Source organism: Paracoccus zeaxanthinifaciens ATCC 21588, assembly GCF_000420145.1.
GTDB lineage: Bacteria > Pseudomonadota > Alphaproteobacteria > Rhodobacterales > Rhodobacteraceae > Paracoccus > Paracoccus zeaxanthinifaciens.
In genome coordinates this window covers 1-55,923 of sequence record NZ_ATUJ01000017.1, presented here as the reverse complement: position 1 = coordinate 55,923, position 55,923 = coordinate 1, and the positions used below count along the sequence as shown (strand labels likewise).

Here is a 55,923-nt window from a genome sequence, read left to right as displayed (position 1 = left end):
TTCGGGCGGGGCGCCGAAGGCGGCGACCGGTCAGCTGACCCTCATGCAGGGCGGGGCCGAGGCCGATGTCTCCGAGGCGCAAGGCTTGCTGGCGCAGGTCGCCAGCAACCAGACACGCATGGGCGATGCCGGCGCCGGACAGGCGACCAAGCTGATCAACCAGGTGCTGTGCGGGCTGAACTTCCTTGCCGTGGCCGAGGCGACGGCCCTGGCGGAAGCGGCGGGCATCTCTGCCGAGAGGATCCCCGAGGCGCTTGCCGGGGGGCGCGCCGACAGCGCCATTCTCCAGGAATACATGCCGCGCTTTGCCGGGCGCGACTATCGCCCGACGGGCCGTATCGACAACATGGTCAAGGACCTGAACGGCGCGCAGGATCTTGCGCGCCTGTCCCACACCCCGATGCCGCTGACGGCCCTCTGCGCCGAGATCCACCGCCAGCTGACCGCCCGCGGTCTGGGCGATCAGGACCAGGCCGCCCTGATGGAATTCTTCCCCAACCCGCTTGCCAAGGAGGCCAGCCGATGATCACCCGCTTCGCCCTGTTCGAGGGCCGCGTCCGCGAGGGCCAGCACGAGGCGTTTCGCGACGCCATCCTGTCCGAGGTGCTGCCGGAGTGGAACGCCTTCCCCGGCGCCCTCGCGGTGCGCGTCAACTTTGCCGAGTTCCGCGACGACGGCGCCCCCGAGATCCCGATGATCCTGGCGATCAGCTATCCCGACCTCGAGGCGGTCGAGACGGCGCTGGCCAGCCCGGTCCGGGCCCGTGCCAAGGCCGCGACCGAGGCCGTCCTGGCACGGTATTTCGACGGCCGCATCCATCACCACGTCACCACCGCGCACGACCACCAATTGTCGGCTTGAAACGGAACGCGATCCTGCTCAAATGGGTGGGATCGATACCACCTGACCGGAAACGACGCCCGTGACCCGCCGCCCACCCACAATGGTCGACATCGCCCGCGCTGCGGGCGTCTCTCCCATGACGGTCAGCCGGGCCTTCAAGGGCGGCGGTCTTGTCAGCGAGACCGCCCGCGCCGCCGTGATGAAGGCCGCCGACGAACTGGGCTATGTCTTCGACAGCACCGCTTCGGCCCTTCGCTCGCAACGCTCGGATTTCGTCGCCGTGACGATCCCCTCGATCAACAATGCCAACTTCGCGAACACGGTGCGCGGCCTTTCGGACGGGCTGCGCGAACGCGGGCTGCAGATCCTGCTTGGCTATACCGATTACGACGTTCAGGCCGAAGAGGCGCTGATCGCGCAGCTGCTGCGCCGCCGCCCCGAGGCGATGGTCGTCACCGGCGGCACGCATACCGACCGGGCGCGGATGCTTCTGGAAAAGGCCGCGATTCCGGTGGTCGAGATCTGGGATCTTCCCGATCGGCCCATCGGCCATGTCGTCGGCTTCTCGAACGCGGCGGCGATCGGGGCCCTGGTCGATCACCTGGTCGCGCTTGGTCGGCGCCGCATCGCCTTTATCGGTGGCGAGGCCGAGCGGGATACCCGCGGCTCGGACCGCCGACGGGGGTTCATCGCCGCGATGCAGCGGCATGGCCTGGACGCCACGAGGCTGGTCGATGCCGGCCCGCCGCCGATCTCGATGGCCGAGGGCGCGCAGGCGATGGCCGACCTGCTGCGACGCCTGCCCGATACGGATGCCGTCATCTGCGTGTCCGACCTGTCGGCCTTCGGCGCGCTCAGCGAATGTCAGAGGCAGGGAATCGACGTCCCGGGACAGGTCGCGGTGGCAGGTTTCGGCGATTACGAGATCGCCGCGGTCTGCGTGCCGCCGCTGACGACCGTCAACCCGTTCCCGCTGCAGATCGGCCGCGAGACGGCGTCCCTCATCCTGCAGGCGCTGGACGGCAAGCTGTCCGATCCGGCCATCCTGCATATCGATCCGGAACTGCTGTCGCGGGCAAGCAGCCTGGGCGAATGATCCCCTGAAAAGAACCGCAAGGCTGGAATGCAAAACCGGGGACAGATGACTGCCCCCGGGAAGGTTCGATGCACCGGGCTTATTGCGCGGTGATCGCGTTCACCAGGGCATCGCCGTTCTGCTCGACGAAGCTGTCCCAGACCGGACGCACCGCTTCCTGGAACGCCTCGGCGTTCACGTCGCGGTTGACCTGCACCCCCTTGCTTTCCAAGTCGGCGATCATCTCGTCCTCGCGCTCTTGCGCCAGTTCGCGCTGCATGGCGACTGCTTCGGCGGCGACCTCCAGGACCATCGCCTGCTGTTCCTCGTCCAGACCTTCGAACTTGTCCAGGTTCATGGCCAGCGCCAGGGCCGAATAGGCGTGCTGGGTCATCGACAGATAGTCCTGCACCTCGTCGAACTTGAAGGACTGCACGATGCCGATCGGGTGGTCCTGGGCATCGACGACGCCCGTCTCCAGCGCGGTGTAAAGCTCGGCCACCGGGATCTGCTGCGGCGTCGCGCCCAGCAGCTGGAACATGTCGCTCAGCGCACGAGAGTTGTTCACCCGCATCTGCAGGCCGGAGACATCCGCAGGCTCGACGATGGGGCCGCGATTGTTGGTCATGTTGCGATAGCCGTTTTCGGGATATCCCAGCATCTTCAGGCCCTGCGGCTCGAACTGGGCGCTGATGCCCTGCCCGATCTCGCCGTCCAGCACCGCATAGGCGTCGGCACGGGTCGGGAAGATGAACGGCAGCTCGAACGCGCCGGCATCCGGCACGAGGCCGGTCAGGTTGTTCAGGCCGGTCATGACGATGTCGATGATGCCCGACCGGGTGCCGTCGACCATCGCGGCGTCGTTGCCCAGCTGGCCCTGCGGGAAGATCGTGACGGTGATCCCGCCCTCGCTGCGCTCCTCGATCTGCTCCTTGAAATAGGTGGCGAGCGTCTGCTGCAGGTCGCTCTCGGGCGCGGCATGGGCCAGGCGCAGGCTGGTCTGCGCCTGCGCGGACAGCGCCGCGACAGACATTATGGCGGCCATGCAGGTGGTACGGATAAGCGTCTTCATGATTTCCTCCCTCAAGGATTTGGTATCAGCCGGCCATGAAGCTGGCAGGCACGGTGATCAGTTGCGGAAACAGGATGAACAGCCCCAGCAGCACGACATAGCCGAGGATGAAGGGCCCGACGCCCTTGACCGCCTGGCTCATCGGCACGCGACCGACGCCGCAGACCACGTTCAGGACCGTTCCGACCGGAGGCGTGATCAGCCCGATGGAGCAGTTCAGGATGAACATGAGGCCGAAATACACCTCGTCGATGCCGGCCATGCGGACCACGGGCATCAGCAGCGGCACGAGGATCAGGACCGTCGGCGACAGGTCCATCACCATGCCGACGGACAGGACCAGAAGCATGATGACCAGCATCAGGACGCGCGGGCTGTCGATCAGCGGTTGCAGCAATGCGGCCAGCTGCTGGGGAAGCTGCGCCACGGTGATCAGCCACGCGGCGACCATCGCGGCACCGACAAGGAACATCACCATCGCCGTGGCCCTGCCCGCCTGGATCAGGATCTCGACGAAGCTTGCAAAGCTCATCTCGCGGTAGATCACGGTCGAGATGAAGATGGCATAGACCGCGGCGACGACGGCGGCCTCGGTGGGCGTGAAGGCGCCCGAACGGATGCCCCCGATGATGATGACCGGCAGCAGCAGCGCCCAGATCCCCTCGCGCAGGGCCTTCCAGCGGGCCGCGGCACTGGCCTTGGGCAGGGTCTCGATCTCCTCGCCGCGCATGATGACGGTCCAGATCGACACCAGCACCAGCGCCATCATCAGCCCCGGCACGATGCCCGCAAGGAACAGCTTCGCGATCGAGATGTTTCCGGCGACGCCCACCAGGATCAGCGGAAGCGAGGGCGGGATGATCGGTGCGATGATCCCACCCGAAGCAAGCAGCCCGAGGCTGCGCCCCTGCGGGTATCCGGCCTTGCGCATCATCGGATAGAGGATGGACACCAGCGCGGCAGCATCCGCCACGGCCGATCCCGACAGCCCCGCCAGGACGATCGATGTCAGGATCGCGACATATCCCAGCCCGCCCCGTTGGTGCCCCACAAGCGACATGGCAAGCGTGACGATCCGCGTCGACAGGCCGCCGCGCGACATGACCTCGCCCGCGACCAGGAAGAAGGGAACCGCCAGCAGCGGAAAGCTGTCCACCCCGTTGATCAGCGATTGCGCAAGGATGTCGGCGCTGAAAAGGTTCATCTGAACCATCAGCGCCATCGACGACAGCAGCAGCGCGAAGGCCACGGGCAGGCCCGCAAGGATACCGACGAACAGGACGCCAAGGAAGATGATCAGGGTCATGTCAATGTGCCTCGGGGTGGGTGCCGGCGGGACCGCGATCGGGTCCGAAGATCCGCACGACGGCGACCGCCGCCATCAGCCCGGCAGAATTGACGCCGGACAGGTAGAAGAGCCCCGACGGCAGGCCCGTCAGCTGCGAGATGTTGTGCCAGTTGGCCTGCGTCTGCCGCCACGCCCCGACGAACAGCATCAGCACCGCCACCAGCACGATCGCCCAGCAGATCCGGCGCAGGATGGGAACGAAACGGGGCATCAGCGCCTCGGAGAACTCGGACAGCTGCAGATGCTCGCCCCGGCGCAGCACCACCGCCGCCCCGAGCATCACCACCCAGACGAACCACAGGCGCGACAGCTCGATCGTGACGCGCAGCCCGCTCGAGAAGCCATAGCGCATGACGACGTTCAGAAAGACCAGCGCGATCATGCCCGTCAGCAGTACCGCCATGACGACGTCGATCAGACGCCAAAGAGCCTCGATGGCTTGTCGCATCGGCCTTCTCCTCCCCAGGACAGCACGTACGTTCGGGTTGGATGATATCGTTACCATTCCGCCTGTCGAGCGCTGTCCGGCAGGTGGAACATGCGGGCCTCCGGGAGGCAGCATCGACGCGCGGCTGGCCTTGACGCGACGAAGGTCTTTGGGAGCCGTTACCGGTCAATCGGGTGCCGTGCTCGTGCAAGATCAGCGCCAGGGAATCGTGGCGAAGCTTCAGCAAGAGCAGTTGGCATTGGAATGGCCCGTCTGGCGGATAAGTGGCAGCGGCCCGCGTATTCCCGCCGTTCGTGCAGGTTCCGCACGCGGCGACCCTAGCCCCGGCCGCGCACCGAACCTACATATCGCCTCCAAGGATACTGAAAACCAAGGAGATCCGAGCATGGCCACCACCGGCAAGCAACTGTTCACCACGCTGGACGCCGACGGCACGCTGACCGTCGCGATCGAAGAGGTGTCCTTCCCCGATCCGACCGGCAACCAGGTCCTGGTGCGGATGGAGGCGGCGCCGATCAACCCGTCGGATCTTGCCATCCTCGTCGGCGGCGCGGATATCGAGAACGCACAGTTCAGCCCCGACAAGTTCGTGGCCCAGATGCCCGCGCAGGCGAACGCGGCGTCGAAATCCCGCCACGGGCTGAAGCTTCCGGCAGGGAACGAGGGTGCGGGCACCGTCGTCGCGGCGGGCGACGATAAGGCCGCGCAGGCGCTGATCGGTCAGCGCGTCTCTTGCGTGCCGGGCAATGCCTACAGCCAGTATTGCATCGCCGATGCCGCCATGTGCCTGCCCCTGGGCGACCACTCGGCCGAGGAAGGCGCCAGCGCCTTCGTGAACCCGATGACCGCGCTCGGTTTCGTCGAGAATGCCAAGGCCGATGGCCAGAATGCCATCCTGCACACCGTCGGGGCATCGAACCTTGGCCAGATGCTGACCCGCATCTGCCAGGAGGACGGGCTCGACCTCGTGAACATCGTCCGCAAGGAGGATCAGGTCGAGCTGCTGAAGGGCTTGGGTGCCACGCATGTGGTGAACTCGTCGGCCGACGACTTCATGGATCAGCTGACCGCCGCCATTGCCGACACGAGCGCGTTCTATGGCTTCGATCCGGTCGGCGGCGGCAAGCTGGTCGATACCGCCTTCCGCGCGATGGAACGCGTCGCCGTCCAGCAGATGTCCGAATATTCGCGCTATGGCTCGAACCAGCAGAAGCGCATGTTCATCTATGGTCGCCTTGATACCGGTCCGACCGTCCTGACCCCTGCCTACGGCTTCGGCTGGACCCTGTCGGGCTGGCTGCTGTTCCCGTTCCTGCAATCGGTCGGGCAGGAGACGATGGGGCGGATGCGTCAGCGCGTTCGGGACAACCTGACGACGACCTTCTCCAGCAGCTACAAGGCCCGCGTCTCGTTGGAGGAGATGCTGACCAAGGAAGCCGTGACGGATTACCGCGCCATGCGCACGGGCGAGAAGTATCTCGTGACGCCCTGGGCCTGAGGCGATCCGCGAAGGGCGCCGCCGACCCGGCAGCGCTTGCGGGCTTGGGTGATGGCATTGCGGGCCGGACCGATCCGTCACGTTTTTCCGGCTCGATCGCGATGGGGATCTTTCAGGCCCGTGGGGCGGTTGCGGCGCCCTGCGAAAACCTCTATTCATCGGGCATTACATGCTCACCCAAGCAACATTGCCTTGGTTGTTGGGCCGCGGGTTTTATACTTGTATCGCCCCGCTGTATAAAATTCAGACAATTCGCCATAAAGTTGATGCGCATTGGTTAAGAATTCGTTAAGGGTGTATTTGGCTCGGTGAGCTTCAAACCGCCTGTAAGCAATTCAGAAAGAATTCTATGCCAGTGAATGTTGTTGTAAGATCAATCCCCTGCGCCGTTCGCGGGGTTCCTTCGCGCGCCTTCGAGGTCTCGCTGCTCTAGATCCCGGACCCGTCGCAGCAACACCACGCCCTCCAGGGCATTTCGGCCCGGATGGCATCGCAGGCCCTCCATGGTTGATTGCGGGCGACGGAATGATCACGCGCACTCTCTGTAATAAGGGATCGACCGCCCTCTTCCATCTCCATTGACTTGGTCTGAGCGTCCCGCGCCGGGCGGTGCCGTGGCCGATAGGAATGCGTCCTGACAGGTCGCGACCGGGACGATGCGAAGCAGAGCGATGCGCCCTGATGCCCGACTGGCCCGGAGAAGTTTCGGGACGGCTTTGACACCCAAAGATCAAGGGATCGACAATGCCCACGACGTTCAACGTGTTCAGCCTTGGAACCTTCGCCGATCTGGATACCAACGACAGCACTGTGCGGGTGGACAACGCGGCCGCGCTGGTCAACCAGAGCTTCGGCAGTTCCACGAACCCGCTCTACAACCAGATCCAGACCTTTTCTCCGGGGGGAACGGGATTCTCAAATGGTGGCAGTTCCACAGGCTATGACAACGCAGGCAGCACCGACCAGTTCTCGATAAACGGTGGTGCGCCGCAGACCTTCGACGGGGTCGTGTTCATGAACGCGGTGCTGACCTACGCGGATGGCACCACGTCGGCCTCGATCGTCGTCGGTATCGCTCAGGATACGGCGGGCAACACCTATATGGTGGGTGGCCTGTCGCAGACCGCCAGCCAAGACGCGCTCGAGCTGAAGCCTATCCAGTCGGTACAGCTGAGCACGGTATTCCTCGACGACAATGGCCTCGCTTCCGACAGGGTTGCGGGTGCCTATAAGCCCGTGATCGAAGGCACCACGGGCAACGACACCATGGGTGTCGGCTATGCCGACCGGGTGAACAGCAATTCGACCGCTCCGGTGATCGACAACAATGCGAACTATATCGACGGTCGCGAGGGCAACGACTCGATCAACGGGGGGGGTGGCAACGACACCATCTTCGGCGGGGCGGGTGCGGATACCGTCCGGGGTGATGACGGCAACGACGTGATCTATGGCGGGATCGGCAACGACTCGCTTGATGGCGGTGCAGGCAACGACACGATCTATGGCGGCGATGGCAACGATACACTGTTCGGCGGCACGGGGACGAATACCGTGTTCGGCGGCGAGGGTGACGACTTCTGGGTTGGCGGCCCCAGCACTGCGGGTACCTCAGGCGTCGACAACGTGCAGCTGGAAGGCGGCAACGACACCGCCGAGCTTGGATACTTCCCGTCGGGCGGTCCCACGGATACCATCGACGGCGGTGCGGGCATCGATACCATCGCGTTCGATTCGGCTGCGCTGAACACCGCGAACATCGGAATTACGCTGAACGACTCTGGCGCTGCTACCCCCATTGGCGGATGGCAAACCAACTTCCTCAACTTCGAGAACGTCCGCGGCAACGCCGGGACCAACGCCATCACCGGCAACTCTCAGGCGAACCTTCTGCAGGGCCTGGGCGGCAACGACACGCTGTCTGGCGGTGCGGGGAACGACACGATTGAAGGCGGCACCGGCGACGACATCGTCGAGGGTGGCACCGGTGCCGACGTGCTGGATGGCGGCGCGGGCACCGATACGCTGACCTATGCGGGATCGGCCGCGGGCGTGACCGTGAACATCGGGACCAACACCGCGTCGGGCGGAGATGCCCAGGGCGACACGATCAGCAATTTCGAGAACCTGACCGGCTCGGGCCTGAACGACAACCTGACGGGCAGTGCGGGCGCGAACGTCATCTCGGGCGGGGCAGGCAACGACACGATCAATGGCGGCGCAGGTGCCGACACGCTGGACGGCGGCGCTGGCACCGACACGCTGTCCTATGCGGGATCGGCTGCGGGTGTCGCCGTCAACCTGGCGACCAACACCGCGACGGGCGGCGATGCCCAGGGCGACACGATCAGCAACTTCGAGAACCTGACCGGGTCTTCGCAGAACGACACGCTGACCGGCAACGCCGCCGCGAACGCGCTGGATGGCGGCGCGGGCAACGACACGCTGTCGGGCGGTGACGGCAACGACACCCTGACGGGTGGCGACGGCAACGATTCGCTGGATGGCGGTGCAGGCAACGACACGCTTCTTGGCGGGGCCGGGAACGACACGCTGTTCGGCGGCACCGGGACGAACACCGTCTTCGGCGGCGAGGGTGACGACTTCTGGGTCGGCGGACCCAGCACTGCGGGCACCGCAGGCGTCGACAACGTCCAGCTGGAAGGCGGCAACGACACCGCCGAGCTTGGGTACTTCCCGGCGGGCGGGCCCATCGACACCATCGACGGCGGTGCGGGCATCGACACCATCGCGCTGGATTCGGCGGCGCTGAACAACGAGAATATCGGGGTCACGCTGAACGATACCGGTCCGGCGACCGCGATCGGCGGGTGGCAGACCGACTTCCTCAACTTCGAGAACGTCCGCGGCAATGCCGGCACCAACGCCATCACCGGCAACTCTCAGGCGAACCTCCTGCAGGGTCTGGGCGGCAATGACACGCTGTCGGGCGGCGCGGGGAACGACACCATCGAGGGTGGTACCGGCGACGACATCGTCGAGGGCGGCACCGGTGCCGACGTGCTGGACGGTGGCGCGGGCACCGACACGCTGAGCTATGCGGGATCCGCCGCAGGCGTCACCGTGGACATCGCGAACAACACCGCTTCGGGTGGCGATGCACAAGGCGACACGATCAGCAACTTCGAGAACCTGACGGGTTCGGCCCAGAATGACAGCCTGACGGGCAATTCGGGCGCGAACGTCATATCGGGCGGGGCGGGCAACGATACCGTCAATGGCGGCGCGGGCGCGGACACGCTGGATGGCGGCGCGGGCACCGACACGCTGTCCTATGCGGGATCGGCGGCAGGCGTCACGGTCAACCTGGCGACCAACACCGCCACGGGCGGCGATGCGCAGGGCGACACGTTCAGCAACTTCGAGAACGTGACCGGCTCTTCGCAGGACGACACGCTGACCGGCAACGCCGCCGCGAACGTGCTGGATGGCGGCGCGGGGAACGATCTGCTGGACGGCGGTGCAGGGAACGACACCCTTCTTGGCGGTGCCGGCAACGACACGCTGCAGGGGGGCGCGGGCAACGACACGCTGACCGGTGGCGATGGCGCGGATACGTTCATCCTGGATGGCAGCTCGGCCGATGTCATCACCGACTTCAACGCCGACAACGCGGACGATGGCGATCCGACGAACAACGATTTCATCAACCTTGCGGCGTTCTACAACGATGCCACCTTGGCCACGTGGAACGCGACGCCGGGCAATCCGCAATACAGCTCGGCGCTGCAATGGCTGCGCGCGGATATCGCGGACGGCGTGCTGGACAATGTCGGCGGCACCGTCCTGACCGGGGTCACGGGGGATCAGCTGGGGCTGGAGAACACCGGCGTCATCTGCTTCGCGGCGGGCACGCTGATCCGCACCGCCCGTGGCGAGGTCGAGGTCCAGGACCTGCGCGTCGGCGACCTGATCCAGACCAAGGACCGTGGTCTGCGTCCGCTGCAGTGGATCGGTGGCCGCAAGCTTGAGGCAACCGATCTGGCGGCCTTCGCGAACCTGCGTCCGATCCGCATCAAGGCCGGCGCGTTGGGCCAGAACGTCCCCGCGACGGACCTGGTCGTCTCGCCCCAGCACCGGATCCTCGTGCGGTCGAACATCGCCAAGCGGATGTTCGATGCGGATGAGGTGCTGGTTGCCGCCAAGCAGCTGCTGATGCTGGACGGCATCGACATCGCGACCGACCTAGCGGATGTGGAATATGTCCACTTCATGTTCGACCGCCACGAGATCGTGCTGGCGAATGGCGCGGAATCCGAAAGCCTCTATACCGGTGCGCAGGCGCTGAAGGCCGTATCGCCCCAGGCCCGGCTGGAGATGCTGACCCTGTTCCCCGAACTGTTCGAGGAAGGCCGGGAAATGCCCCCTGCCCGCCAGCTTCTGTCCGGTCGCATGGGTCGCAAGCTGGCGATGCGCCACCTGAAGAACCAGAAGCCGCTGGTCCGCGCCTGAGGCCAATGAAAAGCCTGCACCGGCATTGGCCGGTGCAGGCATAACGATGGAAACAGCAGCGCGTCAAAGAACCGGCTCAGACGCCCCGCGCGGCCAGAACGGTCTCGGCCGAGGGGGTCGGCAGATCGAAATAATCCAGCGTCCCGGCATAGCCGTTGCCACCCATCCGGCCCAGGGCATCCAGCTTCGCATGATCGGAATAATGCGTCGCGGGGTCGATGATGTCCTCGCGGATATGGGCGCGCAGGATGCGGCCCAGGATGATCTCTCGCGATGCGCTGACGGCGATGCCCAGATACCGTTCGCATTCGAAGGCCACCGGTGCCTCGGCGATGCGGGGGCAGGCCACGCTTTCGCCCGGAACGGCGGTCAGGCCCGCCATTTCCAGTTCATCCACGCCCGGCGCGAAGCCCGCGGCGGTGACGGCCATCGCCTCGGCATTGGCGCGGTCCACGATGTTGACGGTGAAGCAATCCGTCATGCGGATGTTCTCGGCCGTGTCCTTCAGGCTCTTGTCGGGCTTGTTCTCGACGCCCAGTGCCAGGATCGGGGGATCGGCGGACAGGCAGTTGAAGAAGCTGTAGGGCGCCGCATTCACCACACCGTCGGTCGAGATCGTCGTCACCCACGCGATCGGGCGCGGCACGATGGTCCCGATCATCACCTTGTAGGCCTCTCGCGCAGTCAGTTCCGCGAAATCGAAGGCGTGATAGCCGGTCTTCTGCGTCATGGGGCGAGTTCCTTGCCGTAATGTGAGAGGATGGATTGGATACTATCCTGCGGGTTCACCAGTGCCGCACGATCCGCGACCGCGCCCAGGTGATGTTCCATGATCGCGATGGCGGCGGCGGCATCGCCGCTGCGGATCGCCTCGATGATCTGGGAATGTTCGTCCACCGCGCAATCCGATGAATGGCTGCGCGCATAGAGCGACAGGATCAGCGAGCAGCGCAGCACGACCTCGGCGACATAGCGTGCCAGCACGGGGTTGCCGGTCAGTTCGGCCAGCAGGATATGGAACTCGCCCGCAAGGCGGATCGCGACGGGACCGTCCTTGCCGCGCACGGCCTGTTCGTGCCGCACATGCGATTCCAGCCGGTCATAGCCGCTTTCGGGCATCCGTTTGCACAACAGGCGGATCACGTCGCTTTCCAGGCAGCGGCGCACCTCGAAGACGTTCTGCGCCTCGTCCCGCGTGGGTTCCGCGACGAAGGCACCGCGATTGCGCCGGGTCGCGATCAGCCCCTCGTGTTCCAGCCGCACGAAGGCGTGGCGCACGATGGTGCGGGACACGCCGAACTGTTCGCCCACCGTATCCTCGGGCAGGCGCATCCCGGGTTTCAGCGCCTGCTCGATGATCGCCTTCTTCAGCAGGTCGTGGACCGCGTCGGTCAGGGTCGTCTTGTTCTCGCTCATGTTCCGTTTGCCTGTCTGCTTTGCACAATCGCTAGCGCATACGATTGCATCCGTCAATCGGATACAATTTGCTTGCCACATCGCATCCGCTGTGCCACCCAAGATGCATCGTATCCAATTTTGCCGATTCCGTGATGCAATCCAGTTGGAAAGGGACCAGGACATGAAACTACGCCATCTCATGCTCGCCTCGGCGGCAGTTGTCGCGCTGACGGGCACCGCACAGGCCGAGAACGTGCTGAAATGGGGGGCGAACCGCGATATCGGATCGCTGGACCCCTATTCCTTCGGCGACAGCTTCACGATCAACGTGCTGAACCACGTCTATGAAGGGCTTGTCCGCTATGACCGCGACCTGAAGATCGAGCCCGCCCTTGCCGAAAGCTGGGAGATCCTGGACGACCAGATCACCTGGCGCTTCAAGCTGCGCCAGGGCGTGACCTTCCACAACGGCAACCCCTTCACCGCCGAGGATGTCGTCGCATCGCTGACCCGCGTCAGCCACGAGACCTCGCCGCTGAAGGGCAACCTGCCCGCCTATGTCAGCGCGGCGGTGGTGGACGACCACACCGTCGACATCACGCTGAACGGCACCTATCCGCTGCTGCTGAACGACCTGACCAACATCCACATCTTCGACGCCGAATGGCTGACCGAGAACGACGCCCTGCTGCCGACCGACGTGGGCGCGGGGACGGAAGGGTACGCCACCTACAACGCGAACGGCACCGGCCCCTTCATCGTCGAAAGCCGCCAGCCCGATGCCAGGACGGTCTTCGTGGCCAATCCCGACTGGTGGGACGAGGCGCAGCACAATCTCGACCGGATCGAGCTGACGCCCGTCAATTCGGCCGCCACCCGCGTCGCCGCCCTGCTGTCGGGCGAGATCGACTTCACCAACGATGCGCCCGTCCAGGATCTGCCGCGCCTCGAGGCCGCGCCCGAGGTCGAGGTGCTGGAAGGCGTCGATCTGCGCACCGTCATGATCGGCTTCCCCTTCCGCGAGACGCTGACCACCGGAGAGCCGAACCCCTTCCGCGACAAGGCCGTCCGCGAGGCGCTGTACCAGGCCATCGACCTGGACCTGATCCAGCAGAAGGTGATGCGCGGCAAGTCACGCACCGCCGGGGCGACCGTCGCGCCGCAGATCCCCGGCTATGTCGAGGAACTGGACGTCCTGCCCGTCCACGATCCCGATGCCGCCAAGGCGATCCTGGCCGAGGCCGGCGTCCCCAAAGGGCTGGAATTCGAGTTCAACTGCCTCAGCGACGGGCTGGTGAACGAGGAGCAGTTCTGCCAGGCCATCGCCTCGATGTGGAGCCGCATCGGACTTGCGCCCAAGCTGGATGTCGCCCCCCGCGCCGTGCAGTCGCCCAAGCGGACCAATGCCAAGACCGATATCTACACGCTCGGCTGGGCGACGCTGCCGCTGCTGGACAGCTACTCGCCGCTTCTGCAGATCTTCCATTCCAAGGACGGCAATGCCGGGGTCTTCAACTGGGGCGGCTGGTCCTATCCCGAACTGGACGCGCTGGTCGACGAGGCTGGGCAGGAGCTGGACGTCGAGGCGCGACTGGCGCTGCAGACGCAGGCGCTGCAGATCGTCAAGGACGAGGTCATCATGATCCCGCTGCACCAGCAGCCGATGGCCTGGGCCGTGACGCAGGACGTGGCCGAGATGCCGCTGTTCCCCGATGCCAAGCCGCGCCTGTGGTTCGCCCGCATGGGCGGGGAATCCTGACGCCCCTCGCCGGATCGCCCCCTGCGGGCGGTCCGGCACGCTGTCCACCCGATCGGAGCCTGCGATGCTAGCTTTCCTTCTCAAGCGTACCGCCAACGCGGTCTTTGTCATGCTGGCGGTGGCGCTGCTGGCCTTCGTCATCTTCCGCTTCTTCGGCGACCCGGTCGAGATGATGGTCAACGAGCAGGCCACCCTGCAGGACCGCATCGACCTGAGAGAGAGGCTGGGCCTGAACGACGGGTTCCTGACCCAGTACACCCGCTTCGTCACGAACGCGGTGCAGGGCGATTTCGGGATCTCGTACCGCAACCAGCAGGACGTTATGGTGCTGATCCAGGAACGCTTCCCGGCCACGCTGGAACTGGTGCTGGTGGCCACGCTGATCTCGTTGGTGGTGGGCATTCCGGCGGGCGTCGTCACGGCGATATATCGCGACAGCAAGCTTGCGAACATGCTGCAGCTGGGGTCAATCGTCGGGGTCTCGCTGCCCAGCTTCGTCGTGGGGATCATGCTGATCCTGGCCTTTTCGGTGACGCTTGGCTGGCTGCCCGCCTTCGGACGCGGCGAGACGGTCGATATCGGCTGGTGGTCCACGGGGCTGCTGACGCCATCGGGGCGGGCAGCGCTGCTTCTGCCGGCGATCTCGCTCTCGACCTTCCAGGTGACGCTGGTGATGCGGCTGGTCCGCGCCGAGATGCTGGAGACGCTGCGCGCCGACTATATCAAGTTCGCGCGCGCGCGCGGCGTGCCCGCCCGCCGGGTGCATTGGCGCCACGCGCTGCGCAACTGCCTGATGCCCGTCATCACCCTGACCGGCATGCAGATCGGCAACCTGATCGCCTTCGCGCTGGTGACCGAAACGGTCTTCCAGTGGCCAGGCATGGGGATGCTGTTCATCCAGGCAGTGACCTTCGTCGATCTGCCGGTGATGGCGGCGTACCTGCTGATCGTCTCGTTCATCTTCGTCGCCCTGAACACCCTTGTCGACATCACCTATGCCTGGGTCGATCCGCGCCTGCGCGACGACAGCGCACGCGGAAAAGGCTGAGCCCGGAGGCCCCGATGGAAAAGACCGTTACCCTTCCCGCCGATACCACCCCCGCCCCGGCCGCGCCCCTGCCCGGACGCCTGCAGCGCATGCGCGACAGCGACCTGTGGCATTCCTTCCGCGCGCATCCCTCGGCGGTCTTTGCGGCGATCCTGCTGGCGATCGTCGCCGCGACCGCCTTCCTAGCGCCGCTCATCACGCCGCAGAACCCCTACGACCTTGCCGCGCTGGAGCTGTGGAACTCGGAGATCCCGCCGATCTGGAACGCCGAAGGGCAGTGGCCCTATGTGCTGGGGACCGATACGCAGGGGCGCGACATCCTGTCGGCGGTTCTCTATGGCTCGCGCATCTCGCTGATCATCGGGTTCGCCTCGGTCATCGTGGCACTGGCGATCGGGCTGACGCTCGGGCTGGTCGCGGGGTATTTCGGCGGCTGGGTGGACAACGTGATCATGCGCGTGGGCGACGTGCTGCTGTCCATGCCCTTCATCCTGATCGCGATCCTGATCACGGCCATCGCCACGGCTTCGCTGCCGACGGGCCTGAAGGACGTGCTGGCGGCCCCCATCCTGATCATGGCGATCGCGGTGCCGTCCTGGGTGCAATACGCCCGCACCGTGCGCGCATCGGCCATGGTCGAGGCCCGCAAGGAATACGTGCAGGCTGCCAAGCTGATCCGCGTCCGCCCCTGGCGCATCATGCTGCACCACATCCTGCCGAACTGCCTGACGCCCATCATGGTGGCCGCCACGCTGAATTTCGGGCTGGCGATCCTGTCCGAGGCCACGCTGTCCTTCCTGGGCGTCGGCATGCCCCCCGATCAGCCCAGCCTGGGCACGCTGATCCGGATCGGCAACCAGTACCTGTTCTCCGGGCTGTGGTGGATCGTCGTGTTCCCGTCCATCCAGCTCTGCCTCATCGTCCTGTCGGTCAACATGATCGGGGACTGGCTGCGCGACGCGCTCAACCCCAAACTGCGGTGATCCAAGTGACCAGCAAGACCCTCAAGAACGTCCGCCCGATGGGCGGCCCCGCCACCGACCTTCATGTCGCGGATGGCCGCTTCGTCGCGGCGGCGCCCGCCGATGCGCAGGTGATCGATTGCGGCGGCAGCATCCTGATCCCCGGCCTGGTCGAGGCGCATACACATCTGGACAAGTCGCTGCTGGGCCTGCCCTGGTACCGCAACGAGGTCGGCCCCCGCCTGATCGACAAGATCGACAACGAGCGCGAGGTGAAGGTCTCGCTCGGACTGGATCCGCGCATCCAGAGCGAACGCCACGCGATCCTGGCGATGTCGCATGGCTGCACGCATATCCGCAGCCACGTGGATGTGGACACCCATCACGGCCTGGCCGGGATCGAGGGCGTGATGGCCACGCGCGAGAAGCTGGCCGGGATGGTGGACATCCAGATCGTGGCCTTTCCGCAATCTGGCATGATGACCCGCCCCGGCACGGCCGAGCTGATGGACGAGGCGCTGGCCATGGGCGCGGACCTGGTGGGCGGGATCGACCCCTGCGGGATGGAGCACGACCCCAAGGGGCATCTGGATACCGTCTTCGACCTTGCCCAGAAGCACGGCAAGCCCATCGACATCCACCTGCATGAACGCGATGCCCTTGGCTGGTTCTCGATGGAGGAGATCATCGACCGGACCGAGGCTTCGGGCATGCAGGGGCTGGTGTCGATGTCCCATGCGTTCTGCTTGGGCGCACCGGATCGCGCGCAGGTCGCCGCCCTGCAGGAAAGGCTGGCGCGGAACCGCATCCATATCCTGACCACCGCCCCCGCATCGGCCCCCGTCCCGGCGGTCAAGGAACTGCATGCGATGGGCATCCTGACCGGCGCGGGCTGCGACGGGATCCGCGACACCTGGGGCCCCTATGGCAATTCCGACATGCTGGAAAAGGCCATGCAGATCGGCATGCGCAACAACCTGCGCCGCGACGACGAGGTCGAGCTGGCGCTGGACATCTGTACCCGCGGCGGGGCCGCGATCATGGGGGCCGAGGGCTATGGCCTGGAACCCGGCTGCCGCGCCGACTGCGTCCTGATCGGCGGAGAGACGCTGGCCGAGGCCGTCGTGACCCACACCCCGCGCAAGCTGGTCCTGAAGGGCGGCAACGTCATCGCCCGCGACGGCACCTGCGTGATCGAGGCACCCTGATGGCGGACCGCACGCTTCTGCAGGCCCGTTGGGTCATCGGCCATCGCGACGGGCGCCATGTCGTCCACGAGAACGCGCAGGTCGTGATCGAGGGCGACCGCGTGTTGCATGTCGGTCGCGGGTTCGAGGGCGAGGTCGCCCGCCGCATCGACTATGGCGAGGCCGTGATCTCGCCGGGTTTCGTCGATCTGGATGCGCTGTCCGATCTCGACACGACGATCCTGGGGTTCGACAACTGGCCCGCATGGCGCAAGGGCCGCGTCTGGCCCGAAACCTATCTCGCGCGCGGCCCCTACGAGATGTATTCCCCCGAGGAACTGGCATTCCAGAAGCGCCACGCCTTCGCGCAGCTGATCCGCAACGGCATCACGACCGCGCTGCCCATCGCCTCGCTGTTCTATCGCGAATGGGCCGAGACGGTGGCCGAATTCGACGCGGCCGCCGGGGCCGCCGCCGATCTGGGGCTGCGCGTCTACCTGGGACCGGCCTATCGCACGGGCGGGCAGGTGACGGATGACCAGGGCAATATCCGCGCCGTCTTCGACGAGGCGCGCGGCATGGCCGGCCTGTCGGATGCCGCCGAATTCGCCGCCCGCATCGACGGCGCGGCGGGCGGTCTGGTGCGCGCGATGTTCGCCCCCGACCGGATCGAGACCTGCACCGCCGACCTGCTGCGCCGCACTGCCGACATCGCCCACGAGATGGGCGCCCCGGTCCGCCAGCATTGCGCCCAGTCCCCGACCGAGCTGCGGCTGGTCCGCGAACAGCATGGCTGCGGCCCGATCGAGTGGCTGCACGGCATCGGCGCGCTGCGCGGGAACTGGCTGCTGCCCCACGGCACCCATGCGACAGAGGCGGAATTCGACCTGATCGCCGGTGCGGGCGCGTCGCTGGTCCATTGCCCGCTGGTCGCCGCGCGGCATGGCGGGTTGCTGGACAGTTTCCCCTCGTGCCGCACGCGTGGGATCAATATCGGGCTGGGCACCGACACCCACCCTGCCGACATGATCCTAAACATGCAGATCGGCATGATGACCGCCCGCATCGCGGCGGGCGGCACCGCGATCAGGTCCGAAGAGATGTTCGACGCGGCCACGCTTGGCGGCGCGCGGGCCCTGGGCCGCGACGATCTGGGCCGGATCGAGCCGGGCGCCAAGGCCGATATCGCGGTCATCGACCTGCGCGGTGCGCTGTGCACCCCCGATCCGGTGCAGACGCTGATGACCTCGGGTTCCGGTCGGGACGTGCGGGATGTCTTCATCGACGGCCGCCACGTGATGGCGGGCGGCGTCATCCCCGGCATCGACGCCCGCGCCGACGCGGCCCGCGCCCAGGCGCAGTTCGACGGGCTGATCGCCCGCTATCCCGACCGGACGGTCGGCCACCCGCCAGTCGGCGAAATCTTCACCCCCAGCTACGAGAGGGTCGCCCCATGAGCGATGTCGTCCTGGACGTGCGGAACCTGCGCGTCGAATTTCCAACCCGCAAGGGCGTGCTGACCGCGGTCGACGACATCTCGTTGCAGATCCGCCGGGGAGAGATCCTGGGAATGGTCGGGGAATCCGGCGCGGGCAAGTCGATGACCGGCATGTCGATCCTGGGCCTGCTGGAACCGCCGGGCCGCATCGCCGCGGGCAGCATCCACCTGTCGGGCGACCGGATCGACGACCTGGACGACCGCGCGATGCAATCCGTGCGCGGGCGTCGCATCGGCGCGATCTTCCAGGACCCGCTGACCTCGTTGAACCCGCTGTTCCGCGTGGGCGACCAGCTGGTCGAGACGATCCGCCTGCATACCGACCTGGACCGGAACCAGGCCCGCGAACGCGCCAAGGACCTGATGCGCGAGGTTGGCATCCCCGCGGTCGAGGAACGGATCGACAGCTATCCGCACCAGTTCTCGGGGGGGATGCGGCAGCGCATCGTGATCGCGCTGGCGCTCTGCGCGGAACCCGAGCTGATCGTCGCGGACGAGCCGACGACGGCGCTGGACGTGTCGATCCAGGCCCAGATCACCGCGCTGCTGAAGCGTCTCTGCCGCGAACGCGGGACGGCGGTGATGCTGGTCACGCACGACATGGGCGTGATCGCGGAAACCGCCGATCGCGTGGCGGTCATGTATGCGGGCCGCCTGGCCGAAATCGGCAGCGTCGAGGATGTCGTGCGCCGCCCCAGCCATCCCTATACCGCGGGGCTGATGGGCTCGATCCCGTCGCTGCGCAAGGATGTCGAGGAACTGCAGATGATCCCCGGCGCGATGCCCCGCCTGAACGCGATCCCGCAGGGCTGCGCCTTCAACCCGCGCTGCGCCCATGCCGGCCCCCGCTGCCGCGCCGAGGTTCCGCGCATTCCCGCCGGGGCCTCCACCGGCGCCGCCTGCTGGCTGCCCCGCACCGGCACTGTCGATCACGGAGAAGCCGCATGAACATCCGCCCGAACGCCATCCTCGAGGTGGACGCCCTCGAACGCCGCTTCGACGTGTCGGCCCCCTGGCTGAACCGCATGATCGAGCGCAAGCCCCGCCGGACGCTGCATGCCGTGGACGGGGTGGATTTCGTCATCCAGCGTGGCCAGACCCTTGCCCTGGTGGGCGAGAGCGGCTGCGGCAAGAGCACCATCGCCAAGCTGGTCACCGGCCTTCACGCGCCGTCCGGCGGCAGCATCCGGTTCCACGGCGACTGCGACCGGCTGCAGATGATCTTCCAGGACCCCTTTGCCAGCCTCAACCCGCGCTGGCGCGTGGGCCGCATCATCGCCGAGCCGCTGCGCACCCTGCGCCCCGACACGCCCGATGCCGCCGTCAACGCCCGCGTGGACGAGCTGCTGCAGATCGTGGGGCTTTCGGCGGCGGACGGGTCGAAATTCCCGCATGAATTCTCGGGCGGGCAGCGTCAGCGCATCTCGATCGCGCGGGCCCTGGCCGGCGAGCCCGAGTTCCTCGTCTGCGACGAGCCGACCTCGGCGCTGGACGTGTCGGTGCAGGCGCAGGTGCTGAACCTCATGAAGCGGCTGCAGAACGAGATGGGCCTGACCTATCTGTTCATCAGCCACGACCTCAGCGTGGTGCGGCACATGGCCGATGTCATCGCGGTGATGTATCTGGGCCGCATCGTCGAGATCCAGCCGACCGCCGACCTGTTCGCGCGCCCGCTGCACCCCTATACGCGGCTGCTGCTGGACACGATCCCGGATCTGGAGGCCCCCAAGCGCGACCGCACCGCCATGGGCGGAGAGGTCCCCTCGCCCGTGTCGCCCCCCTCGGGTTGCAGCTTCCACCCGCGCTGTCCGCTGGCCTTCGACCGCTGCCGCACCGAACGCCCCACGCGCCGCGCCGAGGTGCTGGACCGCCGCGTCGCGTGTTTTGCCGCCGAAAGGGACGCCGCCGATGCACCCTGAGCGATGCGGGCGGCAGGCACGATGATGCGGCTTCTGTTCCTGAACCCGAATTCGACCCAGGCCATGACCGACAGCATGGTCGAGGTCGCCCGCAACGCCCTGCCCGGCACCGAGCTGCTGGGGTGGACGAACCATGACGGCCCGGCCGCGATCCAGGGCCCCGAGGATGGCGCCGCCGCCGTCGCGGGCCTGATGGCGCTGCTGCCCAAGGCGCAGGCCGCCGCGGTCGATGCCATCGTCATCGGCTGCTTCGACGATACCGGGCTGGACCGCCTGCGCGATGCGGCCCATTGCCCGGTCATCGGCATCGGTCAGGCCGCCATGGCGCTGGCCGCGCTGCATGGCGGGCGCTTCGGGATCGTGACGACGCTTGACGTGTCGGTCCCCGTGATCCGGGCCAATGTCGCGGCCTATGGACATGCGGATGCCTGCATGGCCGTCGTCGCATCCGGGATCCCCGTGCTGGATGTCGAGATGGGCGGCCCGCAGGTCCGCGATCGCCTGTCGCGCGTGATCGCGGACACGGCGCGGGGCGGCGCGCGCGCCATCGTGCTGGGCTGCGCGGGCATGTCGGCCCTGCGCCCGGAACTGGGCCGCGACACCGATGCGGTGCTGGTCGATGGGGTCGTTGCCGCCGCACATCTTGCGCAGGTGATGGCCCTGACGATCAGGGACTGAGCGGCACCACCTGCAGCCCCAGCCCGCCTGCCGCGCCCCGCAGGATCGCGGCCAGTTCCCGCGACAGCGTCGCGGACCGGTCCTTGGGCAGCATCAGGCTGATCGTCCGGTCCGCGCCCGGCATGGCCAGCGGCATGACGCGAACCTCGGTCCGGTGGACGCCTTGGCGTCGCGCGAACAGGTCCGGCAGGATGCCGATGCCCGCGCCGGTCGCGGCCATCAGCACGATGGAATCGAGGCTCGTGCCCTCGTAATCGTCCGACACCATCGCCCCGCTGGCCCCTGCAAGGCCATAGACGATGCGCGCCAGCCGGTGGCCCGTGTCCAGGGTCAGCAGCCGCTGTCCGGCCAGGTCGGGCGCGGTCACGCGCCCCCTGTCGGCCAGCGGATGGTTCGGGGCCACCGCAACCCACAGCGGTTCGACGAACAGCGGGTGCTGGAACGTGTTCGGATGATCCTCGGGGGTCGAGATGATCGCGTCGAAGCGGCCATTGCGGACCCCCTCGTCCAGGCTGAGCGTGTTTTCCTCGCGCACGATGACGCGCAGGTCGGGCTGGTCGTCATGCAGCGCCTTCATCGCCTGCGGCAGCAGATACGGCCCGATCGAGGGCAGCACCCCCAGCCGCAGGCGCCCGCCGAAGGGCAGGTCCGACAGCATCGTGGCACGCAGGGCCGCGACCTCGGACAGGATGCGGCGGGCGCGGGTCACGAATTCCAGGCCCCGCGCGGTGGCCTGCGCCCCGCTGCGGCCCCGCTCGAACAGGCGCACGCCCAGGTCGGTCTCGACCGCGGCGATCTGGTTCGACAGGCTGGGCTGGCTGACATGCAGCATCTCGGCCGCAAGGCCGAAGCTGCCCAGCTGGTGGACCGTCACGACATATTCCATCTGGCGAAGGGTCGGGCGCATACATATCCCCAGGCTATCGAACGACGCATTGATTTGTATTTAAGCTATGCAATGAAACCGGGCAACAGGCGCGAAACCCTCTCGTGCAAGGTCCGAAAACGATGCAGATCCTCGACAGCCTGATCGGCAACCTGATGGTGCCCACGATCCTGTTCTTCGCCCTCGGCCTGCTGGCCGCCTTCGTCCGCAGCGACCTGTCCATCCCCGAGGGCGCGGCCAAGTTCATGTCGCTGTACCTGCTGCTGGCCATCGGCTTCAAGGGCGGCAACAGTTTGGCGAAGAACGGGCTGGACGCCGAACTGTTCACAGCGATCGCGGCGGGCCTGGTCCTGTCATTCGCGATCCCGTTCATCGCCTATGGCCTGCTGCGCGGCATGACGCGACTGGACCCGCTGAACGCGGCCGCGGTGGCGGGGCATTACGGCTCGATCTCGATCGTGACCTTCGTGGCGGCATCCAGCCTGCTGGACCTGACGGGGATCGCCTCGGACGGCTACATGGTCGCCGTCGCCGCGACGATGGAGGTGCCCGCCATCCTGTCCGCGCTGTGGATCGCGCAGCGCTTCGGCCACGAAGGCGGCGCAAGGCGCGTCCCCGCGCGAGAGCTGTTCGCCAACGGATCCATCGTGCTGCTGACCGGCGCCTTCGTCATCGGTGCGCTGACGCAGGACAGGGGCATGCAGATGATCGCGCCCTTCGTGGTCACGCCATTCACCGGGATCCTGTGCCTGTTCCTGCTGGACATGGGTCTGTCGGCGGGGCGCAGCCTGCTGCGCAACCGGCATCTGCTGTGCGCAGGGCTGTTCGCCTTCGGGCTGGTCATGCCGGTGATCGGCGCGCTTCTGGCGATGGGCCTGGGCAGCGCCATCGGGTTGCAGACGGGCAGCCTGTTCCTGCTGATGGTCCTGTCGGCATCGGCATCCTACATCGCGGTCCCGGCGGCGATGAAGGTCGCCCTGCCCCGCGCCGAGGCCGGCATCTATCTGACGCTGTCGCTTGGCGTGACGTTCCCCTTCAACATCACGGTCGGGCTGCCGCTGTACCTGTGGCTGGCAGGGCTGGTCTGACCCGCCAGCCATTTGGCGGGTTGCACGAGGCGCGGCTCCTGGGTATATGTTACAGTATAACGTAACTACAAGGTCCGACCATGCCTGCCATCGACACGCGCCTGCCCGTCACCGTCCTCTCGGGGTTCCTGGGTGCGGGCAAGACGACGCTGCTGAACCGCGTCCTCAACAACCGCGAAGGCCGCCGCGTGGCGGTCATCGTGAACGACATGTCCGAGGTGAACATCGACGCCGACCTCGTCCGCGACGGTGGCGCGAATCTCAGCCAGACGGACGAGACCCTGGTCGAGATGACGAACGGCTGCATCTGCTGCACGCTGCGCGACGACCTGCTGCAAGAGGTCCGCAAGCTGGCCGAAGAAGGGCGCTTCGATTACCTGCTGATCGAATCCACCGGCGTCTCCGAGCCGCTGCCGGTCGCCGCGACCTTCGATTTCCGCGACGAGGATGGCCACAGCCTGTCCGATGTCTCGCGTCTGGACACGATGGTGACGGTGGTCGATGCGGTGAACCTGCTCAACGACTTCTCCAGCCACGACTTCCTGCATGACCGGGGCGAGGTCGCGGGCGAGGGGGACGAGCGCATGTCGGTCCACCTGCTGACCGACCAGATCGAATTCGCCGACGTGATCGTGCTGAACAAGGTCACCGATGCCGGTCCCGAACGCACCGATGCCGCCCGCAAGATCATCCGCGCGCTGAACGCCGATGCCCGCATCATCGAAACCGACCGCTCCGAGGTTCGCCCCGCCGACATCCTCGATACGGGGCTGTTCGACTTCGACCGCGCGCATGAACATCCGATGTGGGCCAAGGAGCTTTACGGCTTTGCCGACCACACCCCCGAGACCGAGGAATACGGCGTCGCGTCCTTCGTCTATCGCGCAAGGCAGCCCTTCGATCCGGCAAAGGTGCACGCGCTGCTGAACGGCCCCCTGCCCGGCGTGATCCGCGCCAAGGGGCATTTCTGGATCGCAACGCGCCCGGACTGGCTGGCCGAATTCTCGCTGGCGGGGGCGCTGTCCTCGATCACGCCGCTTGGACAGTGGTGGGCCTCGGTCCCCGAGGAACGCCGCCCGACCGGTGACGGCGCGCGCGAATATTTCGCCCGCCACTGGATCGAGCCGTGGGGCGACCGGCGGCAAGAGATCGTCTTCATCGGGACGGGTATCGACTGGCCCGCGCTGAAGGCCCGCCTGGATCAGGCCCTTGTGCCCGAACACCTGGCCCCCGGCCCGGACGCGCTGCCACGGCTGCCCGATCCGTTCCCGGCCTGGGGCATGGCCGCGGCATGACGGTGCATGCAGCCCCCGTGCCCGGCGTGGCCATCGTGTCCGAGGCGGATGGCATCGCGCGCATCGCGGCGGAAGACACTGCGGCGCTGATCTGGCTGCGCGACAGGCCGGGCCCGTTCCGCGACTGGATCGAGGGGCTGGACCCCGTGCTGCTGCCCCGCGCCCGCATGCTGGTCCGGCCCGAGGGCGCCCGCGCGGCGGTGACTGCGGCCTGCGAGGCGGCGCAGATGCCCGACGGCCCCGAGCGGCGCTGGCTGATCGACGACATCGCGGAATGCGCGCGGGTCTTCGGCGCGACGATGGGCGCGCCCTGGCTGCGCCTGCGGCTGGACGTGATCGCGACCGATGCCTGCCGCCGGTTCCACGCGGACCGGGTGACCGCTCGGCTGGTCTGCACCTATCGCGGGACGGGGACGCAATACGGGCTGGCGGACGGGGACGAGCCGCAGCACGTCGCGACGGTCCCCGCAGGCTCGCCCTTCGTGATGCGCGGCACGCTGTGGCCGCCCCTGCCCGATCGCGGGCTTCGCCACCGCTCTCCTCCGATCCAGGGCAGCGGCGAGACGCGCCTGCTGCTGGTCCTGGATCCCGTCACCGACCCCGAAGCCGAGGGCTGAGCCGTTCAGGCGAAGTTGCGATCGTCGGAAGCGGCGATCGCAAGTCCCGTCGCCACGGCGTCGAACACCTCGCTGAAGGAATGTTCGGCGTCGAGGAACAGGGCACGCATCGTATCCGGTACGAAGGACATCAGGCTGGACCCGCCGACATAGACGACCTTGCCGATACCCGAGGCGCGCAGCCCCGCACGGGCCAGCGTCTCCTCGGCGCCGGTCCGCAGCGCGTTTGAATGGGCGGCAAGGCTGGTGGCCATGTCGGCGCGGCTCAGCGGCAGGCTCAGCGCGCGCTCGATCGCGGACAGGTCGATCAGGGGGGCGTCGGCACCATCATTCGCGGCGATCTTGCCCGCCTCGACGGCGAAGGCCACGTCGTGGCCCAGTTCGTCCTCGATGACGGTGCGCAGGCGCGACAGGTGATCGGGGCGATGCGCCAGGCGCAGCATCTCGTCCACGCGGCGCAGGGTCTGGGGGGTATAGAGGAAGGGGATCTTCTCCCACGTGGCAAGGTCGTTGAAGATGGCGTTCGGGACCGGCGACTGCCCCTCGCCCATGGCCAGCCGCAGCTGACCGCCACGCCCAAGCGCGGGCATCACGTGGTCGATGCTGATCGAGCGGTCGAAATCCGTGCCCCCGATCCGCACGCCGTGATTGGCAAGGATGCGGATGTCCCGCCCCTGGCCGCGAAAGACCGAGAAATCGGACGTGCCGCCCCCGATATCGACGATCAGCCCGGCCATCTTCGCATCGCGCAGCCCCCCGCTGGCGATCGCCGCAGCCTCGGGTTCGGCCATGAAGCGCACGTCCTGGAAGCCCGCCGCAAGGTAGCATTCGCGCAGATCGGCCTCGGCCTGCGCCTCTCGGGGGTCGTTCGGGCCGTGAAAGACGACGGGGCGGCCCGACAGGACGCGCTCGAAGGGACGGCCCGCCTCGGCCTCGGCCTGTTCCCTGATGCGGGTCAGGATGCGGGCGATGATGTCCACGAAGCTGACGCGCTCGCCCAGGATCTGGCGCTTCTCGTGCATCAGGCTGGTGCCCAGCACGCGTTTCAGCGCGCGCATGAAGCGGCCCTCTTGCCCCTCCAGCAGGGCGCGGTTGGCGGCCTCGCCCATCAGGGTCCGCCGCGACGCGCGGTCGAAGAAGAAGGTGGTGGGCATCGCCTCGCGGTCCTTCTCCAGCCGGATCAGGCGGGGCGTGCCGTCATGCAGGAAGCCCGCCGCCGAATTCGAGGTGCCGAAATCCACACCCAGCCCAAGATCCGCCATGCCCGTCATCCTTGTCCCGCGAAAGGGATCGCGCACTACGCCCCGCCCCGCGCGAAGTCAAGCGCGACGCTTTCGCATTGACCCCGTCCGGCACGGCAGGCACCAATCCGCCCGAGGATCGCGCAGGACGGACCGCGCGAGGGGGGCAGACCATGATCACCGACATTCCCGACGCGCGCAGCGCGAACGTCACCGGCGCGCTGTGGATGATCGCCGCAATGGCGGGCTTCGCGGTCGAGGATGCCTTCGTCAAGGGTGCCGCGCAGGTCCTGCCGGTCGGGCAGATCCTGATCATGTTCGGGCTTGGCGGCGCCGCGATCTTCGCCATCGTCGCGCGCCTCAACCACGAGCCGCTGTTCACGCCGGACGTGCTGGCACCCGCGATGCGCTTCCGCATGGTCTCCGAGGTGGTCGCCCGCCTGTTCTTCGTGCTGGCGCTGGCGACGATCCCGCTGTCGGTGGCGACGGTGATCCTGCAGGCCACGCCGCTGGTCGTCGTCGCGGGCGCGGCCATCGTCTTCGGCGAACGCGTGGGCTGGCGCAGGTGGGTCGCGATCCTGATCGGGATGGCGGGCGTCCTGGTGATCGTGCAGCCGGGGGCGGACAGCTTCTCGGCGCTGTCGCTGCTGGCGGTGGTGGGGATGCTGGGCTTTGCCGGACGCGACCTTGCCAGCCGCGCGGCGCCGCGCACGGTCGGGACCTCGATCCTCGGGCTCTATGGTTTCCTGTCGGTGGTCGTCGCGGGCACGCTGATCGCAATCTGGCAAGGCGATGCCCTGCCGCGCCCCGACCTGCGATCCGCGCTGTTCGTGGCGGGCGCGGTCATGGCGGGGGTCTGCGCCTATTCCTGCCTGATGAAGGCGATGCGCACGGGCGAGGTGTCGGCCGTCACGCCTTTCCGCTACTGCCGCCTGCTGTTCGGCATCGGCTTCGGCATCGCCATTTTTGGCGAGGAGTTGCGCCCCTCGATGCTGCTGGGCTCGGTGCTGATCCTGGCATCGGGCCTGTTCATCATGTGGCGCGGCAGGCAGGTCGGTGCAAAGGCACCGGCGGTCAGGGCACCCCGTCGATGATGCGGCGCAGCGCGCTTTGCAGGTGTGCCGCATCCGGCCCCAGGTCGCGCAGCAGCCGCGCCTGAAAATCATCCGCGATCCGGCCAAGGCGCTGCATCAGCGCGTTTCCATCCGGCGTCAGTTCCAGGACCACCAACCTGCGGTCGGTCTCGTGCGGTTGGCTGGAGATCAGGCCGCCCCCCTCCAGCTTCGAGGCGGCGCGGCTGACGATGCTCTTGTCCAGATGCACGCGGGCGGTGATGTCGCGCACGCTGACCGGACCCGAGCGGTGCAGATGCGCCATGACCCGCCATTCGGGAATCGTCAGCCCCGCCTCGGCGCGATAGATCTCGGCAAAGCTGCGGCTGATCTTCGCCGCCGCCACGCTCAGTTGATAGGGCAGGAATTCGTCGAGGTCGAAGGACATGCACATCTCGAGCCGTTGGTGATCGCCGCAGCCTAGCACCGACCGCGCCGCTTGACATCCTTGCATCCTCAACGATATTTTCATTGCAATCGCAACGAACAGGTCGCGGAGGAGAAGGCCATGACGGTTCAGCGGATGCCTCCGGGGCCGACCGGCACGGTCGCCGGCTACATGCCCGGCTTCGGCAACGATTTCGAGACCGAGGCCCTGCCCGGCGCACTGCCGCAGGGCCAGAACAGCCCGCAGAAATGCAATTACGGGCTCTATGCCGAACAGCTGTCGGGGACGGCCTTCACCGCGCCGCGTGGCCAGAACGAGCGGACATGGTGTTACCGCATCCGCCCCTCGGTCCATCACACGGGGCGGTTTTCGCCCATCGACATTCCCTATTGGAAGACCGCGCCGAACGTCCTGCCGAACGTCACCAGCCTTGGGCAGTACCGATGGGATCCGATCCCCGTCCCGGACGAGGATCTGACCTGGATCACCGGGATGCGCACGATCACCACGGCGGGCGACGTGAACATCCAGGTCGGCATGGCCAGCCATGTCTATCTGGTCACCCGCTCGATGCGGGACGAGTACTTCTTCTCGGCCGACAGCGAACTGCTGGTCGTCCCGCAGGAAGGCCGCCTGCGGTTCTGCACCGAGCTGGGCGTGATCGAGCTGGAACCGCAGGAGATCGCCATCATCCCGCGCGGGTTGGTGTATCGCGTCGAGGTTCTGGACGGTCCCTGCCGCGGCTTCGTCTGCGAGAATTACGGCCAGAAGTTCGACCTGCCCCATCGCGGGCCGATCGGCGCGAACTGCCTTGCGAACCCGCGCGACTTCAAATGCCCCGTCGCCGCCTTCGAGGACCGCGAGGTCCGGTCCCGCGTGGTGATCAAATGGTGCGGCCAGTTCCACGAGACCTGGATCGGCCACAGCCCGTTGGACATCGTCGCGTGGCACGGAAACTATTGCGCCTACAAGTATGATCTTCGGACATATTCCCCGGTCGGTGCGATCCTGTTCGACCATCCCGACCCGTCGATCTTCACCGTGCTGACCGCGCCTTCGGGACAGGAGGGGACCGCGAATATCGACTTCGTGCTGTTCCGCGACCGCTGGATGGTGGCCGAGCACAGCTTCCGCCCGCCCTGGTATCACAAGAACATCATGTCCGAGCTGATGGGAAACATCCACGGCATCTATGACGCCAAACCGCAGGGCTTCGCGCCGGGCGGGATCAGCCTGCACAACTGCATGCTGCCCCACGGCCCCGACCGCGAGGCGTTCGAGGGTGCAAGCAATGCCCAGCTGAAGCCCGAGAAGCTGGACAACACCATGAGCTTCATGTTCGAGACCCGTTTCCCCCAGCACCTGACGCATTACGCCGCCCGCGAAGCCCCCATGCAGGAGGAATATATCGACGTCTGGGAGAGGCTCGAGAAGAAGTTCGACGGGACGCCGGGGATCAAGTGATGGCGCGGTGACGCGACCGGATCGGCCTGCGGCGCGGTCAGGCCGTCATGTGTCGACACGATGTCTGATCCGGACCTGCCCATTCCCGATCAAAGGCATACAGGCGACATCTCATGGGGCAGCCCGCCTACGACAAGAAGAACGTGGAGGCATGAAACATGGTCAAGACGGACATGCCGATGCGCAGCTGGGTGGCCGATGCGAACGATCCCGACTGCGACTTTCCGATCCAGAACTTGCCTTTCGGCGTCTTCTCGACCGCGGCCACCCGGCCCCGCTGCGGCGTTGCCATCGGCCGGATGATCTTGGACCTGGCTGCGTGCGAGGAACGCGGGCTTCTGGATGCCAAGGGCAGCTTCGCCCGCCCGCAGCTGAACGAGTTCATCGCGCTTGGGCGCCCGACCTGGGACCGCATCCGTGCCCGCCTGACCGAATTGCTGGCCCAGGGTGCCGATACCGACTTGCCCCTGGTCGCGATGCCCGACGCGACGATGCACCTGCCGATCCGCGTGACCGAGTTCACGGATTTCTACGCCTCGAAGAACCACGCCTTCAATGTCGGCACGCTGTTCCGCGGCCCCGAAAACGCGCTGCCCGAACAATGGACCCACATGCCTATCGGCTATAACGGGCGGGCATCCTCGGTCGTGGTGTCCGGCACGGATATCCGCCGCCCCATGGGGCAGGTCAGGGGCGAGGACGGCCCTGTCTGGTCGCCCAGCAGGCGGCTGGATCTGGAACTTGAACTGGGGGCCATCGTCGGGGCCGACAGCGCGATGGGCGACCGCATCTCGGTCGAAAAGGCCGAGGGGATGATCTTCGGCTATGTCCTGCTGAACGACTGGTCGGCGCGCGACATCCAGGCGTGGGAGTACCAGCCGCTCGGGCCGTTCCAGGCCAAGGCGCTTGGCACCACGATCAGCCCGTGGATCGTGACGCAGGCCGCGCTGGAGCCCTTCCGCTGCAAGGGGGCCGAGCGGGTGAACCCGCTTCTGCCCTATCTGCACGAGGAACGGCCGGGCTTCTACGACCTGACGATCGGCTGGTCGATGAACGGTCAGCGGATGTGCAGCACGAATTACAACGTCATGTATTATTCCAGCGCGCAGCAACTGGCGCATCACGCGGTGTCGGGCTGCCCGATGCGCGTGGGCGACCTGCTGGGAAGCGGCACCATCTCGGGGCCTGCGCGCGACCAGACGGGCGCCCTGCTGGAGATGACCGAGGGCGGAAAGACCCCCGTGACCGTGAACGGCGCACCCCGCACCTTCATCGAGGATGGCGATGTCGTCTCGCTGCATGCCCATGCCCAGGGGAACGGTTACCGCGTGGGCTTTGGCGAATGCACCGGCAGGATTCTTCCGGCACAGGAGTGACGACCGCGACCGCCGCCATTGTCGAAAAGGAAGCGCCCGAACCCGCCTTCTCCGCCACGATCAGCCCGGCACGATGCCCTGATCGTCCTTCAGGGTCTTCAGCACGATCTCGGACCTGACCTGCGACACCTGCGGATGCGGCAGAAGATGCGCGTGGACGAAATCCGCGAAGGCATCCAGATCGCGCACCCTGACATCCAGGATGTAGTCGGCATCCCCCGAGACCGAGAAGGCCGACCGGATCTGGGGATGCGTCGCGACGAAGCGGGCGAAGTCGTCCTCTTTGCGCTGGCCGTGGCTGGACAGGTTCACACGCACGATGGACCGCAGGCCATAGCCCAGCTTGGCCGCCCCCAGCCGCGCGGAATACCCCTCGATCACGCGGGCCTCTTCCAGGGCCGCCCGCCGCCGCGAGCACTGCGAGGGCGACAGCTTCACGATCTCGGCCAGGGCGGCGTTCGTCAGCGCGCCATCGCGCTGCAATGCGGTCAGGATCAAGATATCGAACCGATCCAGCTTCATCGGGCGCACCTTTCTGCCGATACATGCACGTTTCGTGCATATCATCTGCCAACCCCGTTCACTATGCAAGCTTCGTGCGCGCGGCTCGTGTCATCCTGATCGCAACAGATGCCAGGAAGGAAAAGCGTCATGGGTCCGTTTCCGCACAATGCCCCGAAGGCCACGATCAGCGCCGCAAACCCGGCAGGCACCGATGGTTTCGAATTCGTCGAATACGCCCATCCCCAGCCCGAGATCCTCGACCGGATCTTCCGGCAGATGGGCTTCGTGCCGGTCGCAAGACACAAGACGAAGGACGTCACGCTCTATCGCCAGGGGGATATCAACTATCTGCTGAACGCCGATCCGGCGGGGCATGCGGCGGGCTTCGTGGCCGAACACGGCCCCTGCGCCCCCGCGATGGCATGGCGCGTGGTCGATGCGCAGGTCGCCCTGCAGCGCGCGCTGGATCTGGGCGCCACGGAATATAACGGGCCGGGCAAGTCGATCGAGGCGCCGGCCGTTCTGGGTATCGGCGGATCGCTTCTGTATTTCATCGATCGCTATGGCGATGCGGGCAGCGCCTATGACGCCGATTACGACTGGCTGGACCAAGCGGACCCGCGCCCGAAGGGCTTCGGCTTCTACTATCTGGATCACCTGACCCACAACGTGATCCGCGGGAACATGGACACCTGGTACAGGTTCTATCACGAGACGTTCAATTTCCGCGAAATCAAGTATTTCGACATCAAGGGCAAGCAGACGGGCCTTGTCAGCCGTGCGCTGACCTCGCCCGACGGCAAGATCCGCATTCCGATCAACGAAAGCACCGACGATCACAGCCAGATCGAGGAATACCTGCGCGAATACAAGGGCGAGGGCATCCAGCACATCGCCATCGCCTCGGACGACATCTATGCCGGGACCGACCTGATCGCGGATGCGGGGATGGAGTTCATGCCCGGCCCGCCCGACACCTATTACGAGATGTCGCATCGCCGCGTGAAGGGCCACGAGGAGCCCCTGGACCAGATGCGCAAGCACGGGATCCTGATCGACGGCGAAGGCGTGGTGGGCGGCGGCGAGACGCGCATCCTGCTGCAGATCTTCTCGAAGACGGTGATCGGCCCGATCTTCTTCGAGTTCATCCAGCGCAAGGGCGATGACGGCTTCGGCGAGGGGAATTTCCGCGCCCTGTTCGAGTCGATCGAGGAAGACCAGGTGCGCCGCGGGGTCCTGTCAGCCGCGCCCGCCGAGTGACGCACCTTCCGCAGGACAGGGGGACCGGGCCATGACCTGGACGGATTACGCGACCGCACCGCAGCCCGGCACGCGCATCTGCGAGGCCGATCGCGTAAACCCGGTCCTGTCGCTGCGCGTGGGCGGCGACAGGGGCGGCTTTCCTCTGCTGGTCCTGCGGGCGGGCGACGGGTTTCGCGCCTATGTGAACGCCTGTCCGCACCAGTACCTGCCGCTGGACCATCGCGGCGACCGCATCCTGTCGGCGGACGGGACGATGCTGATGTGCACCGCGCATGGCGCGCGCTTCGACATCGCGACGGGCCAGGCCGTCCAGGGCGCCGAGTGCGGGCTGGACCCCGTTCCCGTCCGGCTGTCGCAGGGCATGCTGGTGATCGGCGACGCCCCCTAGTCCGGCGCGATGCAGCGAACGCTGCGATCCGTGCCGATCCGTTCCAGGGGCGGACGCGCGGCGGAACATTCCGGCATGACCTTCGGGCAGCGCGTGGCGAAGGGGCAGCCCGGGGGCGGGTTCAGCGGGCTGGGCAGGTCGCCCTTCAGCAGGATGCGCGACCCGCGATCCCTGCGCGACACGTCGGGGCGCGGGATCGCGCTGATCAGCGCGCGGGTATAGGGGTGGTGCGGATGCGCGAAGACCTCGGTCACGGAGCCTTCCTCGACCACGATGCCCAGATACATCACGCAGACGCGGTCCGCGATGTGCCGCACCACGCTGAGATCATGCGAGATGAACAGATAGCTCAGCCCCAGGTCGCGCTGCAGCCGCAGCAGCAGGTTCAGGATCTGGCTCTGGATGGACACGTCCAGCGCGCTGACAGGCTCGTCGCAGATCACCAGTTTCGGGGACAGCGCCAGCGCCCGCGCGATCACGACCCGCTGCCGCTGACCGCCCGACAGCGCGGTCGGGCGGCGGTCGCGCTGGTCGGGGTTCAGGCCGACCAGCTCCATCAGCTCATCCACGCGGGCGCGCACCTTGTCGGCGGGCCAGCCGTTGATGACCAGCGGTTCGGCGATGGAACGGGCGATCGACATGCGCGGGTTCAGCGCCGAGACCGGGTCCTGGAACACCACCTGCACCTGCTGCCACAGGGCGCGACGTTCGGTCGGGCGCAGGCTGGCAAGGTCGCGCCCCTCGAACAGGATGCGGCCACCCGTGACGGGGGCCAGCCCAAGTGCTGCGTTGCCGGTCGTGGATTTGCCGCAGCCGGATTCGCCGACGACGGCGACGGTCTCGCCCTGGTGGATGGTCAGGCTGACCCCGTCCACGGCGCGGGTGACGGGGGCGGAACGCCCGCCCCTGCCCGGAAAATGCACCTTGAGGTCCTGCAATTCCAGAAGCGCGGTCATGTCATGCCCTCGGACAGGGGGTGGAAGCAGGCAACGCGATGCGCGCCTTCGGACAGGGCGGGCGTGGCGTCGCATTGTGCCGTCGCGCGGTCGCATCGGGTCTTGAAGCGGCAGCCCTGCGGCCAGTTCCGGGGGCTGGGGACATTGCCCGGAATGGCGAACAGTTCCTGCTTCGGCGGGTGATCCAAGCGCGGAATGGTGCGCAGCAGCATCGCGGTATAGGGGTGGCGCGGCTGGCGGAAGATGTCGTGCACGTCGCCCTGCTCCACGACGCGCCCGCCATACATCACGCAGACGCGGTCGGCCATTTCGGCGACGATCCCCATGTCGTGGGTGATCATCAGGACGGCGGTGCCCTCTTCCTCGGCCAGGTCGCGGATCAGGTCCAGGATCTGCGCCTGGATGGTGACGTCCAGCGCGGTCGTCGGCTCGTCCGCGATCAGCAGACGGGGCCGCGATATCAGCGCCGCGGCGATCATCACCCGCTGGCACATCCCGCCCGACAGTTCCGCCGGCAATTGATGCGCCCGGCGTTCGGGGTCGGGAATGCCCACGCGGCCCAGCATGCGCACGGCCTGCTGCGCGGCATCCGCGGCCGAGGCGCGGCCATGGACGATCAGGCTCTCGGCGACCTGCGCACCGATGGGCATCAGCGGGTTCAACGATGACACGGGTTCCTGGAAGATCATCGCCAGCCCGTTGCCGCGCAGGTCGGCCATGTCCTGCCCGCCCGCGCCATGAACGGGCACCCCGTCGAAACGGATGCTGCCGCGCGTGATGCGCAGGCTGTCGGCCAGAAGCCCGATCACCGACAGCGCCGTCAGCGATTTCCCCGAGCCGCTCTCGCCGACCAGCGCGACGACCTCGCCCGGGCGGACGTCCAGCGTGACACCATCGACCAGTTGCAGCGATCCGGCAGCGACCGCAAGATCCGTGACCTCCAGCAGGCTCATGGCGCGGCCACCGCTGCGGCCCAGGGGCTGACCGGATGCGCGGCGCCCGCCGCCATGCCGTCGCCCTGCCCCGCCTGCACCAGCGAGGGGATCGCGAACTGCACCGGATAGACGGTGTCGTCGGTCAGCTGCACCGGGTGATGTTCGCTGATCGCGGTCGCCACATCCGCCGCCGCGCGCCGGTCCACGAGGATCGTCGCCGTGCTGGCATCGATGCGCGGGCGGGCCATCGCGGTTTCCGGCGTATCGCCCCGGTCGATCAGGTGCGACAGGATCTGCAGCACCGCCGGGAAGATCTGCCGACCGCCCGCCGCGCCAAGCGCGATCTCGGGGCGGCCATCGCGCAGCGCGATCACCGGCGACATGTTGGCCAAGGGCTTGACCCCCGGCGCGATCGAGTTCGGCTGCCCGTGGCGCGGATCGAACCACATCATGCCGTTGTTCATCACGATATCGGTCTGCGGCAGCACCACCTTGGACCCGAAGCGCGACAGCAGCGTGTTGGTCAGCGACACCATGTTCCCCTGCGCGTCGATCACCGACAGATGGCTGGTGCAATCCTCGGTCGCGGCGGCGTGGCCCAACGTCTTCAGCCGGTATTCATAGGCCTCGCGGCAGGCGACCGCATGGGCCGCCGACTGTTCCGCGTCGGACAGCGTGCCGATCTGGCGGTCCTGCAGATGCGACAGCGCCCGCAGCAGGCTGGGCCCGCCGGACAGACCGGGGATGACGCAGATCTGCCGGTCACGGTACTCCTGAACCTGAGGTTCCTGCCAGACCACGTTGTAATCGCGCAGATCCTTGGCGCTGATGCAGGAACCGACCTGCGCCAGGTCCTGCAGCATCAGATCGGCGGTTTCCCCCTCGTAGAATTCGCGCGGGCCGTTCTGGGCCAGCCGGCGCAGGACGGCGGCCTTCTTCGGCATGGGCAGAACGGTGGCCGAGGCCGTATCGGGATGCGGCTGCCGAAGGTCGGGGTCCAGGAACAGCATCGTCGCCGCCGTGTTGCCCAGAAGGTTCGTGCGATCCACGGCAAAGGCCAGGTCCGCGAACCAGTCGACCGTCATGCCACGGGCCGCGATCTGGGCTGCGGGGGCCACGATATCGGCCCAGGACATGGTGCCGAACCGTTCCAGCGCCGCGGCAAAGCCCGCCACCGCCCCCGGCGTGCAGATGGACGAGCCGCCCGTGATGTTGCGATTGTCGCGCACGGCGGGCCAGTCGAACCAGTCGCCGTCCGACCCGCCCGCAAGCGGATAGTCGGCGGGGTCCAGCCCCTGCGGCGACATCAGGTTGAAATCCAGCGCATCGACCGTGCCGTCGGCCGCCGCGTGCAGCAGGAAGCCGCCGCCGCCGATGCCCGACAGCCAGGGCTCGACCACCGACAGGACCAGCGCGGTGGCGATGGCGGCGTCCATCGCGTTGCCGCCCTGCGACAGGATGTCCGCGCCGATCTGCGCGGCCTCGCGGTGCTGGGCCACGACGATGCCCTTGGCGCCTGCGACCTGCGGCTTGCTCAGCGACCAGGCCTGCGCGCCGCCGCGAATGGCTGGGTGTTCGTTCATTGCGGTGATCCCTTGGTGGTATGGACGGGAAGCTGCGGCAGCGGGAAGTCGGGCTGATCGGTCAGGCCGCGATGATGCTGCGCCAGCTCTCCGCAGGTGGGGCGCCAGATGTCGTCGCTGTGGGCGATCATGCGCCACAGATCCTCCAGCATGTCGATGCGCGCGGGGCGGCCGCTGATCCAGTCATGGACGGTCAGCATGAACAGGCTGCCATGACGGCGGGCGGAGCGGGCCTCGGACTGCCAACGCTCGCCTATTTCCAGATGGGAACGCGGCGCGCGGTCGCCCGCGCCCAGGAACTTGAAGAAGATGGCGTCGTCGATATCCCACCGCACCGGCAACTCGGTCACGCCGCCGATGGTATAGGGCACGTCCTCGCCCATCAGCGAGGAATCCCACAGGTCCAGACGCCGCAGCTCTCGCAGCATGTGGGGCGTCATCTCCCATGCGGGCGACCGGAAGCCCTCGGGGCGCTGGCCGGTCTGCGCGACGAACAGCTGGATCGAGCCCTCCAGCGCATCGGTGAACTGCTGGTCCGAGATGTCGCCGACCAGTTCGTGCCAGTCGCCATGCAGCGCGATCTCGTGGCCGCGTTCGACAAGGCCGGGCAGCAGGTCGGGGTTCTCGCGCGCGACGACCGCCGGCACGAAGAAGCTGCCGCGCAGGTCAAGCCGCGCCAGCATGTCGGTCATCCGCGACAGCCCGCGCCGCATCCCCGCCATGCGATGTTCGGGCACGGCGATGGTTTCGGGCCGTGCGTTCCGCGTGGCCCACAGATAGGGCGAGACCGCGTCCACATCGACGCTGAAACACGCGGCGGCGCGCTTGCCCTCGGGCCAGGGATATGGCGCAGGCGACCAGATCATAGCGGCGACTTCTTGTCCTGATAGACATCGAGGCTGCCCGCTGAATTGCCGCCATCGACCGACAGGGTCGCGCCGGTCACGTTGCGGGCGGCGTCGGATGCCAGGTACAGCGCGGCATTGCCGACATCCTCGGCGGTGGTCTCGTGGCCAAGGGGGATGTTCGCCATCACGCGGTCGACATGTTCCTTGGGCAGGCTGGACACGGCGCTGCCCGCCGCGAAGCCCGGCTCCAGCGCGTTCACGCGGATGCCGAATTCGGCCAGTTCCAGCGCGAAACCCTTGGTCAGGCGGTCCAGCGCGGTCTTGGACATGCAATAGGTCACCATCGTGCGCCGCATCTTGCGCGCCGCCCCAGACGAGATGTTGATGACATTGCCCCGGACGCCCGCCTCGATCATCTGCAGCGCGAAGCCGCGCGTCAGCACGAAGGGCGCGCGCAGGTTCACGGACATGATCCGGTCCCAATCCGCAACCTCCATGTCCAGCATGAAGGCGGACGGATAGAGCGCGGCATTGTTGATCACCACGTCCGGCGCGCCCCATTCGGCGGCTATGGCGGCCAGCAGGTGGTCCAGCCCGGCATCGTCGGTCAGATCGGCGGCAACGGCAAAGCCCGGCATCCCGTCCACGTTCAGATCGGTCCGGCAGACGATCGCGCCGTTGGCCTCGAACTGGTCGGCCAGGGCGCGGCCCATGATGCCGCTGGCACCGGTGACGACCACGCGCTTGCCTTCGAAGGCGGTTCCGAAATGCATTCTCAGCGTCCTTTTCCAATGATGTCGCTCAGGCGGTCGCCAATCAGGTTGGCCGACAGCACCAGCATGAACAGGGCAAGCCCCGGGAAGGTGGCGATCCACCAGGCCGTCGCGACATAGTTGCGGCCCGTGGACAGCATCGCGCCCCAGCTTGCGGTGGGCGGCTGCACGCCGAGGCCCAGGAATGACAGGCCCGCCTCGAACAGGACCATCAGCCCGAATTCCAGCGTGGCCACGACCAGGATCGGCCCGATGATGTTGGGCAGGATGTGGCGCAGCAGCGCGCGCGGGACCGAACAGCCCATCGACCGCGCCAGCGTCACGAAGGGCTGGCGGGCGACCGACAGCGTCTGGCCATAGGCCACGCGGGCATAGCGCGGCCACCGCGTCAGCGCGAGGACCAGGATCACGTTGAAGAAGCCCGGCCCCAGCACCGCCACGGTGATGATCGCCAGCAGGATCGCGGGGATCGACAGGAAGATGTCGACCAGCCGCATCAGCACGGTCTCGGTCCAGCCGCGCAGGTATCCGGCCAGCATGCCGACGGTGATGCCCACGACGCCCGACAGCAGCACCGACAGGACGGCCACGGAAATCGACACCCGCGCGCCGTGGATCAGGCGGCTGAGGATGTCGCGGCCCAGCTCGTCCGTGCCCAGCCAGTTGGTGGCGCCCCGGCTCTCGAAGCCGGGCACCTTCAGGCGGGCCAGCAGGTTCTGCCGGTCGGGGTCCATCGGCGCAAGAAGCGGCGCGAAGATCGCGACCAGCACCATCGCGCCCAGCAGGATCGCGGGCCACCAGGGCAGGATGCGGGCGGGCAGACGGGTTGCGGCAACGCTCATCACTGGCCCCCCAGACGCACGCGCGGGTCGATTACCGAGTACAGGATGTCGGCAGCAAGGTTGGCGAAGATCGTGGCGAAGGCCCCCAGCAGCACGACCGCCTGCACCACCGCGAAATCGCGCGAGGCGACGGATTGTACCGTCAGCTGCCCCAGACCCGGCCAGGCGAATACCGTCTCGACGATCACCGCGCCCGCCAGCAGCTGAGAGATCTCGAGCGCCGTGATCGACACGACCGGAATGGCCGAATTGCGCAGCAGGTGCCGCCGGACCAGCCGGGGCGTCCGGACCCCCCGCGCACGGGCCGAGCGGACATAGTCGCGGCCAAGCTCGTCGATGACGGCGGAACGCGTGATCCGCGCATAGGTCGCCAGCGACAGAAGCCCAAGCGCGATCGAGGGCATCACCAGATGCGCCAGCGTGCCGGTTCCCGAAGGCGGCAGCCATTTCAGCCAGACCCCGAAGACGAGGATCATCATGATCCCGCTCCAGAAGGTGGGCATCGACTGGCAGGCCAGCACGACGCCCATGATCCAGCGAGAGATCGCCCGCCCCCGCGTCAGCGCCATGACGACGCCCGCAGGCAGACCGATGGCGAAGGCCACCAGCAGCGCGCCCCCCGCCAGTTGCAGGGTCTGGGGGATGCGGCTGGCCAGGATCTCGGCCACGGGGGCGTTCTGGATATAGGACCGGCCCAGGTCGAAGCGCAGCATGTCGCCAAGAAAGGCGATGTACTGTTCGATCAGGGGCCGGTCGAAGCCAAGCGCGCTGCGCATGGCCTCGAAATCCTCCTGCGTCGCCGTCTCGGGCAGCAGCAGGGCGGTCGGATCGCCGGTCAGGCGCTGGATGAAGAACACCAGCGTGATGACGCCGAACGCCGTGACCATTGCCTGAAGCAAGCGTTTCAGAAGGAAGGCGGACATCACTCGGACCAGCTCATGCGGTTGAGGAACATGCTCTCATTCGCGGTCGGCGTGAATTCCAGCTCGGACGCCGCGCCATACAGCACCGCCGCCTGGTACATCGGCAGCAGATAGTAGTTGTCGCGCACGATCTGGTGGACCTGCGCATATGCGTCCTGACGGACCTCGGGGTCCAGCGACACGCGGGCCTCGTCCAGCAGCTTGTCCAGTTCGGGGTCGTTCACGCGGCTCCAGTTGCTGTCGGAATGCAGCAGCGGATAGGCGATGCCGTCGGCATCCTGGCAGGCGCAGGACCAGCGACCGAAGCTGAGTTCCGCGTTATCGGCAGGTTCGGACCGCACTATGTTCAGATAGGTCGGCATGTCCGTCACGCTGATCGAGACGTTGAAGCCCACATCGTTCAGCATCTGCTGCAGCGCCTGCACGATGCGCTGGTCAAAGACCGGCGCTGTGGCGAAGGTCGCGGGGGTCGCGGCGATATCCGCCTTGGCCGACACGATTTCCTTGGCGGCATCGGGGTCGAAGACCCAGGGCTCGATCCCCTCGGCATAGCCGAAATGCGCGGGCGAGGACAGCTGCGCCATCGGCACCTCGCCTGCGCCCAGCAGGCCCTCGGTGATGCCCAGGTTGTCGATGGCCATGCTGGCGGCCTTGCGCAGTTCGGGATCGTTGAAGGGCGGCTTGTCTAGGTTCATGCCCAGATAGGCCACGCGCTCGGTCGGGGCGGACAGCGCCTTGACGTCGCCCTGCCCTTCCAGCTGCGCGGCGCCGTCGCTGTCCAGACCCACGACCAGATCGGCGGTGCCCGCCTGAAGGTTCGCAAGGCGCGTCGCGGCATCGGGCACGGCGCGGAAGGTCGCGCCCTCGAACGGGCCGGCCTCGCCCCAGTAGTCGTCGTTGCGGGTCAGCGTGACGGACACGCCGCGATCCCAGCCCTCGAACTTGTAGGGGCCGGACCCCACGGGGGCCGCGTTGAACGCCTCGGCACCGACTTCCTCGACCACGTGCTTGGGCACGACCGACAGCTTGACCAACTGCGCCATCAGCGCCGGATAGGGGCCGTCGGTGGTCAGCTTGACGGTCACGTCATCGACCGCCTCGGCGGATGCGATCTGGTTGAACTGGCCCAGCTGCGGCGAGGCGAATTCCGGGTCGGTGATGCGCTGGACGGAAAAGACCACATCCTCGGCCGTCATCTTCTGGCCGTCATGGAAGGTCACGTCGTCGCGCAGCGTCAGCAGCATCTCGGTATCGCTGACCTGCTCCCACGCCGTCGCGATCTGCGGCACGATGTTGCCGTCATTGTCGCGCGTGACCAGGTTGTCGAAGATGTTGCGATAGACATAGTAGCTGTCGGGGTTCCACTGCACCTGCGGGTCCAGCGAGGACGGCTCGCCCGACAGATCGACGGTCAGGTCCTTGGCCATCGCGGGCAGGGCAAGGGTGGCGGCTGCGACACTGGCCAGCAGCAGGTTGAGCTTGGGGGTCATTGAGGTCTCCTGTTGGTCGCAGCGTTTTCGTGGTTGTTGCGCGCCGCCAGCCCGCTGCCCGGCATCAGCGGCGCGTCGTTCTTCAGAAGCTGGCGAAGGAAATAGCGTTCCTGCGCATCGATCAGCGCCAGTCGCGCGCGCTCGATGCCGGCGGCGTCGCGTTGCAGCACCGCCCCCACCAGGTCTGACACGTCGTCCCGGCGGAACAGCGTGCCGCTGTCGCCCTCCAGGAAATGGGTGATCCGCGCGGAATGGTGCCACAGCTTGCGCAGGTGGCGCGCGGTAAAGGGGTTGATCGCCCCCAGAAGCAGCCCGTCGATCCGGTCCACATGCAGGCGCACCGCGCTGACCGCGGCATCGTCGCCACCGCGCGACAGGGCCTTCAGGATGTCGTGGATCTGCTCCATCTCGGTCAGGGCGGCGTCGGTCAGGCGCACATGGGCAAGGCCCGGTTCGACGATGCGGCGGGCCGACAGCACGTCGCCGATCAGCTGGCCGGTGATCGGCAGCACCTCCCACCCCATCCGCGCCTTGGGCGATGCCCAGCCGTCGAAGCCCAGCCGCATCAGCCCCGCACGGGCCGCGGCGCGCGACAGGCCGAAACGCTCCATCGCGTCGGCCTCGGTGATGACCTCGCCGGGCGCGATCTCGCACCAGATGGTGGCGGCAAGCATCCGGTCCTCGGCAAAGCGGGACTTGGCATCGGGGCTGGGAAGCCCGCCATCCGACAGGCCCGAACGCAACATGGGAGAGCTTGGATCATACATGAAATGTCATACCGCTCGCTTTAACATGTCAGTTATGGTGTGATGACATATTCAATCTGGCAAGAAAAATCTGCATGGAGGATTGCCGTGACGAAAAAACTGTCCGTTCTCGGGGCACTTGGGCTTCTGGGCCAGCATCTCGTGGCACGCCTTCTGCGCGAACCGGGGCTGGAGATCGTCAGCCTGCACGATCATCGCCACGAAGAATCGCCCGTCGATCTGCCGTGGTTCGCAGCGCCCGAGGCCCGCGATTTCGTGCTGGGCCAGCGCATCCTGCCCCCCGATGCGGCCGCGCCGGGCGACCTGATCCTGTCCTTCCTGCCCGATGCGGGCGCCGAGGCGATCGAGAAACGGCATCTGGGGCGCGGCGCGCGCATCCTGTCGCATTGCGAATATACGCGCGGGGCCGGACTGTTGCTGGCGCCCGGAATGCCGCTGCCGGACACGCGCGGGCATCAGCTTCTGGCAACGCCGAACTGCACGACCGCGATCTGCGCCCTGCCCCTTGCGCGGCTGCACCGCGCCTTCGGGATCGACGCGCTGCACGTCACCACGCTTCAGGCCGTCAGCGGCACGGACCTGCCGGGGATGCAGGCGCATCGCGCACATGATCACGTGACCTCGGTCCTGCCGGGCGAGGCCCGCGCGCTGGAGGACGAGCTGCGCATCCTGTTCAGGGGCGCCTTCACCACCAGTTGCATGGCCACGCGCGTTCCGGTCTGGCGCGGGCACACGATCACGCTGACCGCGCGGCTGGCTGCGGATGCGACCGGCGAACAGATCGCGGCAGTGCTGTCGGACGTGCCGGGCATCCATCTTGCGACGGCCCCGGACGCCATGCCCCTCCACCGCCCCGAGATCGTGCAGGAGGACGCGTTCTGCACCGTCGAGGGGCTGCGGATCGGGCCGGACGGCTGGCTGCAACTGACCCTGCGCGGCGACAATCTGGGGATGGCCACGACGGGGCTGATGGTCGATCTGGCGGGCATCCTGCCGTGACGCCCTTTTCCTTTGGGCGTCCACGCGATTAGGGTGTCGTCCGAATATGCAGCACAAGAACGGGGGCGGCAGCATGGCCGACATGAAGGACAAGGTGGTTCTGGTCACGGGCGCAAGCCGGGGAATCGGCGCGGCGACGGCGCGGCTGTTCGCGGATGCGGGCGCGAAGGTCGGCGTCATGGCCCGCAGCACGGATGCCGTCGCCGCCCTGGCGTCCGAGATCGGCGGCGTGGCGCTGGCAGGCGACGTGGCCGATGCCGTGGCGATGCAGCAGGCCGTCGCGACGCTGCTGGAACGCTTCGGCCGGCTGGACGTGCTGATCAACAATGCGGGGCTGATCGGTCCCATTGCGGGTATCGCCGATGCCGACCCCGACGAATGGGGCCAGGCCATCGACGTGAACATCAAGGGCGTCTTCAACGGCATCCGCGCGGCCCTTCCAGTGATGCGCAAGGCGGGGGGCGGCACGATCCTGACCATCGGCTCGGGTGCCGCGCATGGCCCGCAAGAGGGTTGGAGCGCCTATTGCGCCAGCAAGGCCGGGGCGCTGATGCTGACCCGTGCGCTGGACCTCGAGGCGCGCGGCGAAGGCATCCGCGCGATCAGCCTGTCGCCCGGCACCGTCGCCACCGACATGCAGGCCGCGATCCGCGACAGCGGCATCAACCCGGTCAGCCAGCTTGACTGGTCGGTCCATATCCCGCCCGAATGGCCCGCCCGCGCGTTGCTGTGGATGTGCGGCCCCGAGGCGGACAACTGGCTTGGCGACGAGATCTCGCTTCGGGACGAGGGGATCCGCCGCAGCGTCGGCCTGATCGACTGAGATACCCGCGCGGCCTGCCCGTCAGGTCGGGCGTTCGTCCTTGCTGCTGTCCATGACGATGTGGGAATTGATCGCGTTCACATGCGACTGCGTGCCCAGAACCTCGGTATGGAAGCGCTTGTAGGCCGCAAGATCGGCGGTCTCGACCCGCAGGATGTATTCGAACGAGCCCGCAATGTTGTGGCACTCGACCACCTCGGGGGCGGCGGCCATGGCGTGCTCGAACCCCTCCTGCGCGCGCTTGTTGTGCGATGACAGCCCGACCATGACATAGACGGCCAGCCCCCGCCCCATGCGTTCGGGATCGGTCACCACGCGATAGCCGCGGATGATGCCCGAACGCTCAAGCTCCTGCACGCGCCGCAGGCAGGCCGAGGGCGAAAGCCCGACCCGCTCGGCCAGCGCGACGTTGCTGATGCGCCCGTCGCGCCGCAGGGCCTGCAATATCTTCACGTCCAGAGGGTCCATCGGGGCCTTTCGTTGCGCATTTGTCGCGCTCAGCACGATATTTGGCGGATCATTGCGCCGGATCGCCGCTATTGTTGCGCCGAACCAAGCCAGAGACAAGAACGATGACCATGACCGTCCTGACCGCCCTTCTGGGCTTTGCCCTTGCCGCCACGATCACGCCGGGGCCGAACAACCTGATGCTGATGGCATCGGGCGCGAATTTCGGCTTTCGCCGGACGCTGCCGCACATGATCGGGATCGTGGGCGGGGTCTCGGTGATGTCGCTTCTGGTGGGCGCGGGGCTGATGGCGCTGTTCCAGGCGGTGCCGGTGCTGAACACCGTGCTGAAGGTGCTGTCGGTCGGCTATCTTCTGTGGCTTGCGGCCAAGGTCGCGACCGCCGCCCCCATCCAGGACCGCGCCGCCGATGCCCGCCCCATGACCGCGCTTCAGGCGGCGGCGTTCCAGTGGGTCAACCCCAAGGCATGGGCGATGTGCCTGTCGGCCGTCACGCTCTATGCGCCGGATCGTTCGATCCTGTCGGTGGCGCTGGTGGCGGGGGCCTTTGCGCTGGTGTCCTTTCCGGCGATCTCGGTCTGGGCATGGCTGGGAACGGTGGTCCGGCGCTGGCTGTCGAACCCCATGCGGCTGCGGGTGTTCAACGTCACGATGGCGGCGCTGCTGGTCGCCTCGCTGTGGCCGGTGCTGGGGCTTGGCTCAGGGGCTTGAACCGCATCAGCCGGCTGCCGTCGTCGGGATCGGTCAGCACGGAGGCGCGAACGCCGAAGACATCGGCCAGCAGGTCCGCCGTCAGCACCTGTTCGGGCCGCCCGACCGCGACCAGCCGACCGGCTGACATGACCGCCAGCCGGTCGCAGCGCATCGCCTGGTTCAGGTCGTGCAGCGCGATCATGGTGGGGATGCGAAGGGCGTGCACCAGATCGAGGATCGCCAGCTGATGGCCGATATCCAGGTGGTTCGTCGGCTCGTCCAGCAGCAGGATCGCGGGGTCCTGCGCAAGGGCGCGGGCGATATGGGCGCGCTGTCTTTCGCCGCCCGACAGGGTGGACCAGTCGCGATCCGCAAGATGGGTCAGATCCGCGCGTTCCAGCGCGCGGTCGACATGCGCCGCGTCCGCATCGGACCAGCGCCGCAGCGCATCGAGCCACGGCGTGCGCCCAAGCGAGACCGCATCGCGGACGGTGATGCGGTCGGCGGTCTCGGCGGATTGGGCGACCATGGCCATGCGCCGCGCCACGTCGCGACGGCGCAGCCTGCAGATGGGTTGCCCGTCCAGCGTGACCGCCCCGCGATCCGCCCGGACCAGGCCCGCCATCAGCCGCATCAGCGTCGATTTCCCCGAGCCGTTCGGCCCGATCAGGCCCAGAACCTCGGGGCCCGACAGCCGCAGGTCCACGTCGCGCAGGATCCCGCGATAGGACAGCGATCTGGCCTCCAGCGTCATGCGGCCCCCCTTGCCCGGATCAGAATGACGGCAAAGGCAGGTGCGCCGACCAGCGCGGTCACCACGCCGATGGGCAGGGTCTGGCCCGGGACCAGCACGCGCGCGATCACGTCCGCGGCGATCAGGAAGACCATTCCGGCAAGCGCGGTCGCCGGAACCAGCCTGCCATGCCGGCCGCCCACGAGGAACCGCGCCGCATGGGGCACGACCAGCCCCACGAAGCCGATGGCCCCTGTGACCGAGACCATCATCGCCGTCGCCCCCGCCGTCGCAAGGATCAGGACCGCCTGCACGCGGCGCACGGGCACGCCCAGCCCCGCCGCCGCATCGCTGCCGAAGGCGAAGGCATCCAGCGCGCGCACGTGCCACAGCGTGACGGCCAGCGCGACGATGGCAGCGGTCAGCGTGCTGCCGACATCCTCCCACCGGGTGCCGGACAGGTTGCCCATCAGCCAGAACATGATGCCGCGCGCCTGTTCTGCATTGGCCGACCGCGCGATCACGAAGCTGGTCAGCGCGTTGAACAGTTGCGACCCCGCAATCCCCGCCAGCACGATCTGCGCGGCACCCCGCGCCCCCGGTCCGCCGCCCGACAGCTGTGCCAGGCCGACGACCAGCGCGAAGGCCGTCAGCGCACCGATCAGCGCCCCCGCCGACATGGGCAGCATCCCCGCCCCGAGGCCCGCCACCGCGACCAGCACCGCGCCCGTCGACGCCCCCGCCGAGATGCCCAGCAGATAGGGATCGGCCAGCGCATTGCGCAGCAGCGTCTGCAGCACCAGCCCCGAGATCGCCAGCCCCGCCCCGCAGGCCCCGGCGACCAGCGCGCGCGGCAGGCGATAGGCCCAGACGATGCCCTGGTCGATGGGATCGACCGCATGGCCCGCATCCCACAGCTGGTTCGCCAGCGCCTTCCACACCGTCGCGGGCGGGATCGCCGTCTCGCCCAGGGCCGCGCCCAGCAGGGGCGCGACCACGATCAGGGCAAGGATCAGGGGCAGCGTCCGAAGCCTCATTCGGCCAGCCTGCCCATCCCCTCGGCCATGGCCTCCAGCCCGTCCAGCATGCGGATGCTGCCATGCATGGCCTCGGCATCGATGATGACGATGCGGTCTTCGCGGACCGCCTGCATGCGGCTGGTCACGGGATCGCTGCGCAGGAACTCCAGCTTGGCCTCCACGTCGTCGGCCGGGAAGCGGCGGCGATCCATCCGCGCGATGAACAGGACCGCGGGATCGGCGCGGGCGATGGTTTCCCAACCGACCGTCGGCCATTCCTCGTCGGACGTGACGACGTTGCGCAGGCCCAGCCGATCCAGCATCCAGGCCGGGATGCCCATGCCCCCCGCCATGTAGGGGTCGGCCTCCATTTCGGCCGAAGAGAACCAGACCGCCGCCGAGGCATCGGGCAGATCCAGCGCCCGCGCTTGCGCCACGACCGCGCGTTCGCGCGATTGCAGGTCGGCGACCAGCGCATCGCCCGCCGCCTGCGCATCCATCACCGTGGCGATCTGCGCGATGCTGTCCCACAGCGTGCCGACGTCGAAGGGCGCAAGGCGCGTGCCGTCGGCGCCGACAAGGTTGTCCTTGCCGCTGCAATCGGTCGGCATGACATAGGTCGGGATGCCCAGATCGTCGAACTGTTCGCGCGTGCCGACCGCGCCCTGTTCGCCGATCATCCATTCGAACATCGTGGGCACGAAGCCGGGGCGCTTGTTCACCACGGCCTCGAAGCTGGGGGTGTTGTCGCTGATGCGTTCCACCCCGGCATCGATCCGGGCGTAATCCGGCAGCACGCCGTTGAACCACAGCGCCGTGCCGGCCATGCGGTCCTGCTGCCTCAGGGCATAGAGGATCTCGGTCGTGGACTGGCCGATCGAGACGACATTCGCCGGGCGTTCCGGGATCGTCACGCGATGGCCGCAATTCTCGATGGTCAGGGGGTATTCGGTCGGCGCGGCAAGCGCCGCCAGCGGAAATCCGGTCGCGCAGATCGCGATCGCAAGCTTCTTCATCTTGTCGTCCTTCATCGGTGTGAAGGACGGGGCAAAGGAAGGCGCGGGACGACGCTCCGGCGCGACCGGGCGCATCGCCAGCGTGATCCCTCCGGGGCACCCCGCCCGGCATGGTCGCAGTCGCGATGGCAGGTCTCCTGACTTGCGGATCGCGGCCTCGCCCGCCTTCCCGGCGCGGGCGCCAGTGGCATATGGGGTCGGCTACCGCTTACAGTTGCGGGGGCAGTCGCGGAATCGGCACCTTCTGGTTACACCTCACCGCGTTCCCTTTTCACCCGCCCGGAACCTTGGCCGCGCGGGAACCATCGCAGCGATGCATGACCGCTGCCGGGGGCCAAGTCAATCTGTCATGCCGCGACCTACAGCCCGTTGACCGGCACCTTCAGCATGGGACGGCCATCCTTGTCGGTCGGGACCTCGCCCCCGCGCATGTTCACCTGAAGCGAGGGGATGATCAGCCGCGGCATCGCCAGCGTCGCGTCACGCTCGGTCCGGAAGCGGACGAATTCCTCGCGGGTGCGGCCATTGCCGACATGGATGTTGTGGGCCTTTTCCTCGGCCACGGAGGTCTGCCACTGGATGTCGCGGCCGTTCGGGCCGTAATCGTGGCACATGAACAGGCGCATCTCGTCCGGCAGCGTCAGGACGCGCTGGATGGAATCGAACAGCACCCCCGCATCGCCGCCGGGAAAATCGGCACGGGCCGAACCGCCATCCGGCATGAACAGCGTGTCCCCGACAAAGGCCGCGTCGCCCATGACATGGACCATGCAGGCGGGGGTGTGGCCGGGGGTGTGGATCGCAAAGACCGGCATGTTGCCCACCATGTAGCGGTCGCCATCCTCGAACAGGCGGTCGAACTGGCTGCCGTCGCGCTGGAATTCGGTCCCCTCGTTGAAGATCTTGCCGAAGGTGTCCTGGACGACCATGATCTGCGCGCCGATCCCGATCCTGCCGCCCAGCCGTTCCTGGATATAGGGCGCGGCGGACAGGTGGTCGGCATGGACATGCGTCTCGATGATCCATTCCAGCCGCAGCCCGCGGTCGCGCACCTGGCGGATCAGCTCGTCCGCGTGGTCATGGGTGATCCGCCCGGCAGAGTAGTCGATGTCCATCACGCTGTCGATGATCGCGCAGGCGTCGGATGACGGGTCCCGCACCAGGTAGCTGATCGTGTTCGTATCCTTGTCGAAGAAGCCGTGAACCTCGGGGTGGATGTCCATGCGAAGCGGAAATGCGGTCATCTGGGGATCTCCTTCGGGCGGGGGGCCGGGAACGCCATGCGGCGCAGCATGAAGCCGATGATGACAGCCGACAGGAACAAGGCAACCTCCCATCGCATGGTCCCGAGCGCGGGGATCGCAGCGCCGGGGCAGAAGCCCGCGATGCCCCAGCCGATGCCGAAGATGGCAGAGCCCCCGATCAGGCGCGCATCCGGGCGGGTCGCTGTCGGCAGATCGAAGCGGTTTGCCAGCATCGGTCCGCCCATCCGCAGGGCCAGCCGGTATCCCGGCAGGGCGACGGCCAGCGCACCCCCCATCACGAAGGCCAGCGACGGATCCCACGCCCCCGCGATGTCGAAGAAGTTCAGCACCTTGGCCGGGTCCATCATCCCCGACAGGGCGATGCCGATCCCGAAGACCACCCCCGTCGCGACGGAAAAAACGAAGCGCATGACCCCTATCCCCCGATCACGTGGCGGATGACGAAGACGGTCGCCGCCGCCGTCGCCATGAAGACCGGCACCGCGATCATCGAGCGGCGCGACAGCCGCGCCAACCCGCAGACCCCGTGCCCAGAGGTGCAGCCGGACCCGAGGCTGGCGCCGAACCCCACGAGGATCCCGCCCGCGACGAGCATGCCGGGACCGGCCGGAACCTCGATCCGCGGCAGTCGTCCGGTAAGCGCCCAGAGGATCGCCGGCGCGGCGATCATGCCGATCACCAGCCCCAGCCGCCAACCGGCTTCCCCGCGCGAGGCCGCGAAGACCAGACCCGACAGGATGCCCGTGGCCCCCAGAACGCGGCCAAGACCCGCCATCAGCATGACGGCGGCCAATCCGATCAGCAGCCCTCCCTGAAGGGACGACCAGGGGGTGAAGACGGTATCCATCGCGATCCTCGTGACTTGGCCGGGCGGGGCATCCGCCGGTGGCTCATGATCCGTGGATAAGGCCCGCGGTGCGGCGCGTCGGTGACATTGTCACGCTTGGCCGATCACCCGGCCTGCGCCATCGCGCGCAACGCCGCGCGGTCGGCGATGTCGATCCGTCCCCGCGACTGCGCGACAAAGCCGCGCTTCTGGAAATCGTGCAGCAGGCGGGAGATCACCTCTCGGGCGGTGCCAAGCTCGGACGCAAGCTGAGAATGGGTCGCGGCAAGGCTGTCATCCCTGCCCGCCAGCAGCAGCAGACGCTCGGCCAGGCGCATGTCCATGCGCGCGAAGGCCACGTCGTTCACGACCCGCAGCAGGTCGATCAGCCGCCGCGAATAGGCCGCGAAGACGAAATCGCGAAAGCAGGGCTCCTCGGCGGTCAGCCTGTCGAAATCGGCCCTGGGCAGGGTGATGACCGTCAGGTCGGTCTCGGCGATGCCTTCGGCGTTATAGGCCTCTTCGGCCAGCATGCAGGCGGTCGTCAGCACGCAGCTTTCGCCCGCATCCACGCGATAGAGAACGATGTCCCGCCCGTTCCCCGCCGTCTGCACGACGCGGATGCTGCCCTGCAGCAGGAAGAACAGGCTGTCGGGGATGTTGTGGGGGCCAAACACCTCGGTGCCCTTGCGGAACCGACGCGTGTGCGCGGCCTTCAGCAGGCGGTCGCGCACCTCACGCGGCAGGGCGCGGGTACCCTGAAAGCTGTCGGTCCAGTCCGCATGTGGCGTTCGCGTCATCCCAGCCCCCGCTGCCCCGTGATCCCGCGACAGGTTATGGCCCAGCTTGTGCGCCCTGTCACGCCGCCCGCCAGCGACGATCGGTCGCTTGGAAAATCGCCCGATGCTTCCCACCTGTTGCGATGACACTGAACGAGCGGGGCACATCATGCTGCAGGACAAGAAATCCGAGACCGACGCCGAACGGCAGAAGGTGCTGCTTCAGCGCCTCGTCGGGACGCTCAGCCGCGAATACCCCGAGCTGTATTACCAGCCGACCAGCCAGGTGGCCCGGCTGATCCGCCAGCGGGTCACCGACGGCACCACGCTGAACGGCGATGAACGCAAGCTGATGGAGCGCCTGACCGAACGCGACATCGAGGTGCTGCTGAGCCTGCACTGACCGTGCGTTGTTTTCGGGCGTGACGGGCTGCACGGGTCGGGATGGACGCAACGGGCGGTCCGTTGGAAGCCGTAATGCCCAAGGAAGTCCGCGGAGACGTTGCGCATGCTCGCCTGCAGATCGTGGTGCAGGATAAAGTCGAACCGCCCACGCGATAGAATCGCGGCTCTCGCGGTCGAGATCGTGCATCTCGGAGACCGGCGGTTGGAACCCGCGATCCGCCTGCGCCCCCCCTGTTCATCGAATAGAGCGCCCGCAGATCGCGCAGCTCCGCTCCCAACCCGCCCGTCCGCGCCGACGGATGATGGACACCCCCCTGCCCTGCATCCCGATCACGCGCAGATCGGGCTGCAGCCGGGCCAGCGACGCGGCAGAGGCGGCCTCGCGCTCATCCTAGCCCGAAAACCAGCCATGGCTGCGAGTCGCAAGAACGCAGCGCGTCGCGGGGCTTCAGGCAGATCCCGTGACTGGCGCGCCGCAGGATGCGGTCCAACGCGGGGATCGGAGTGGGCCCTTCGATGATCTAGTGCACCCGAAAGCGCGGGCGGCACGCGGCGGGTCCGATCTGCGGCAGCCCGCGGCGGCGGCCTAGCGGATCCTGCGGCTGAAGCAGCGCGGCGCCTCGATCACGAAGTGGAAGAACAGCCGCCTTCGGGAAGCGAAGAGCTACGCCTCTTGTAAGGTCAGCTCGTCTATGACTGGGGTGTCGCACAAGCCGGTCTGCGGCGTGATATTCGCTCGCCCATTCAGCACGCGATCCACAGTCGCTGTCCCGAGAACCGCCAGCCGCGCAGCCTACATGACGGGAAAGCTATGAGTCGTCTAATGCAATTTCTGATGCGTCACGACGCATCGCGCAACCACGGTCGGGGCCAGGATCGGGCCATCGAAAGTGAGGATACCATGAAGGACAAGACCCGGGCCGCAAGCGGCTTCTACGATCCCCAGACCTGCGACCTGCGCGAATTCGAGGCGCTGATCGCGCAGACGACAACCCACGACATGGCAGACCTGAGGCCCAAGCTGTCGGATCCTGCCGCACGGCGCGTGTTGATGGCGAAGCGGGCGGCTGTGCTGACTATCGGCCTTGGCATCGTCGCGCTGCACCGGACCTGTGAAGATACCGCCATCCTTGATCGGGCGCGCGCGGCCTATGACCGGATCATCGATCAGGAACGTCGGGAAAGCGGCGGAAGGGCGGATCACTTCGCGACCGCAGGGGCGAACGACCGGATCTGGAACTAGGCCGAGGCGTTGTGGGAGGCCGCCCCCGAGATCTTCATGCAATATTATGCGAACCCGATGATCGCAGCCCTTTGCGAGGCATGGCTGGGGCCGAACTACTAAGACCGCGCAGGTCTACCAGGTGCATCCAGGTGGCGCGGCGCAGCAGGCGCATCGCGATAACCACCTTGGCTTAAAGATCGCGGATGTCTGCGCAAGCTTTCCCGGGCATGTGCACGACGTCTCGCCCGTCCTGACGCTTCACGGCCCAATCGCGCATTGGGCATACGCGTCGAAAGCGGACCGACGAAGCTGTTGTCCTTCTCGCAGGCCTATCGCCCGGGCTATGCCGCGTGGGGCCGTGCGGATCTCCGCGCCCTGTTCGAGGGACACTCTCTTCAGCTACGCCCGCACAAGGGCGACACGCTGTTCTTCAATCCCGCACGGTTCCATTCGGGCGGCGCGAAAAGCATTACCGACATCATGCGCTGCGTGAACCTGCTGCAGGTCTCGTCCGCCTTCGGGCGCGCCATGGAGGCGATGCATCGCGACCGCATGTGCAGGCTTGTCCTTCCCATACCGCCAAGGCGCAGAGATTGCTGGACGCGGCCATCGACGCAACGGCCGAGGGATACTCCTTCCCCATGAACTTGGACCGCGACCTGTCCGCAAACGGGTTGGCCCCCGGAACAAAAGCCGAGTTCCTCCGCCGCGCGACAAGGGAGGGGATGGACGCCGAAACCTTCGGCCAGCGCCCGGGTCGCATGGCCGCCGCGCGGCAACCCTGACACGCGAATACGGCGGCTCCCACGGCCCGGCGCCCGCCTTAATGCGCAAAAGGATTTCGTTCATGATCTGGACAGGGCGTTCCCGGCGATGCATCGTCTGCGCCGTGCGATCCGACCGAGGAGGATCGGCACGCAACTCATCCCGCGCGACCTGCGGGACGACCGAAACGAAAGAGGACCACGGACGATGGCCGATACCCCTACCCCCCAGATCATTTACACCAAGGTGGATGAGGCGCCCGAGCTGGCCTCGGCCTCGCTGCTGCCGATCATTCGCCGCTTCGCTTCGGCCGGGGGGATCGAGGTCGCCACGCGTGACATCTCTCTGGCGGGGCGCATCATCGCGGCCTTCCCCGAACGGCTGACGCCCGAGCAGGCGCAGGACGACGATCTTGCGGGCCTGGGTTCGCTGGTCAAGACGCCCGAGGCGAACGTGATCAAGCTGCCCAACATCTCGGCCTCGGTGCCGCAGCTGGTCGGCGCGATCAAGGAACTGCAGGCGCAGGGCTTCGACCTGCCGGATTACCCCTACGAGCCCGCCACCGACGAGGAACGCGAGATCCGCGCCCGTTACGACGCGCTGAAGGGTTCGGCGGTGAACCCCGTCCTGCGCGAAGGGAACTCGGATCGCCGTGCCGCGCGCGCGGTCAAGAACTATGCCAAGGCGCATCCGCACTCGATGGGCGCCTGGTCGCCCGACAGCAAGACGCGCGTGTCCTCGATGCCCGAGGGCGATTTCCGCCGCAACGAGGCATCCGTCACGCTGAGCGCGGCGCAGGCCGGTCCCGTCAGCATCCGGCTGACCGATGCGGGCGGCAACACCACCGTCCTGAAGGAAGGCATCAACCTGCCCGAGGGCACCGTGGTCGATGCCAGCTTCATGTCGGTCGCGCATCTGCAGGACTTCCTGAAATCCGAGATCGAGCGCACGCAGGCCGAAGGCACGCTGTTCTCGGTCCACCTCAAGGCCACGATGATGAAGGTCTCGGACCCGATCATCTTCGGCCACGTGGTCCGCACCTGGCTGGCCCCGGTCTTCGAACGTCACGGCGATGCGATGGCCGCGGCGGGCGTCGATCCGAATGGCGGCCTGGGTTCCGTCCTGGCCCGCATCGACGAGATGCCGGAAGGCGCCAAGATCCGCGCCGAGATCGAAGAGCTGATGGGCCAGCGCCCGCCGCTGTATATGGTCAATTCCGACAAGGGGATCACCAACCTGCACGTGCCCTCGGACGTCATCATCGACGCCTCGGTTCCGGCGCTGCTGCGCGCGGGCGGCAAGGCATGGGGTCCCGACGGGGCCGAGGCCGACACCAACTGCGTCATCCCCGACACCTCCTATGCGCCCGTCTATGACGAGAGCGTCCGCTACTTCAAGGAGACCGGCGCGCTGGATCCGGCGACCGCGGGCACGGTGCAGAATATCGGCCTGATGGCGCAGAAGGCCGAGGAATACGGCTCGCACCCGACCACGTTCGAAATCCCGGCCGACGGCACCGTCACCGTGGTCGCGGCCAACGGCGACCAGCTGCACAGCCATGCCGTCCAGAAGGGCGACATCTGGCGCATGTGCTCGACCCGCAAGGCCGCGATCGAGGACTGGGTCCGCCTGGCCATCGACCGCCAGCGCCTGGAAGGCTGCAAGGCCGTGTTCTGGCTGGACGAGACCCGTCCCCACGACCGCGAGCTGCTGGCCTATGTCCACCCGATCCTGGCCGAGGCCGGCGTCGCGGACCGCTTCACCGTGCTTGCGCCGCGCGAAGCGACCCGCCTGTCCTTCGAGACCATCCGCGCCGGCGACGACATCATCGCGATCAGCGGCAACGTGCTGCGCGACTATCTGACCGACCTGTTCCCGATCCTGGAGCTTGGCACCTCGGCCAAGATGCTGTCCATCGTCAAGCTGATGCAGGGCGGCGGCATGTTCGAGACCGGCGCGGGCGGCTCGGCCCCGAAGCACGTCCAGCAGCTGCAGGAGGAAAACCACCTGCGTTGGGACAGCCTGGGCGAGTTCTGCGCCCTGGGCGAGAGCCTGAAGTTCCTGGCCGAAGCCTCGGGCAACGAGAAGGCCCGCACCCTTGCCGCCGCCGTCGAGGCCGCAACGCAGGGCGTGCTGGACCACGAGCGTTCGCCGGGCCGCAAGGCGGGTCAGCCGGACAACCGCGACAGCCACTACTTCTTCGCGCTGTACTGGGCCGAGGCGCTGGCAGGTCAGACCGAGGATGCCGACCTGGCAGCCGAGTTCGCCCCCATCGCCCGCGACCTGCGCGAGAAGCAGGACCAGATCATCGCGGAGCTGCGTGCCGATCGCGGCAAGCCCGCCGATCTGGGCGGCTACTATCACGCCGATCCGGCCAAGGTCGCGGCAGTCATGCGCCCCTCGGCGACGCTGAACGCGATCATGGGCTGATCACCCCTGGGGGCGGCGCGCAACATGCGCGCCGCCCTTTTTCTGTCTACTTACTGTTCGTTAGCGGGATTTTTTCGAACGGTTCGAAGTCGTCTCTCCTACTTACACCGCTTTCTTGCATGCCCGCCGATCCTGGTCTGGATGCCCGCCAATGCCGACATCCGACCCAAGAACTGCGCCGAGACCCCTCGGGGTCTGATCGTGATCGGGCGCGGCACCAACGCCCTAGGCTCCAGACTCATTGATGGTCACAGCCAGAACATGACGGTGGCAGCGAGAGCGACGGCGGAGAGGAAGACCTTTGGGCATCTATCGTAACGTGTCGCTACTCGCCGCCAGTCCTTCAACCTACCGAACATGATCTCTATGCGGTTGCGTCGTCTGTAGCGTCGCTTGTCGTATTTGACGGGCTTGCCGCGGGACTTCCGGCCCGGGATGCAGGGCCTGATCCCCTTGTCTTTCAGGGCGTCGCGGAACCAATCCGCATCATAGCCTGGTCGGCGAGCAGCCAGTCCGCCCGAGGCAGGCTGCTC

At 67.2% G+C, this 55,923-nt stretch carries 53 protein-coding genes, 2 pseudogenes and 1 riboswitch (1 of these 56 only partly in view); of the genes and pseudogenes, 28 read left to right on the top strand and 27 right to left on the bottom strand.

From position 1 onward, the window contains the following. From F804_RS0113845 to F804_RS0113835, 3 genes are all read left to right on the top strand, one after another. On the top strand, positions 1 to 526 hold the 3' portion of the coding sequence (locus F804_RS0113845; protein WP_022708347.1) for an NAD(P)-dependent oxidoreductase. It extends 365 nt beyond the left edge of the window; 526 of the gene's 891 nt are visible here — the last part of the coding sequence; its start codon lies off the left edge, out of view; it ends in the stop codon at positions 524 to 526. Beyond that, on the top strand, positions 523 to 861 hold the full coding sequence (locus F804_RS0113840; RefSeq protein WP_022708346.1) for a hypothetical protein: 339 nt from the start codon (positions 523 to 525) through the stop codon (positions 859 to 861). Before F804_RS0113845 ends, F804_RS0113840 begins: the two co-directional genes overlap by 4 nt. 82 nt (positions 862 to 943) lie before the next feature. After that, on the top strand, positions 944 to 1,939 hold the full coding sequence (locus F804_RS0113835; RefSeq protein WP_022708345.1) for a LacI family DNA-binding transcriptional regulator: 996 nt from the start codon (positions 944 to 946) through the stop codon (positions 1,937 to 1,939). A gap of 79 nt (positions 1,940 to 2,018) precedes the next feature. Here the strand turns inward: F804_RS0113835 and F804_RS0113830 are convergent, their stop codons facing one another. From F804_RS0113830 to F804_RS16590, 3 genes are read right to left on the bottom strand one after another with little or no spacing between them, the layout of a single operon-like run. Beyond that, positions 2,019 to 2,990, bottom strand: a complete 972-nt coding sequence (locus tag F804_RS0113830; protein ID WP_022708344.1) for a DctP family TRAP transporter solute-binding subunit — start codon at positions 2,988 to 2,990, stop codon at positions 2,019 to 2,021. 25 nt (positions 2,991 to 3,015) lie between these two features. Beyond that, a complete protein-coding gene (locus F804_RS0113825) occupies positions 3,016 to 4,296 on the bottom strand; it encodes a TRAP transporter large permease subunit (RefSeq protein ID WP_022708343.1) in 1,281 nt (426 codons plus the stop codon). Between the two features lies 1 nt (position 4,297). Further along, a complete protein-coding gene (locus F804_RS16590; protein ID WP_022708342.1) occupies positions 4,298 to 4,786 on the bottom strand; it encodes a TRAP transporter small permease in 489 nt (162 codons plus the stop codon). A 385-nt stretch (positions 4,787 to 5,171) separates the two neighbouring features. Here F804_RS16590 and F804_RS0113815 point away from each other — a divergent pair, with 385 nt between their 5' ends. Together F804_RS0113815 and F804_RS17715 are read left to right on the top strand one after the other, a co-directional pair. Further along, a complete protein-coding gene (locus F804_RS0113815) occupies positions 5,172 to 6,284 on the top strand; it encodes a zinc-binding dehydrogenase (RefSeq protein WP_022708341.1) in 1,113 nt (370 codons plus the stop codon). A gap of 744 nt (positions 6,285 to 7,028) precedes the next feature. Further along, the gene (locus F804_RS17715) at positions 7,029 to 10,757 is read left to right on the top strand and encodes a Hint domain-containing protein (RefSeq protein ID WP_022708340.1); all 3,729 of its coding nucleotides are present in this window, start codon (positions 7,029 to 7,031) and stop codon (positions 10,755 to 10,757) included. A 76-nt stretch (positions 10,758 to 10,833) separates the two neighbouring features. On the opposite strand, the gene F804_RS0113805 is transcribed toward F804_RS17715, so the two are convergent. After that, positions 10,834 to 11,487, bottom strand: coding sequence for a flavin reductase family protein (locus F804_RS0113805; protein WP_022708339.1), 654 nt, complete (start codon positions 11,485 to 11,487; stop codon positions 10,834 to 10,836). Further along, positions 11,484 to 12,173, bottom strand: a complete 690-nt coding sequence (locus tag F804_RS0113800) for a GntR family transcriptional regulator (RefSeq protein ID WP_022708338.1) — start codon at positions 12,171 to 12,173, stop codon at positions 11,484 to 11,486. The genes F804_RS0113805 and F804_RS0113800 overlap by 4 nt, the downstream gene beginning before the upstream one ends. A gap of 163 nt (positions 12,174 to 12,336) precedes the next feature. On the opposite strand from F804_RS0113800, the gene F804_RS0113795 reads away from it, so the two are divergent. The 8 genes from F804_RS0113795 to F804_RS0113760 all read left to right on the top strand — a co-directional run bounded on the left by F804_RS0113795 (position 12,337) and on the right by F804_RS0113760 (position 21,206). Further along, the gene (locus F804_RS0113795) at positions 12,337 to 13,914 is read left to right on the top strand and encodes an ABC transporter substrate-binding protein (protein ID WP_028725999.1); all 1,578 of its coding nucleotides are present in this window, start codon (positions 12,337 to 12,339) and stop codon (positions 13,912 to 13,914) included. 64 nt (positions 13,915 to 13,978) lie between these two features. Further along, positions 13,979 to 14,962, top strand: a complete 984-nt coding sequence (locus F804_RS0113790) for an ABC transporter permease (protein WP_022708336.1) — start codon at positions 13,979 to 13,981, stop codon at positions 14,960 to 14,962. A gap of 14 nt (positions 14,963 to 14,976) precedes the next feature. Next, complete coding sequence (locus F804_RS0113785; RefSeq protein ID WP_022708335.1) at positions 14,977 to 15,945, top strand: ABC transporter permease; 969 nt, start codon at positions 14,977 to 14,979, stop codon at positions 15,943 to 15,945. Positions 15,946 to 15,950: 5 nt separating this feature from the next. Beyond that, complete coding sequence (locus F804_RS0113780; RefSeq protein ID WP_028725998.1) at positions 15,951 to 17,132, top strand: amidohydrolase family protein; 1,182 nt, start codon at positions 15,951 to 15,953, stop codon at positions 17,130 to 17,132. After that, positions 17,132 to 18,568 carry a chlorohydrolase family protein gene (locus tag F804_RS0113775; protein WP_022708333.1) on the top strand — a complete coding sequence of 479 codons (1,437 nt, stop codon included), beginning with the start codon at positions 17,132 to 17,134 and terminating at the stop codon, positions 18,566 to 18,568. Before F804_RS0113780 ends, F804_RS0113775 begins: the two co-directional genes overlap by 1 nt. After that, positions 18,565 to 19,557 (top strand): ABC transporter ATP-binding protein, encoded by a 993-nt coding sequence (locus tag F804_RS0113770; protein ID WP_022708332.1) that lies wholly within the window; start codon positions 18,565 to 18,567, stop codon positions 19,555 to 19,557. Before F804_RS0113775 ends, F804_RS0113770 begins: the two co-directional genes overlap by 4 nt. Then, complete coding sequence (locus F804_RS0113765) at positions 19,554 to 20,528, top strand: ABC transporter ATP-binding protein (RefSeq protein WP_022708331.1); 975 nt, start codon at positions 19,554 to 19,556, stop codon at positions 20,526 to 20,528. The genes F804_RS0113770 and F804_RS0113765 overlap by 4 nt, the downstream gene beginning before the upstream one ends. Before the next feature lie 24 nt (positions 20,529 to 20,552). After that, on the top strand, positions 20,553 to 21,206 hold the full coding sequence (locus F804_RS0113760) for an aspartate/glutamate racemase family protein (RefSeq protein ID WP_028725997.1): 654 nt from the start codon (positions 20,553 to 20,555) through the stop codon (positions 21,204 to 21,206). On the opposite strand, the gene F804_RS16585 is transcribed toward F804_RS0113760, so the two are convergent. Then, on the bottom strand, positions 21,196 to 22,113 hold the full coding sequence (locus F804_RS16585) for a hydrogen peroxide-inducible genes activator (protein ID WP_022708329.1): 918 nt from the start codon (positions 22,111 to 22,113) through the stop codon (positions 21,196 to 21,198). The genes F804_RS0113760 and F804_RS16585 overlap by 11 nt on opposite strands. 101 nt (positions 22,114 to 22,214) lie before the next feature. Between F804_RS16585 and F804_RS0113750 the strand changes: the two genes are divergently transcribed. The 3 genes from F804_RS0113750 to F804_RS0113740 all read left to right on the top strand — a co-directional run bounded on the left by F804_RS0113750 (position 22,215) and on the right by F804_RS0113740 (position 25,092). Continuing rightward, entirely contained in the window at positions 22,215 to 23,180 is a 966-nt protein-coding gene (locus tag F804_RS0113750; RefSeq protein WP_022708328.1) for a sodium-dependent bicarbonate transport family permease, read from the top strand. Between the two features lie 80 nt (positions 23,181 to 23,260). After that, on the top strand, positions 23,261 to 24,475 hold the full coding sequence (locus tag F804_RS0113745; RefSeq protein ID WP_022708327.1) for a GTP-binding protein: 1,215 nt from the start codon (positions 23,261 to 23,263) through the stop codon (positions 24,473 to 24,475). Further along, positions 24,472 to 25,092 carry a DUF1826 domain-containing protein gene (locus tag F804_RS0113740; protein ID WP_022708326.1) on the top strand — a complete coding sequence of 207 codons (621 nt, stop codon included), beginning with the start codon at positions 24,472 to 24,474 and terminating at the stop codon, positions 25,090 to 25,092. The genes F804_RS0113745 and F804_RS0113740 overlap by 4 nt, the downstream gene beginning before the upstream one ends. A gap of 5 nt (positions 25,093 to 25,097) precedes the next feature. On the opposite strand, the gene F804_RS0113735 is transcribed toward F804_RS0113740, so the two are convergent. Next, complete coding sequence (locus F804_RS0113735; RefSeq protein ID WP_022708325.1) at positions 25,098 to 26,354, bottom strand: Hsp70 family protein; 1,257 nt, start codon at positions 26,352 to 26,354, stop codon at positions 25,098 to 25,100. 152 nt (positions 26,355 to 26,506) lie between these two features. Here F804_RS0113735 and F804_RS16580 point away from each other — a divergent pair, with 152 nt between their 5' ends. Beyond that, a complete protein-coding gene (locus F804_RS16580) occupies positions 26,507 to 27,427 on the top strand; it encodes a DMT family transporter (protein WP_022708324.1) in 921 nt (306 codons plus the stop codon). On the opposite strand, the gene F804_RS0113725 is transcribed toward F804_RS16580, so the two are convergent. Continuing rightward, a complete protein-coding gene (locus F804_RS0113725; protein ID WP_245540366.1) occupies positions 27,408 to 27,899 on the bottom strand; it encodes a MarR family winged helix-turn-helix transcriptional regulator in 492 nt (163 codons plus the stop codon). The two genes, F804_RS16580 and F804_RS0113725, sit on opposite strands and share 20 nt — an antisense overlap. Positions 27,900 to 27,953: 54 nt before the next feature. Here F804_RS0113725 and hmgA point away from each other — a divergent pair, with 54 nt between their 5' ends. Both hmgA and fahA read left to right on the top strand, forming a co-directional pair. After that, the gene (gene hmgA / locus F804_RS0113720) at positions 27,954 to 29,297 is read left to right on the top strand and encodes a homogentisate 1,2-dioxygenase (RefSeq protein WP_022708322.1); all 1,344 of its coding nucleotides are present in this window, start codon (positions 27,954 to 27,956) and stop codon (positions 29,295 to 29,297) included. A 158-nt stretch (positions 29,298 to 29,455) separates the two neighbouring features. After that, the gene (gene fahA / locus F804_RS0113715; protein ID WP_022708321.1) at positions 29,456 to 30,673 is read left to right on the top strand and encodes a fumarylacetoacetase; all 1,218 of its coding nucleotides are present in this window, start codon (positions 29,456 to 29,458) and stop codon (positions 30,671 to 30,673) included. 60 nt (positions 30,674 to 30,733) lie between these two features. Here the strand turns inward: fahA and F804_RS0113710 are convergent, their stop codons facing one another. Beyond that, entirely contained in the window at positions 30,734 to 31,195 is a 462-nt protein-coding gene (locus tag F804_RS0113710; RefSeq protein ID WP_022708320.1) for an Lrp/AsnC family transcriptional regulator, read from the bottom strand. Between the two features lie 129 nt (positions 31,196 to 31,324). Between F804_RS0113710 and hppD the strand changes: the two genes are divergently transcribed. Together hppD and F804_RS0113700 are read left to right on the top strand one after the other, a co-directional pair. Next, positions 31,325 to 32,437, top strand: a complete 1,113-nt coding sequence (gene hppD / locus F804_RS0113705) for a 4-hydroxyphenylpyruvate dioxygenase (RefSeq protein ID WP_022708319.1) — start codon at positions 31,325 to 31,327, stop codon at positions 32,435 to 32,437. A 31-nt stretch (positions 32,438 to 32,468) separates the two neighbouring features. Further along, positions 32,469 to 32,828, top strand: coding sequence for a Rieske (2Fe-2S) protein (locus F804_RS0113700; RefSeq protein ID WP_022708318.1), 360 nt, complete (start codon positions 32,469 to 32,471; stop codon positions 32,826 to 32,828). Here F804_RS0113700 and F804_RS16575 read toward each other — a convergent pair. From F804_RS16575 to F804_RS0113655, 9 genes are read right to left on the bottom strand one after another with little or no spacing between them, the layout of a single operon-like run. Continuing rightward, positions 32,825 to 33,784 carry an ABC transporter ATP-binding protein gene (locus F804_RS16575; protein WP_022708317.1) on the bottom strand — a complete coding sequence of 320 codons (960 nt, stop codon included), beginning with the start codon at positions 33,782 to 33,784 and terminating at the stop codon, positions 32,825 to 32,827. The two genes, F804_RS0113700 and F804_RS16575, sit on opposite strands and share 4 nt — an antisense overlap. Then, positions 33,781 to 34,737, bottom strand: coding sequence for an ABC transporter ATP-binding protein (locus tag F804_RS0113690; RefSeq protein ID WP_022708316.1), 957 nt, complete (start codon positions 34,735 to 34,737; stop codon positions 33,781 to 33,783). Before F804_RS0113690 ends, F804_RS16575 begins: the two co-directional genes overlap by 4 nt. Continuing rightward, entirely contained in the window at positions 34,734 to 36,302 is a 1,569-nt protein-coding gene (locus F804_RS0113685; RefSeq protein WP_022708315.1) for a gamma-glutamyltransferase family protein, read from the bottom strand. The genes F804_RS0113690 and F804_RS0113685 overlap by 4 nt, the downstream gene beginning before the upstream one ends. After that, on the bottom strand, positions 36,299 to 37,168 hold the full coding sequence (locus tag F804_RS0113680) for a polysaccharide deacetylase family protein (RefSeq protein WP_022708314.1): 870 nt from the start codon (positions 37,166 to 37,168) through the stop codon (positions 36,299 to 36,301). The genes F804_RS0113685 and F804_RS0113680 overlap by 4 nt, the downstream gene beginning before the upstream one ends. Further along, a complete protein-coding gene (locus F804_RS0113675) occupies positions 37,165 to 37,923 on the bottom strand; it encodes an SDR family NAD(P)-dependent oxidoreductase (RefSeq protein ID WP_022708313.1) in 759 nt (252 codons plus the stop codon). The genes F804_RS0113680 and F804_RS0113675 overlap by 4 nt, the downstream gene beginning before the upstream one ends. 2 nt (positions 37,924 to 37,925) lie before the next feature. Beyond that, positions 37,926 to 38,765 carry an ABC transporter permease gene (locus F804_RS0113670; protein WP_022708312.1) on the bottom strand — a complete coding sequence of 280 codons (840 nt, stop codon included), beginning with the start codon at positions 38,763 to 38,765 and terminating at the stop codon, positions 37,926 to 37,928. Then, a complete protein-coding gene (locus F804_RS0113665) occupies positions 38,765 to 39,688 on the bottom strand; it encodes an ABC transporter permease (RefSeq protein ID WP_022708311.1) in 924 nt (307 codons plus the stop codon). The genes F804_RS0113670 and F804_RS0113665 overlap by 1 nt, the downstream gene beginning before the upstream one ends. After that, positions 39,688 to 41,178 (bottom strand): ABC transporter substrate-binding protein, encoded by a 1,491-nt coding sequence (locus F804_RS0113660; RefSeq protein WP_022708310.1) that lies wholly within the window; start codon positions 41,176 to 41,178, stop codon positions 39,688 to 39,690. The genes F804_RS0113665 and F804_RS0113660 overlap by 1 nt, the downstream gene beginning before the upstream one ends. Continuing rightward, complete coding sequence (locus F804_RS0113655) at positions 41,175 to 41,924, bottom strand: GntR family transcriptional regulator (protein WP_022708309.1); 750 nt, start codon at positions 41,922 to 41,924, stop codon at positions 41,175 to 41,177. Before F804_RS0113655 ends, F804_RS0113660 begins: the two co-directional genes overlap by 4 nt. Positions 41,925 to 42,032: 108 nt before the next feature. On the opposite strand from F804_RS0113655, the gene F804_RS0113650 reads away from it, so the two are divergent. Both F804_RS0113650 and F804_RS0113645 read left to right on the top strand, forming a co-directional pair. Then, entirely contained in the window at positions 42,033 to 42,944 is a 912-nt protein-coding gene (locus F804_RS0113650; RefSeq protein WP_022708308.1) for an Asd/ArgC dimerization domain-containing protein, read from the top strand. A gap of 73 nt (positions 42,945 to 43,017) precedes the next feature. Continuing rightward, positions 43,018 to 43,767: an SDR family oxidoreductase gene (locus F804_RS0113645; RefSeq protein ID WP_022708307.1), complete on the top strand. Its 750-nt coding sequence runs from the start codon at positions 43,018 to 43,020 to the stop codon at positions 43,765 to 43,767. A gap of 21 nt (positions 43,768 to 43,788) precedes the next feature. On the opposite strand, the gene F804_RS0113640 is transcribed toward F804_RS0113645, so the two are convergent. After that, complete coding sequence (locus tag F804_RS0113640; protein ID WP_022708306.1) at positions 43,789 to 44,235, bottom strand: Lrp/AsnC family transcriptional regulator; 447 nt, start codon at positions 44,233 to 44,235, stop codon at positions 43,789 to 43,791. A 104-nt stretch (positions 44,236 to 44,339) separates the two neighbouring features. Here F804_RS0113640 and F804_RS0113635 point away from each other — a divergent pair, with 104 nt between their 5' ends. Then, the gene (locus tag F804_RS0113635; protein ID WP_022708305.1) at positions 44,340 to 44,945 is read left to right on the top strand and encodes a LysE family translocator; all 606 of its coding nucleotides are present in this window, start codon (positions 44,340 to 44,342) and stop codon (positions 44,943 to 44,945) included. Here F804_RS0113635 and F804_RS16570 read toward each other — a convergent pair. From F804_RS16570 to F804_RS0113600, 7 genes and pseudogenes are all read right to left on the bottom strand, one after another. Continuing rightward, a complete protein-coding gene (locus F804_RS16570) occupies positions 44,881 to 45,681 on the bottom strand; it encodes an ABC transporter ATP-binding protein (RefSeq protein ID WP_022708304.1) in 801 nt (266 codons plus the stop codon). The two genes, F804_RS0113635 and F804_RS16570, sit on opposite strands and share 65 nt — an antisense overlap. Continuing rightward, the gene (locus tag F804_RS0113625; protein ID WP_022708303.1) at positions 45,678 to 46,697 is read right to left on the bottom strand and encodes a FecCD family ABC transporter permease; all 1,020 of its coding nucleotides are present in this window, start codon (positions 46,695 to 46,697) and stop codon (positions 45,678 to 45,680) included. The genes F804_RS16570 and F804_RS0113625 overlap by 4 nt, the downstream gene beginning before the upstream one ends. Continuing rightward, positions 46,694 to 47,695, bottom strand: a complete 1,002-nt coding sequence (locus F804_RS17580) for an ABC transporter substrate-binding protein (RefSeq protein ID WP_022708302.1) — start codon at positions 47,693 to 47,695, stop codon at positions 46,694 to 46,696. Before F804_RS17580 ends, F804_RS0113625 begins: the two co-directional genes overlap by 4 nt. A 110-nt stretch (positions 47,696 to 47,805) precedes the next feature. Next, a riboswitch (cobalamin riboswitch) is annotated at positions 47,806 to 48,017 on the bottom strand. A 37-nt stretch (positions 48,018 to 48,054) separates the two neighbouring features. Then, on the bottom strand, positions 48,055 to 48,939 hold the full coding sequence (locus tag F804_RS0113615; protein ID WP_022708301.1) for an MBL fold metallo-hydrolase: 885 nt from the start codon (positions 48,937 to 48,939) through the stop codon (positions 48,055 to 48,057). After that, on the bottom strand, positions 48,936 to 49,370 hold the full coding sequence (locus tag F804_RS16565) for a DUF6691 family protein (RefSeq protein ID WP_022708300.1): 435 nt from the start codon (positions 49,368 to 49,370) through the stop codon (positions 48,936 to 48,938). The genes F804_RS0113615 and F804_RS16565 overlap by 4 nt, the downstream gene beginning before the upstream one ends. A gap of 5 nt (positions 49,371 to 49,375) precedes the next feature. Continuing rightward, positions 49,376 to 49,831 (bottom strand): annotated as a pseudogene (locus tag F804_RS0113605) (YeeE/YedE family protein); the annotation flags it as partial. Between the two features lie 80 nt (positions 49,832 to 49,911). After that, positions 49,912 to 50,586: a Crp/Fnr family transcriptional regulator gene (locus F804_RS0113600; protein ID WP_022708298.1), complete on the bottom strand. Its 675-nt coding sequence runs from the start codon at positions 50,584 to 50,586 to the stop codon at positions 49,912 to 49,914. A 148-nt stretch (positions 50,587 to 50,734) separates the two neighbouring features. Between F804_RS0113600 and F804_RS0113595 the strand changes: the two genes are divergently transcribed. The 4 genes from F804_RS0113595 (at position 50,735) to F804_RS0113575 (ending at position 55,390) form a co-directional block, all read left to right on the top strand. Beyond that, positions 50,735 to 50,968, top strand: coding sequence for a hypothetical protein (locus tag F804_RS0113595; RefSeq protein ID WP_022708297.1), 234 nt, complete (start codon positions 50,735 to 50,737; stop codon positions 50,966 to 50,968). 903 nt (positions 50,969 to 51,871) lie between these two features. Then, positions 51,872 to 52,213, top strand: coding sequence for a hypothetical protein (locus F804_RS17710; protein ID WP_245540365.1), 342 nt, complete (start codon positions 51,872 to 51,874; stop codon positions 52,211 to 52,213). Positions 52,214 to 52,788: 575 nt separating this feature from the next. Then, a complete protein-coding gene (locus tag F804_RS17705; protein WP_022708293.1) occupies positions 52,789 to 52,980 on the top strand; it encodes a hypothetical protein in 192 nt (63 codons plus the stop codon). 187 nt (positions 52,981 to 53,167) lie between these two features. Continuing rightward, a complete protein-coding gene (locus F804_RS0113575; RefSeq protein ID WP_022708292.1) occupies positions 53,168 to 55,390 on the top strand; it encodes an NADP-dependent isocitrate dehydrogenase in 2,223 nt (740 codons plus the stop codon). Positions 55,391 to 55,638: 248 nt separating this feature from the next. Here the strand turns inward: F804_RS0113575 and F804_RS16555 are convergent. After that, positions 55,639 to 55,923 (bottom strand): annotated as a pseudogene (locus F804_RS16555) (transposase); the annotation flags it as partial.

Excerpts from the sequence above, each read along its gene's own strand:
- F804_RS0113680 (WP_022708314.1), bottom strand. The coding sequence starts at position 37,168 with ATGATCTGGTCGCCTGCGCCATATCCCTGGCCCGAGGGCAAGCGCGCC.
- F804_RS0113765 (WP_022708331.1), top strand. The coding sequence starts at position 19,554 with ATGAACATCCGCCCGAACGCCATCCTCGAGGTGGACGCCCTCGAACGC.
- F804_RS0113805 (WP_022708339.1), bottom strand. The coding sequence starts at position 11,487 with ATGACGCAGAAGACCGGCTATCACGCCTTCGATTTCGCGGAACTGACT.
- F804_RS0113830 (WP_022708344.1), bottom strand. The coding sequence starts at position 2,990 with ATGAAGACGCTTATCCGTACCACCTGCATGGCCGCCATAATGTCTGTC.
- F804_RS0113775 (WP_022708333.1), top strand. The coding sequence starts at position 17,132 with ATGGCGGACCGCACGCTTCTGCAGGCCCGTTGGGTCATCGGCCATCGC.
- F804_RS0113600 (WP_022708298.1), bottom strand. The coding sequence starts at position 50,586 with ATGACGCGAACGCCACATGCGGACTGGACCGACAGCTTTCAGGGTACC.
- F804_RS16570 (WP_022708304.1), bottom strand. The coding sequence starts at position 45,681 with ATGACGCTGGAGGCCAGATCGCTGTCCTATCGCGGGATCCTGCGCGAC.
- F804_RS0113635 (WP_022708305.1), top strand. The coding sequence starts at position 44,340 with ATGACCATGACCGTCCTGACCGCCCTTCTGGGCTTTGCCCTTGCCGCC.
- F804_RS0113615 (WP_022708301.1), bottom strand. The coding sequence starts at position 48,939 with ATGACCGCATTTCCGCTTCGCATGGACATCCACCCCGAGGTTCACGGC.
- F804_RS0113645 (WP_022708307.1), top strand. The coding sequence starts at position 43,018 with ATGGCCGACATGAAGGACAAGGTGGTTCTGGTCACGGGCGCAAGCCGG.
- F804_RS0113725 (WP_245540366.1), bottom strand. The coding sequence starts at position 27,899 with ATGCAAGGATGTCAAGCGGCGCGGTCGGTGCTAGGCTGCGGCGATCAC.
- F804_RS0113675 (WP_022708313.1), bottom strand. The coding sequence starts at position 37,923 with ATGCATTTCGGAACCGCCTTCGAAGGCAAGCGCGTGGTCGTCACCGGT.
- F804_RS0113745 (WP_022708327.1), top strand. The coding sequence starts at position 23,261 with ATGCCTGCCATCGACACGCGCCTGCCCGTCACCGTCCTCTCGGGGTTC.
- F804_RS0113670 (WP_022708312.1), bottom strand. The coding sequence starts at position 38,765 with ATGAGCGTTGCCGCAACCCGTCTGCCCGCCCGCATCCTGCCCTGGTGG.
- hppD (WP_022708319.1), top strand. The coding sequence starts at position 31,325 with ATGGGTCCGTTTCCGCACAATGCCCCGAAGGCCACGATCAGCGCCGCA.
- F804_RS16580 (WP_022708324.1), top strand. The coding sequence starts at position 26,507 with ATGATCACCGACATTCCCGACGCGCGCAGCGCGAACGTCACCGGCGCG.
- F804_RS0113640 (WP_022708306.1), bottom strand. The coding sequence starts at position 44,235 with ATGGACCCTCTGGACGTGAAGATATTGCAGGCCCTGCGGCGCGACGGG.
- F804_RS0113690 (WP_022708316.1), bottom strand. The coding sequence starts at position 34,737 with ATGAGCCTGCTGGAGGTCACGGATCTTGCGGTCGCTGCCGGATCGCTG.
- F804_RS16590 (WP_022708342.1), bottom strand. The coding sequence starts at position 4,786 with ATGCGACAAGCCATCGAGGCTCTTTGGCGTCTGATCGACGTCGTCATG.
- F804_RS16585 (WP_022708329.1), bottom strand. The coding sequence starts at position 22,113 with ATGCGCCCGACCCTTCGCCAGATGGAATATGTCGTGACGGTCCACCAG.
- F804_RS0113795 (WP_028725999.1), top strand. The coding sequence starts at position 12,337 with ATGAAACTACGCCATCTCATGCTCGCCTCGGCGGCAGTTGTCGCGCTG.
- F804_RS17710 (WP_245540365.1), top strand. The coding sequence starts at position 51,872 with ATGAAGGACAAGACCCGGGCCGCAAGCGGCTTCTACGATCCCCAGACC.
- F804_RS0113835 (WP_022708345.1), top strand. The coding sequence starts at position 944 with ATGGTCGACATCGCCCGCGCTGCGGGCGTCTCTCCCATGACGGTCAGC.
- F804_RS0113760 (WP_028725997.1), top strand. The coding sequence starts at position 20,553 with ATGCGGCTTCTGTTCCTGAACCCGAATTCGACCCAGGCCATGACCGAC.
- F804_RS17715 (WP_022708340.1), top strand. The coding sequence starts at position 7,029 with ATGCCCACGACGTTCAACGTGTTCAGCCTTGGAACCTTCGCCGATCTG.
- F804_RS0113815 (WP_022708341.1), top strand. The coding sequence starts at position 5,172 with ATGGCCACCACCGGCAAGCAACTGTTCACCACGCTGGACGCCGACGGC.
- F804_RS0113750 (WP_022708328.1), top strand. The coding sequence starts at position 22,215 with ATGCAGATCCTCGACAGCCTGATCGGCAACCTGATGGTGCCCACGATC.
- F804_RS0113785 (WP_022708335.1), top strand. The coding sequence starts at position 14,977 with ATGGAAAAGACCGTTACCCTTCCCGCCGATACCACCCCCGCCCCGGCC.
- F804_RS0113790 (WP_022708336.1), top strand. The coding sequence starts at position 13,979 with ATGCTAGCTTTCCTTCTCAAGCGTACCGCCAACGCGGTCTTTGTCATG.
- F804_RS0113685 (WP_022708315.1), bottom strand. The coding sequence starts at position 36,302 with ATGAACGAACACCCAGCCATTCGCGGCGGCGCGCAGGCCTGGTCGCTG.
- F804_RS0113575 (WP_022708292.1), top strand. The coding sequence starts at position 53,168 with ATGGCCGATACCCCTACCCCCCAGATCATTTACACCAAGGTGGATGAG.
- F804_RS0113825 (WP_022708343.1), bottom strand. The coding sequence starts at position 4,296 with ATGACCCTGATCATCTTCCTTGGCGTCCTGTTCGTCGGTATCCTTGCG.
- fahA (WP_022708321.1), top strand. The coding sequence starts at position 29,456 with ATGGTCAAGACGGACATGCCGATGCGCAGCTGGGTGGCCGATGCGAAC.
- F804_RS16565 (WP_022708300.1), bottom strand. The coding sequence starts at position 49,370 with ATGCGCTTCGTTTTTTCCGTCGCGACGGGGGTGGTCTTCGGGATCGGC.
- F804_RS0113660 (WP_022708310.1), bottom strand. The coding sequence starts at position 41,178 with ATGACCCCCAAGCTCAACCTGCTGCTGGCCAGTGTCGCAGCCGCCACC.
- F804_RS0113710 (WP_022708320.1), bottom strand. The coding sequence starts at position 31,195 with ATGAAGCTGGATCGGTTCGATATCTTGATCCTGACCGCATTGCAGCGC.
- F804_RS0113800 (WP_022708338.1), bottom strand. The coding sequence starts at position 12,173 with ATGAGCGAGAACAAGACGACCCTGACCGACGCGGTCCACGACCTGCTG.
- F804_RS0113625 (WP_022708303.1), bottom strand. The coding sequence starts at position 46,697 with ATGAGGCTTCGGACGCTGCCCCTGATCCTTGCCCTGATCGTGGTCGCG.
- F804_RS0113655 (WP_022708309.1), bottom strand. The coding sequence starts at position 41,924 with ATGTTGCGTTCGGGCCTGTCGGATGGCGGGCTTCCCAGCCCCGATGCC.
- F804_RS0113700 (WP_022708318.1), top strand. The coding sequence starts at position 32,469 with ATGACCTGGACGGATTACGCGACCGCACCGCAGCCCGGCACGCGCATC.
- F804_RS0113735 (WP_022708325.1), bottom strand. The coding sequence starts at position 26,354 with ATGGCGGATCTTGGGCTGGGTGTGGATTTCGGCACCTCGAATTCGGCG.
- F804_RS17580 (WP_022708302.1), bottom strand. The coding sequence starts at position 47,695 with ATGAAGAAGCTTGCGATCGCGATCTGCGCGACCGGATTTCCGCTGGCG.
- F804_RS0113740 (WP_022708326.1), top strand. The coding sequence starts at position 24,472 with ATGACGGTGCATGCAGCCCCCGTGCCCGGCGTGGCCATCGTGTCCGAG.
- hmgA (WP_022708322.1), top strand. The coding sequence starts at position 27,954 with ATGACGGTTCAGCGGATGCCTCCGGGGCCGACCGGCACGGTCGCCGGC.
- F804_RS16575 (WP_022708317.1), bottom strand. The coding sequence starts at position 33,784 with ATGACCGCGCTTCTGGAATTGCAGGACCTCAAGGTGCATTTTCCGGGC.
- F804_RS0113595 (WP_022708297.1), top strand. The coding sequence starts at position 50,735 with ATGCTGCAGGACAAGAAATCCGAGACCGACGCCGAACGGCAGAAGGTG.
- F804_RS0113840 (WP_022708346.1), top strand. The coding sequence starts at position 523 with ATGATCACCCGCTTCGCCCTGTTCGAGGGCCGCGTCCGCGAGGGCCAG.
- F804_RS0113665 (WP_022708311.1), bottom strand. The coding sequence starts at position 39,688 with ATGTCCGCCTTCCTTCTGAAACGCTTGCTTCAGGCAATGGTCACGGCG.
- F804_RS0113770 (WP_022708332.1), top strand. The coding sequence starts at position 18,565 with ATGAGCGATGTCGTCCTGGACGTGCGGAACCTGCGCGTCGAATTTCCA.